Raw genomic sequence first — 55,876 nt, 5'->3', positions numbered from 1 at the left:
AGGATCAGGTCCTTACGGATCATTGCAATAATTGCTGTCATCGGAATTCCTCAGTCGCGCAAGGTGCGGCCAGTCAGGGAAAGGAAGATATCTTCCAGCTTGGTGCGGGCGGTGGCGAAATGGGCCAGCGTGTGGCCTTGTTCGTCCAGCCAGCGCAGCACAGGTGCGGCATGGGCCGCGCCGTGCAGGCTGATGTCCAGCGCAACGCCATCGCGGCGCACAGCGGCCACACCCGGCAGGCCGGCCAGCGCGGCAACCAGCAATTCAGCAGGCAGGATATCGGGATTTGCCAGTTCAACCTGCAGCGCAGCTTGCGTCGGCAGGCGGCGATACAGCTCCGCCGGCGGCGCATCGGCCAGTACCTTGCCGTGGTCGATGATCACAATATGATCCGCCAGCCGTTCCACTTCTTCCATGTAATGGCTGGTGTAGATCAGGGAGCGGCCCTGCGCTTTCAGCGCTTCCAGCGTGTCGAAGATGGCATTGCGGCTTTGCGGATCGACGCCCACGGTTGGCTCGTCGAGGATCAGCAGTTGCGGATCGTGCAGCAGCGCCGCAGCGATGTTCAGGCGGCGCTTCATGCCGCCCGAGAAGGTGGATGGCTTGTCTTTCGCGCGATCCGACAAACCCACCAGCGCCAACACTTCCTCCGCGCGCCTGGCCAGCGCAGCACCTTTCAAGCCGTACAGCGCGCCGAACAGCTTGAGGTTCTCGATTGCAGGCAGCTCTTCGTACAAGGCCAGGTCCTGCGGCACCAGGCCCAATTTCTGTTTGGCCGCGCTCGCGCCCTGCACTACCGGCTCGCCATCCAGCGTGACGCTGCCAGCATCCGCCCTGATCAGGCCGCAGATCATGCTGACCGTAGTCGACTTGCCCGCGCCGTTAGGCCCCAGCAGGCCCACGGTCTGCCCACGTTGTACCTGGAACGAAACGCCATCGACCGCGCGCCGCTCGCCAAATGACTTGCTCAACCCACTGACACTTAACACTCTTCGTCCTCCAGAAAAAAAACGGCGCCGCTTTCTGCGGCGCCGCTATCGGTGTGTACGCCTCTACAGGGCGTATCGCACCACGTTGTCACTCCATTCGAATGCCGACATCTCCAGCTCCACCAGCTCCTCGGTCGAAATCGCGAGGTCGGCCAGCGCTGGCAGGATGCGGGTGTCCATATCTTCCAGGCGCTCGATGCACTCGGCCAGCTTGAGCAGGTCGCCAAAGAAACCGCCGCGGAACATCAACGCCTCGCCCACCTCATCGCCCATCGGAATCTGCGCCAGGATTTCCTGCATCGGGATGCCGAACAGCGTATCCATCAGCGACATGATGCCAACGGTGAAGGCGATGTCGGCAACATGGCGGTGCGCCGGGCGCAGCTTGGTGGCCAGCAGTTCGAGCAGGCGGCCGCGCGTAGTAGCCAGCATCAGCAAAGGCGTCATCGAATGACCGCGCTTGCCCGGCTCCGCGTACAGCATGATCTGCAGCCAGCGCTGCAACTGGCGCCGGCCCAGGATATGCACTGCCTGGCTCAGGGAATCGATGCGCTGGCGCGCGCCGACGGCCGGCGTGTTCACCAGTCGCAGCAGGTTCAGCGCCAGCGATACATCTTTCTTGATGGCGCGTTCGATCTCGGGATTGTCCGCATCCGAGGTCACGAGGGTCATCAGCTCCATCACCGCCATTTGCGACGGCGACAGCTTCTTGCCGCTCATGATGACCGGCTTGGCGAAGTAATAGCCCTGGAAGTAATCGCAACCCAGGTCCAGGCAGTTCTTGAATTCGTCGCGGTTCTCGACCTTGCAGGCCACCAGCTTCTTGCCATCCTGCTTGAAGCGCGGCGCCAGCTTGACCAGGCCATCCAGCGGCATGTCGCGCATCGACAGCTTGACGTATTCCACCATCGGCATCAGCGCAGGCAGTTGCGGCGAATCGGGATTGATGTCGTCCAGCGAGAAGCGGAAACCGTGGCTCACCAGCTCGGACATGCGCGACAGCACCTCGGGCGCCAGCGGATTGGCAGCGCTAACTTCCAGCACCAGCTTTTCACGCGGCAGGAAGCCGAAGATATCGCTCAGGATCGCGTCGGCATCCACGTTGACGAAGCCGATGGCATCGCCAATCGTGCGCTCCATGCCCAGTTGCGCGGCGTGTGCGACGACCGCAGCGGTTGCGGAAAGGGCTGAAGTATTGATGTTGGCCGGCCCAACCGGAGCGTTGCGAAAAAGCAACTCGTAACCGAACAAGGCCTGGTTCCGGTCCAAGATCGGCTGCCGGCCCAGATAAAATTCCCGAACTTTCAGGCTCTGGGAGGCCGCATCGTTGCTGGAAAGGTCGATCATAGGGAAATTCCTGACGTGTCCTGCCATTTTGGCATCAAATCCTGCCGGTGTCTGTTAAATTTTCTCGAAGTCCCGTTTCTGCGGCAGGCCATCCACAAAGCATTTCATCTCACCTGGAGCGAAGGCAGTCCATTGCTCATTGGTAGTTAATGGCTGGGTGACGATCACTGCCACGCGGTCATTGGGCGTGGTGACCTGGGAAAAATCCACGCTCACATCTTCGTCCGACAGCTTGGCCGTGTCGAAGGGATACTGGCGCACGATGTAATGCAAGTGGGTTGAGCAATGCGCGAACAGCGCGCGGCCGTCGGATAACATCATGTTGAAAGTGCCGTGGCCGGCGATGCTGCGCACGGTCTTCTCGATCTGCGCGCGCAGCATGGGCAGCGGCGGGCAGGTATCGCCGAAACGCTCGCTCAACTCCTGCAGGATCAGGCAGAAGGCTTGCTCGCTATCGGTGGTACCGACCGGGCGGAAGGGCCCGTGCAGCACCGGCGCAAACTCTTTCAGGTCGCCATTGTGGGCGAACACCCAGTAGCGGCCCCACAGCTCACGCACGAAAGGATGGCAGTTCTCCAGCATGACCTCGCCCTGCGTAGCCTTGCGGATATGCGCGATCACGTTCTTCGACTTGATCGGATAGTTCTTGATCAGCTCTGCGATCGGCGAGTGGATGGCGGCCTGGTGGTCGACAAAATGGCGCACGCCGGCGCCTTCGAAAAAGGCGATGCCCCAGCCGTCATGGTGGGTGTCGGTCTGCCCGCCGCGCAGGGCGAAGCCGGTAAAACTGAACACAATGTCAGTCGGGACATTGCAGTTCATTGCTAATAATTGGCACATCCCTCAACTTTAACAGGTTGCTGGCGCTTCGCAATGCCAAGGCCCAGCATCCACCAGCGAGACAGTGAGTTCAGCTCGCGCCATTGACGAGAAGCCATCCAATAAAGAACAGTGCAGCGGCAAATGCTGACAGCGACGCTTTCCACTTGTCAAACGGCGCAATGCGCCGCGCGAAGGCCGCCGCAGCAATAAAGCCGCCGAAGATGACGCAATCGAAAATAACCACGAGGACCGCGAGCCAAAGGCCACCCTGCTCCAAGGTGAGCAAAGCATGCAGAAGCGCCAATGCCGACAACCCAAGAGTAAAGGAGATAATTGAGCTCGCTAACTGCGAGAGGCGCTCTTCGAGATGTGCAACCGAAGCTTCAAGGCGGGGCAACGGAAGGCCCAATTCACGTAACAACGTCGCCGCCGTGGAAATCACGATCAGTCCAATAAAAACCAGCGTGAATGCATTGAAGGAGACGAAATCGGAGAACAGCTCGATTGGCCACGCTTTTCCGCTTGCGAGCCCGAGAACGCTAAGCTTGAACTGCCAAAGCATCAGCAATCCAACCAGTGCGCCGCAAGACCCGAAGAACGAGATGTCCTTCCTGATTTCAACTAGCAACCGTTTCACGATCACTTCGAGTTCTTTAATCATGGTGGCGGAAGGAGCGGAAGCGTCCGTCATGTTAATCGTTCCGGCCCAATAGCTCACAGGCCTGGGCTATCATTTTGCTGACAATTTCCGCGGCTGGCGGCGCGTCCTGGATGATGCCCGAGATCTCGCCCATCAGCACACCGGCATTGCAGGCATCACCTGCCTTGAAGGCATCCAGGAAACGTTCGAACTCGACATCGAGCGACTTTTCCAGTTCGCGCTCGCGTCCATGCCATGCTGCGACAAAATTGTTCTTCAAGACGCGAACGACGAATTCCGAATTAGGCCAGTAGCGCTTGCGCACCACGTCGACCGAGTTGGACTTCATCGTGGAGTCGCCATCTGCGTCGATGATCGCTTGGCGGAAGCCTTGCGGCGCTTCCGATTCGACGGCGGCGATGAAGCGGGTGCCGACCAGCACGCCGTCGGCGCCGAGCATCAGCGCCGCAGCCAGCCCGCGGCCGTCGCCGACGCCGCCGGCCGCCACCAGCACGGTATCCGGTGAATGTTTGGCCAGGTAATCGGCTGCTTCCGGCACCAGCGTGAACAAGCCGCGGTGACCACTGTGGCCTCCCGCCTCGCAGCCTTGCGCAACGATGATGTCTGCGCCCGCATCGACAGCTTCGCGCAAATACTTCATACCCTGCACCTGGCAGATCAAGGGCACGCCATGCGCCTTGATGGCCGAAGCATGCGGTTCCAGCGCGCCGAATGACAGCATCAGCGCTGCCGGCCGCTTCGCCAGCACCTGCCCAAGCAGTCCCGGATCGCGCGCCATCGACCAGGTGATGAAGCCGCAGCCAACACGCGTGCCATCTGCAGCCGCGAACTGTTTTTCGATCCATTCCGCGTCGCCGTAACCGGCACCGATGATGCCCAGCCCACCAGCCTTCGTCACGGCAGCAGCCAGCCGGCCGCCGGCCATGACTCCCATCGGTGCCAGCAGGATCGGATGCTCGATCCCGAGCTTCTCCGTCAACCTGGTTTTCAGTCCCATGCGCTCACCATCACGTAATAGCCATCCGGATCGCGAAGTGCGAATTCCCGCGTGCCGGTACTGGGATTAACGCTCGGCTCTTCTTCAAGGCTTGACACGAGCCCGCGCGCCCTGACCAGTGCCGCGTCGAAATCGTCCACGCGGAAGAACAGCAACAATCCATTGCCGGGCTGCGAATCGCCGGGGCTCGCCAGCGAGGGATGATCGTGCGATCCCCATTGGTGAAGACAGAGAAGGACCGTCCCGTCTCCATCCAGGACCTGCCCGAAGAACTCATGGGCCGGCGCGGACTTGGGCTGGCCAAACAAGGCCTGATACCAGTTAAAGCTGTGTGCGACGTCGGCGACGCCGATGATTGTCCAGGTACGCTTCAAAGCTCCTCCTTAACCGGACGGGAACCTCCGCTCCCAAAGGCTTTTCAGACGGGGATCTTCGTCAACGCGAATGATCGCCGGCATCATGTTCGGGGCCTCCTGGCAGAACCGCTCACGCCAAGGACCGAAACGGGAGATGACCGCCACGTAAAGGTCGAGTACGCTCAGCGCATCGCCCAACAAGTACTTTGACGGTTTAAGCTGCGCATCCATGGTGCGCCAGCAGAACGCGATGCGCGCATGGACTGCGTCTACTACATTATTCCGTGAACCTTCTGGCGCCCCAATCCGGCTCACGTCCGGCTTGATCCAGTGTAGCGAATAAATTGCTGAAGAGACGAAAAACATCCAGCGCAGGAACTGAGCCCGTGCTGGATCGCCGATTGCCGGCGCCAACTGTGCAGCAGGATGCAAGTCGGCCAGCCAGATCAGGATGGCTGCGCTCTCAGTGATGGTTTCGCCATTCGGCATCACCAACGTAGGTACCTGCCGCATCGGGTTCTGGCCGCCGACGCGCTCACGCGCCGCTTTCGACGACCATGTTTCACCCTCAATCAACTGGAATGGAATGCCCAGCAGCGTGAGAGCCGCTTCGACGGCGACTGAGCCGGAAGCCGCAGCCCCATACAAAACGAATTCCTGTTTGCGGGCCATCTCGTCGTGAGAGTCAGTCGCAGTCCAGCCCGAACTGCTCCCTGAACTTCCGGGCCTCTTGAGGAGGCTCCCTGGTCAGCAGCGCACATGCAGTGAAGTTGCCAAACGTCTTCCGCTTCGACGCATCAATATATGTCCAGTCAACGATCAGATTCCGCGAGAAGTCAAACCGCTGGCCGTTCTTGAATTTTTTCACCATCCGCGGTTCATTAGCCAGCGTGCCTGCGAATTTTTCGCCCTTCCGCTCAAAGTCGCGAACCCAGAAGTACTCGGTATTTTTCCCATCGGTCACTGCGACTTTCACGGAATAATCCGAAGTGCCTGGAGCCGGAGAAGAAGCCATGCGAAGAAAATTGTCCAGGGTCGAACGAGCCTTGCCAAACGCCCTTTCCATCGCAGGATCTGCAGTGGGGACCATGAAAATATCGTCACGTTCCGCTTTCTTGATCGGCGTTTCGGCGCCTGCAGTCGGGGCCGAGAGCGCGGCAAACAGCAGCGCGAATACGGTGAATCGTGTCGTCATTGTTAGTTTAGATTTCCTGATTTTCGAAATTGAGTTCAATGCCGTTGCCTGCCGGATCGGCAAGGAAAATTTGAAGCTGCTGCGTTGCCGGCACAAGGGCCACGCGATACTTGATGCCGCGCGCAGATAGCTTGCGCTCATAGGCATCACGATCGGTGCAGCGAAAGGCCGCATGGTCAAACGTCCCTGCAGGCTTTGCCGGCCGATTTTCATCGGGTCCTGCCTCGGACAAGTGCAGTACAGCGTGTTCGCCGGCATAGAGCCAATAGCCAAAGCTTCGGAATGGCGGCCGATGGCCAACGGTCAGCCCGACCACATCGCAATAAAAATCGCGCAGTTCGTCGAGCAGCGCTCGCGGCGCGCGCAAGTTGTAATGACTGAATCCAATGGCGGGCATGGTTATCGGTTGTACTGTTTGTAAATTTGGCGTTCCTGGTCTTTGGGCAGCTTGTTGAGGAATGCATCCGAAGGAACGAGAAGCCGCAATGTCCTGGCTTGGATATCGAACTCTCCAACAAACTGGCGCATGCCTATGAACAGTTTCTGGCCATCGCTGGAAAGCACCGAAGAATTCGGATAAAGGCCGCCCCATGGCACCTCATCCAGCAGGCTCACCACATCGCCATTCGTATCAACGGAAACAAGTGCATCGGAAAGCGTAACCAGCATTGAATTATCGCTGCGCACTGCAACGGCATAAGGCGCAAAGGGAAGTTTGGTGACTGGATTTGCCGTCCATTGAAGGTGCCACGGCTCCCGCGCAATTCGAATGACAGAACCGCCGCTCATGCCCAAATGCGCCAAGCCTTCGATGGCATACACGCCACCCGGCAGCGTAATGAAGTCGACCACCTGATGTTCGGAGATCTTGTAATTGCGATTGCCATCGGCACTGAACCAGTAAAGCGAGGCACCGAATTCGCCGCGATTGAAACCAACGAGCCAGCCGTCGTCCACGCGCTTGAACGCATCCCCTCGGCCGAATTGGAAGCCCTTGGGAGTAAATGGAGGACGGTCCCCTTTCTCCTGCCGCACCGGGGAAACCAGCCTGGCGCTAACCTTTCCGTCTTCGACATAGACACGCCACTCATGCGTCGAGTAGTTGGCTGCATAGTCCCAAATCGCCCTGGCAGCTTGGTCAGCGTTTGGCGGGATGCCGATTTCCTTCCACTGCATAAGGTCGCGCGGATAGCTCGACTCAACGGCATCTGCCGCCAATGCCAGCGTCAAAAGACTGACGAACAAGAATAAACGGCGCAATAGTACTTGAGGCATATCTCGGCCTAGCTATGCTTCGGGGTCTTTGCGTTCTCTTCGAGTTCGGCAAGACGTGCTTCGAAGGTATCGTTCATATGCGAATGCGCCACCTGGTTAGCATTTTTTATAAAGCGCAACTATGCCAGCTAAACAAGCTTAGAACAACTTCAGCGCCGGAGCGGCCAGGAAAACGGGCAGCGCCGACATGGCTGCCCACGGTGGAGCAAGAGAGCGCTCCACGGAAGGATGCAAAAGAACTTAGTGCAGCAGCACTGGTTGACTCATCAGTGCTTCGTAGTTGCCCAGGAAATCATCGATCTCCTCGATGGTGGGCTCACTGGCGATCAATTCGTTAACGTCGCGGCGGAAGTTCTGCGCCATGACCCCGGCAATGAAGATTTCGCGCTTGCCGCCTTTGTCGACAATCTCATAGCCGCCGAAGCGCAAAGCTTCCAGGCTGCGATCTGCGCCAAATTCGACAACACTGTATTGCTCGCTGTTGTAAATGAGGTTCATATGGCTTCCTTCACGTTTCGTTTCCAAACCGAGATGGGGCTGTCCTGGCCATTTTCAAGCGTTCAGTACCGGCTCCAGGCGCAGCAGGGCGTCGTAAGGGGCCGTGGCAAGCATGGCGCGCAGGCTATCCACGTGAGTGGCATTCGCCAGGCTGATAAAGAGCTGCGCCGGGGGACGGCGCAAGAGACGATTCAATGTAACACGTAAGACAAGATTACCGGCGCAGCATAGGCAACCGGGGGCAATGCGGTGAACCTGCGGCTGCCATACCGTCGGGTCACTTTCATCATACACCAAAGGAGAATTACCGTCGGCCAAACCTTCCAGGATGATGGCCGTGGATACGCCAGGCGACAAAACGGCCGCAATCGCGTTCTCACGCGCTGCGGCCGTTGGGCCTGTGACCAGGATGGTAGGAATCAAGCCTGGTTCTTTTTGGACAGCTTGCCGGGCTCTACGCCCAGTTGCTTCAGCTTGCGGTACAGGTGGGTGCGTTCCAGTCCGGTCTTCTCGGCCACGCGGGTCATGCTGCCGCCTTCTCGGCCCAGGTGGTGTTCGAAGTACATGCGCTCGAACGCGTCGCGTGCTTCGCGCAGCGGCAAGTCGAACGACAGGTTGAAGATCGGGTTGTCGCCGTTGACGGCGCGCGCCATGCCCAGGTTGTGGGCCACTGGCTGCTGCGTCACCTGCGCCTGGCCAAAGCTGGTTTCCTCGACCGGCGCCGGCATGACCGGGCGGCTCGCCAGCACCGGCGCTCGCACCGCTTCCTGCGCTCGGCTCAGGCCAGCCTGCACCGCTTTCAGCAGCTTTTGCATCGCAATCGGCTTTTCCAGGAAATTCATGGCGCCGATGCGGGTTGCCTCCACCGCGGTATCAATGGTCGCGTGACCGGACATCATGATGACCGGCATGGTCAGCAAGCCATCGCGCTGCCATTCCTTGAGCAGCGTCACGCCGTCCGTGTCCGGCATCCAGATGTCGAGCAGGACCAGGTCGGGTGCCCCGGCAGCGCGGGCCTGCCGCGCCTGTTGGGCGTTCTCCGCCAGCGTCACCGCATGACCTTCGTCGCCCAGGATTTCCGAGAGCAGCTCCCGGATCCCCATTTCATCATCAACTACGAGAATGTTTGCCATGTATCCCTTGCCCCTTCCCTCATTTTTATCGCTCTCTACGCAGGCATTCTATACCTGTCGGCGCGACAATGATTTTATTAGTCCAACAATATTATGCCAACTACACCGACGCCAACTTTAACAGCAAAATCAGCACCGACGCTCCACTACTATCGTCACGGTTCTGGATATCGATCCGGCCCCCGTGTTCCTCGATAATCTTTTTCACCATCGCCAGGCCCAGGCCCGTGCCCTTCGCCTTCGACGTCACATACGGTTCGAACGCATTGGCCAGGATTTTCGGTGCAAATCCGGGGCCATTGTCCGAGATTGAGAGCCGCACCGCAATACGTGTGCCGCCGTCCGCACTCTGGTAGATGATGCCTTCCGTGACCACGTCGATGCGAGGCTCGGCGCCGGCAGGGGGATGCTCCTGCAGCGCGTCCTGCGCATTTTGCAGCAGGTTGTGGATCACCTGGCGCAATTGTGTGTCGTCGCCCAGGACCATGGGCAGGGCCGGCGCCAGGTTGGCGTGGATGATGTCGTTGCCCTCCCCGCTCACGTACAGGTGCAGGATGTCCTCGACCAGGGCATTCAAGTCGAGCGGCTGCAGCACGGCAGGCGGGGTGCGGGCGTAATCGCGGAAGTCGTCGACCATGCGTTTCATGGCGGCGACCTGATTGACGATGGTGGTGGAGGCTTTGTTGAGCAGTTCCACATCGGGGCCCGCCAGCTTGGATTCAAGCTTCATTTGCAGGCGTTCCGCTGAGAGCTGGATAGGCGTCAGCGGGTTTTTGATTTCATGGGCCAGGCGGCGCGCTACCTCACCCCAGGCGATCGAGCGCTGGGCCGAGATCACGTCGGTGATATCGTCGAACACGACGATGTATCCGCTGCCGGTTTCCAGCGGCAGGCGCGAGCCGCGCGTCAGCAGGATCAGTTCATTTTCTTCTGCGCTGCCGGGCGGGCGTGGGATCTCGATCTGGCGCTGCCAGTGCAAGCGCTGCAGGTTGCGGCCGGCCGCGGTCTGCGCCGACTGCGCCGAGAAGGCGTTGATAATGGCGCCGGCAAATTCATGCATGCCTTCCACTTCGGCCAGCGGCTGGCCGATCAGGGTCACGCCGGCATGCTGCAGGATGCGCTCGACCGAATCGTTACAGGTAACCAGGCGGAAATCCGAATCCAGCACCATCACCCCCGCCGACATATTGGCCAGCACCGACTCCAGGTGGGCCTTGGCGTTCTGCAGCGCGATGCGGTTGCGTTCGACGGCGCTGCGCGCTTCGGACAACTGGCGTGTCATGGTATTGAAGGATTGGGTCAGCGTGCCCAGTTCGTCCGAGCTGGCGACGATCGGGCGCGGCGACAGGTCGCCTTCGGCCACGGCGCGGGTGCCTTCGGCCAGCAGCAGCAGCGGCTGCGCCAGGTCGTTTGCGATCAGGAAGGCAGCTGCGATGGCACCGAACACCGCCAGCAGCAGCGTCAAGGTCAGCGTTTCGATATACATCTTGCGCAAGCCGACGCGGGCCACGAAGCGCTCTTTGTATTCCGAGAAGGCGGTACGCAGCATTTCGCCATTGCTGGCCAGTTTCTGCGGCACCGCCTGGATGATCTGCAGGTAGCGCGGCGCCAGGTGGGCGCCGGACGGCTGCACCGGGTCGGGAATTGCCATCAGCACGCGCAGGCGCAGCACGCTGTTGGCATCGAACGGCGCCGGTTGCGCGGCGCCGGCGCGGTCCTCGCGCAGTTCACCGCCGCCTTCGTAGGCGGAATAGGAAGGATCGTCCTTGGCCTTGTTCAGCATGGCCGCCGAGGGCAGGTCGGCCGACAGGTTGATGCGGCGCTCGCCCATGGCGGACACAATCAGGCCGCCGTCGGCATCGACAATGATGGCGCTCTGGGTGCCGGGGTGGCGCCGCACAAAGCGCGCCAGCGTGGCCGGCGCGGAATAGAACGGGTCTTCGGCCAGTTGGCGCACGGTGCCGCGCGCCTGTGCTTCCAGTTCGGCCAGCGATTCGTCGAGCGCCGAGCGGCCCAGGTCCAGGCCTGCATCCAGCGCTTCTTCCACCCGCACATTGAACCAGGAATCGATGGAGTGCGACACGAACTGCACCGACACCAGGAAGATCACCAGGCCGGGCAACACGCCGATGGCGGCAAACAGCACCACCAGCCGGGTCATCAGGCGCGAACCGAACTTGCCGCTCTTGTAGCGGGAGTAGAGCCGGAACAGCGAAACGCCGACCAGCAGCACCAGCGCCAGCGCGACAGAGGCGTTCAGGCCAAGCAGCCAGCCGTAATAGCGGTCGAAGAAGCCGGAATTGTCCGAGGCCGAGGCGAGCAGGAACAGCAATATGCTGCAGATCGCGCCAGCGACGACAAACAAATACCTGAGGGCAGACGTCACTTACTCAGCCCTGTACTGGAAGGTTTTTTTGCTGGACGAGAGTCGCCACTCGCTGTTGTTGAAGGCGTTGACCTGGATCGGTTTTGGCAGGAAATCCTTGTCCATGCCCATGCGCAGTGTCACGTTATACGTTTCGCCCACCTTCAGGGCGCCGCGCGGCGCGACTACCCAGCGGGTAGGCCGGCGGATGAAAAACAGGGCTTCGTCCAGCGTCTGGAAAGGCTGGGCAACGGAACCGACGATCTTGACGTAGTACTGGCGTATCAGCACGTCGTACCACAGCTTGTGGGTGCGCTTGGCGGTGACGGCTTTTTCATCGAACCAGTACCAGCGCGGGCGGGTAAAGCTGATTTCCGTGGTGAAGTGCAGCGGGACGCCCGATTGCACCGTTTCTTCCATGCCGTGGCTTAGCTCGAACGAGTACGCAGAGGACAGGCGGTATCCCTCTTCCGCCGCCTCGATATAGGCGCGCGTGATCTCCACCGTCTCGTCGGAGGCGTGGGCGGCGTGCGGTAACGCACACGCAAGCGTCAACAGCAACTGCCAGCAAAGGAGTCGAAGAAATCTTTGGATCACTTGCCTGGTGCTCGTCAAAGGGTTACGCATCTTTCTGGAACAATGCGTAGAACAAACCATCGTGATCCTGCTCGGCGCCGCCCAGGGGCAGCAATTGGCCCGGCGCATCGAGGCGGGTGGCGCGGTTGCGCACCGCGAAAGCGGCCGCCTGCGCCTCGGACTCCTGCGGCCACAACGAACATGTCACGAACAGCAATTTACCATTGGGGGCGAGCATTTTCCAAAGGTTGTCGAGAATTTGCGACGAAAGTGTTGCAAGTTGGCGGGTGTCGCTCTTGCGGCGCAACCAGCGGATATCCGGGTGGCGGCGCACGATGCCGGAGGCGGTGCAAGGCACGTCGGCCAGGATGCGGTCGAACTGCTGGCCGTCCCACCAGGCGTCGGCTTGGGCCTCTGCCGGCTGCAAAGTTGCGTGCAATTGCAGACGGTCGAGGTTTTCCTGCACGCGTTGCAGGCGCTTCGGATCGGCATCCAATGCTGTTAAATTGACATCGGCGAGTTCGAGGATGTGGCAAGTCTTGCCGCCGGGGGCAGCGCAGGCGTCCAGCACGCGCATGCCGGCTTGTACGTCCAGCAACGGCGCCGCCAGTTGGGCACCGGCATCCTGCACCGAGACATCGCCTTCGTCGAAACCGGGAATCTGGTGCACCGGCACCGGCTTGGCCAGGCGGACGGCAAAGTCGCCAACCTGGGTGGCTTCGATGCCTTCTTGCGCCAGGCGCGCCAGGTAGTCGGCCAGCGAGGTGTGGCGGGTGTTGACGCGCAGCGTCAGCGGCGGGGCCTTGTTACCGGCGGCCAGCACCTGTTCCCAGTCTTTCGGGTAGGCGGTGATGACGGAGTCGATCCACCACTGCGGGTAGTTATATTTAGCTTCCGGTTGTTGCAAGGCTTCGTCCAGCAACTCTTCTTTCTCCCGCAGGAAGCGGCGCAGCAGGGCGTTGACCATGTTTTTTGCGCGCGCCGTGTCCGGGTGGGAGCAGGCCGCGGTGACGGCCTGGTCGACTACCGTGAAGGCTTCGTATGGGGCCGGGCTGCCATCGGCCGGGTGCATCAGCGGCAAGGCGACGGCGAGCAGCGACCGGACCAGCGGGTCCGGGGCTTTCGGCGCCATCAGGCCGATCAGGATTTCACTCAAGGCCAGTTGGCGCATCGCGCGGTAGGCGATGTCCTGGATTGCACCGCGGGCTTGCGGGGTGGCGTTATTGTTTGCGAACACTGCGGCCAGTGCCTGCGGCAAAGCGGTGCCTTGCAGGACTTCGGCTGAGGCAGTTGCGGCGCCCAGGATTGCGAACGCCAGCGAATCTTGTTTCAGCTCGGACTGGAATTCGGTCTGCAGGCGCGGTTTCAGGTCGCGGTGGTGGCTTTCGCGGATGGCTGGCTTGCCTGGGGCACGCGGTGCTGGCGGCGTGTGCGCACCACGAGGGGCCGGCTTGCGGGCACCCCAGGGCGAGCCGGAACCATTGTCCTCCCCACCCGCTGCACGGCCGAAACCACGCTGGTTGCCCTCTGCGCGCGAGTCGTTGCGAAACTCGGCGCCTTCGCGTCGGCCGAAGCCGCGCTGTTCGCGCTCGCCGCGCCCTTCGCCACGGTTTTCGCCGCCGGCGCGCGGGCCCAAGCTGCGTTGGCCACGGTCGTCGTGGCCTTCCCCGCGATTTTCGCGGTCCGAACGCGGAGTGGCGCCGCGCTGTTCGCGCTCGCCGCGCCCCTCGCTGCGCCCCTCGCCACGGTTTTCGCGGTCCGGACGTGGTCCGAAGCCGCGTTGGGCGCCTTCGCCGCTCGGGCGCGGCCCGTTGCCGCGTGGGGCAGATTCACTGCGGGATTGCCCGGCCGGGCGCGGGCCAGCGGCGCGCGGGCGGTCAGAACCAGCCGAACGCTGTCCGCCATCCCCCTGCGCACGAGGCGCCTTGGCCGCCGGCGCAGCCGGTTTAGCCTTTGGTTTGAGGGATAAGGTTGGGCGCTCTTTCTTAGTCATTGCAATCCTGTCATCGCGCCCGCCGGCCGGCGGCACGGCCGGGAGGCCGTATTCATCGCGGTAAATCTGTGAAAACCAAGATTGTACCCCGGGATAAGCCTCCTAACCCCTTGTTTTCCCTGATTTACCCGTTCTTGCAAACAAGTATAATGTCCCTCTTTCAGACGTTCCCGGCTATTCACATGCTCGCCCAACAAAAGCAAGAGATCATTTCCCTGTTCCAGGCCGCCCTCGCGCCGATCCTGGAAGGTTCCGACGTTAAAGCCAACGTGGTGCTCGAGCGCCCACGCGACGCCTCGCACGGCGACGTGGCCTGCAATATCGCCATGCAGTTGGCCAAGCAGCTCAAGATGAATCCGCGCGAACTGGCGCAGAAGATCGTCGCTGCCCTGCTGGAAAACCCTGCAGGCAAGCAGCTGGTCGCCGCCGCCGATATCGCCGGCCCAGGCTTCATCAACCTGCGCGTGAGCGATGCCGCCAAGCAGTCCGTGGTCAAGTCCGTGCTGCAGCAGGGCGCCGCCTTCGGCCAGAGCGAGTCCCTGGCAGGCAAGAACGTCATCATCGAATTCGTCTCCGCCAACCCGACCGGCCCTCTGCACGTTGGCCACGGCCGCCAGGCTGCCCTGGGCGACGCCCTGTCCTCGCTGTTCGAAGCGCAAGGCGCCAAGGTCACCCGCGAGTTCTATTACAACGACGCCGGCGTGCAGATCCAGACCCTGGCCAATTCGGTCCAGTGCCGCGCCAAGGGCTTCAAGCCGGGTGACGCGGAATGGCCTGAATCGGCCTACAACGGCGACTATATTGCCGACATCGCCGCCGATTTCCTGGCCAAGAAGACTGTTTCCGCCTCCGACGGCCAGCCGGTGACCGGCTCCGGCAACGTCGAAGACATCGAAAACATCCGCGCCTTCGCGGTCACCTACCTGCGCAACGAGCAGGACATCGACCTGCAAGCCTTCGGCGTGAAGTTCGACAACTACTACCTGGAATCCTCGCTGTACTCCGACGGCAAAGTGGAAAAGGCTGTCGAAGCGCTGGTTGCCAACGGCCACACCTACGAAGACGGCGGCGCGCTGTGGCTGCGCACCACCGACTACGGCGACGACAAGGACCGCGTGATGCGCAAGACCGACGGCGGCTACACCTACTTCGTGCCGGACGTCGCCTACCACATCGTCAAGTTCCAGCGCGGCTTCACCCAGGCCATTAACATCCAGGGTTCCGACCATCACGGCACCATCGCCCGAGTGCGCGCCGGCCTGCAAGCAGTCGGCCTGGGCATCCCGCAGGGTTTCCCGGACTACGTGCTGCACAAGATGGTCACCGTGATGAAGGACGGCGCCGAGGTGAAGATTTCCAAGCGTGCCGGCTCCTACGTCACCGTGCGCGACCTGATCGAATGGTCCGGCGGCGGCGACATCACCAAGGGCCGCGACGCCGTGCGCTTCTTCCTGATCTCGCGTAAAGCCGACACCGAATTCGTGTTCGACGTCGACGTCGCGCTGAAAACCTCCGACGAAAATCCGGTCTACTACGTGCAATACGCCCACGCGCGTATCTGCCGCATGCTGGCAAACTGGGGCGGCGACGAAGCCTCCGTGGCCAACGTCGACCTGTCGCCGCTGATCGCGCCGACCGAAGCAACCCTGCTGGCCGCCCTGGCCCAGTACCCGGAAGTGCTGGCCCGTGCCCAGGCCGAACTGGGTCCACACCAGGTAGCCTTCTACCTGCGCGACCTGGCTGCCGCCCTGCACTCATTCTATTTCGCCGAAAAAGTGCTGGTGGAAGACGAAGCCACCAAGCTGGCCCGCGTGGCCCTGATGGTTGCTACCCGCCAGGTGCTGCGCAATGGCCTGGCACTGATCGGTGTTTCCGCTCCTAACCAAATGTAAGGTCCACATGGCTTTTCGTTCCCTTCGCTTTTCTTCGCGTCAGCAACAAGGCAACACCTTAGTTGGCTTCATCATCGGCCTGGTCATCGGCCTGGTCATCGCCGTCGTCGTGGCCCTGAGTATCACCAAGGGCCAGACGCCGTTCACCGACAAGGCGCCTAAGAACGGTAAGGCGACCGATGAAGCATCCGGCCAGATCGCCGATCCGAACAAGCCGATGTACGGCAATAAGGAAGCGGTAAAGAAGGCGAACAGCGAATTCGAACGCGAAGCTGCGAAACAGGCGCCAGCCGACCAACTGCAAAAGGTAGTGGACAGCATCCAGGCGCAGGGCCAGGCTCCGGCCAAGACGCCTGCGGCTCCAGCCCCTGCTCCCGCCCCTGCCGCCACCTCGCCTGCCGCGCCGCCGCCGGTCAACAGCGCGGCGCCGCCGGCGCAGGCAGCCGCCCCGGCGCCTGCACTGCCAGGCGAAGACAAGTTCGTGTACTACCTGCAGGCCGGCGCCTTCCGCGAAGTGGGCGACGCCGAGAACACCCGCGCCAAACTGGCCCTGCTGGGCTTCGAGGCCACGGTTTCCGACCGCGCCACCGATGCCGGCGTGCTGCACCGCGTGCGCATGGGTCCTTTCACCCAGGTCGAAGCCATGAACAAGGTACGCGCCAAGCTGTCTGAAAACGGCATCGATGTTGCCGTCGTCCGTAATCAAAAATAAGGGAAGTCCAAGCGATGAAACTGTTTAAGCAGATCCTGGCCGCAGTCCTGTGCAGCGTTGCCTTTGGCGCCGTCGCTTCCACCGCAGCTCCTGTTGCCGGCACGGATTACGTGGTGCTGCCGGAACCGCAGGCGGTCGATACCGGCAAGAAAGTCGAAGTCATCGAGTTCTTCGCCTACTACTGCCCTCACTGCTATGCGCTGGAACCGGCCATGGCTGCCTGGGTCAAGAAACAGGGCGACAACGTGGTCTTCAAGCGTGTTCACGTGAGCCGCGGCCCGTCCGTGCTGCCGCAGCAGAAGCTGTATTTGGCCCTGGAAGCCCTGGGCCTGGTTGAACAGAATCACGCGAAAGTATTCGCCGCCATGCACGAACAGGGTAATCCCCTGCGCAACGATACGGCGGTGATCGATTGGGCCGCCAGCAACGGCATCGACAAGGCCAAGTTCACTGAAGCCTATAACAGCTTCGGCGTGGCCGCCAAACTGCGCCGCATCGAGCGCATGATGGGCGATTATCGCGTCGACTACTGGCCAATGCTGGTGGTCGATGGCAAGTACATGACCTCCCCCGCCGAGGCAAACAAGAACGTCAAGCCAGTGCCTAACGAGGCGCAGCAGCACGCCAATGCGCTGACCGTGCTGGATTTCCTCGTTGCCAAGGCACAGGCGGAGAAGAAGTAAGGCCTTGAAGCGCGTTTTCATCACCGGCGCCTCCAGCGGCATCGGGGCAGCACTGGCGGCGCATTACGCCGCACAAGGCTGCACCCTCGGCCTGCTGGGCCGCCGCGCGGATGCGCTACAGGCGCTTGCCGCCACCCTGCCCAATCCGGAGCGCCACCGCTGCTATGCGGCCGACGTAACCGACCACGCGGCGCTGCGCAGCGCCGCAGAAGCCTTCCTGGCCCATGCCGGCGGCTGCGATATCGTCATCGCCAGCGCGGGCATCTCGCACGGCACCATCACCGAACTGCCGGAAGACCTGCCGGTTTTCGAATCCATTATCGCCACCAACGTCACGTCCACGGTGGCGACGTTTTCACCTTTCATCACCGCGATGCGCGCGCAGGGCACCCCGGCGCGCCTGGTCGGCATCGGCAGCGTTGCCGGTGTGCGCGGGCTGCCGGGCGGCGGCGCGTACAGCGCTTCCAAGGCGGCAGTGCGAGTGTATTGCGAGGCGCTGCGAGTCGAATTGCGCGGCAGCGGGATCAAGGTGGTCACCATTGCGCCGGGCTATATCGACACGCCGATGACGCAACAGAACAAATACCCGATGCCGTTCCTGATGCAGCCCGCGGATTTCGCTGCGGCCGCCGCGCGCAGCATCGAACGGGGCGACAGCTACCGCGTGATTCCCTTCGGGGCCGGGATGATTGCCCGCTTGCTGCGCGTGCTGCCGAACTGGCTGTTTGACCGGGCTTTCGCCAAGGCGCCGCACAAGGCGCGCAAGGGCACCACATGAATGCAACACCGCTCGCCGCTGCGGCGATCCGCGCGCTGGTTGCCGACAGCGCTTCCCACGTCGCCATTGAGGTGGTGGACGAAACCGGCTCCACCAATGCCGACCTGCTGGCGCGCGTGCCTTCCGCGGCACAGTCGACCAGCACGGCACTGCGCGGACCGCTGCTGCGCGTGGCCGAGCGCCAGACCGCAGGCCGTGGGCGCGCTGGCCGCAGCTGGCTTTCCGCGCCCGGTGCATCGCTGACTTTCTCCGTCGCCTGGCCATTTCGCGCGCCGCTGCATCGCATGGTGGGCTTGCCGCTTGCGGTCGGCGTGGCACTGGCCGAAACCGTGAATGGCCTGGGTGTCCCGGTCCAGCTCAAGTGGCCGAACGATATGCTGAAGGATGGCGCCAAGCTGGCCGGCATCCTGGTTGAAACGCAAGCTGCGCCGGACGGCACCATCTGGGCCGTCATCGGATGCGGCATGAACCTGTTGATGCCGGACGAGATGGAAGCGGCCATTGGCCGCGAGGTATCTTCCGCCCCATGGCTGGCGCAAATGGACCGCAATGCCTTGCTGGCGCAATTGCTTAGCCGCCTGTGCGCGGTGCTGGCAGAATTCGACGATACCGGCTTTGCCGCCTTCACGGAACGCTGGAACGCGCTGCAGGCCTGGCGCGGACAGCCGGTGCGACTGCTCGATCAGGGCACAGTCCAGCAGGAAGGCCTGGCGGCAGGCGTGGACGACCAGGGCCGCTTGCTGCTCGATACGCCTTCCGGCCGCGTTGCCGTGCTGTCGGGCGACGTTTCGCTGAGGCTCGCGCAATGACTTACGACCTGCTGATCGACGCCGGCAATACCCGCATCAAGTGGGCGCTCGCAGCGCCTGGCGCCGCCCTCGGCAACTGGGTAGCGCAAGGCGCGCACATGCACGCTGACGCCGCCGAGTTCCCGACAGCCCTCATCGCTGCCCTCGGCGCCGTGCCGGCCGTTGGCCGCGTGCTGATCGCCAACGTCGCCGGCCAGCCCGCGCGCGACATGCTGGCAAGCTGGCTGGCAGCGCCGCAGCTACCGGTCCAGCAGCAAGCCATCGAGTGGTTCGCCTCTGTCCCCCAGCGCGCCGGCGTCCGCAATGCCTACCGCAATCCAGCGCAACTCGGCTGCGACCGTTTTGCCGCCGCCATCGGCGCGCATGCCCTGTGCCCGGGCAAGGCTATCGTGATCGCCAACTGCGGTACCGCGACAACCATCGACGCGATCACTGCCGACGGCACTTTCCTGGGCGGCATGATCCTGCCGGGCCTGGGCCTGATGGCCACTTCGCTGGCCAGGAACACCGCCCAGCTGCCCCAGGTCAAACCCGGCAAGCTGCCGGAAGGCTTCGCCGACAACACCGACGACGCCATCCTGTCCGGCTGCCTGGCCGCCCAGTCCGGTGCGATTGAACGCGCATTTGAGCTGCACCAGGCCGTAGAATGTATTATTTCCGGCGGCGCCGCGCCGTATATCGCGCCAGCGGTCCCCGTGCCGTACCGCCATGTCGAAAACATCGTGATGATAGGACTGCACGCTGCCCTGCGCAGCGCCTGACCGTATGGAGTGCCCGTGCTGAAACTGATATTCGCCCTGCTGCTGGTCGCCAATGCCGCGCTGTTTGCGTATGGTGAGGGCTACCTCGGCCAATTCAGCGGCAACGAACACGAACCGGCGCGCCTGCAGAAGCAGCAAAACGCCGACAAGCTCCAGTTGATCAGCGCCAGCAAGGCCGAAAGCGCCGTGGCGGCCGCCGCCCCGCCGCCACCGGTGCCGCGCGACGAACCAGCCGCCGTGGCCTGCCTGGAAGCCGGCAACTTCGGTCTGGACGAGGCCCACAAGTTTGAAAACCGCCTGGCGCCGCTGGAACTGGGCGACCGCCAGCAGCGCCGCAACGTGGCCGAGCAGGAGATCTCAAGCTACATCGTGCACATTCCGCCACAAGCCAGCCGCGCCGCGGCCGAAAAGAAGGCCGACGAACTGCGCGCGCTTGGGGTCACCAACTTCTTCATCCTGAATGACAGTTCGCCGCTGAAATGGGGCATTTCGCTGGGCGTGTTCCGTAGCGAAGCGGCGGCCCAGGCACAGCTGGCCGCGCTGAACAAGCAGGGCGTGCAGACTGCCCGAGTGGCTCCGCGTTACACCGGCAGCAAGCAAGTGTATTTCCAGTTCCGCGACATCAGCGACGACGCCAAGGCACGCATCGCCAAGATCGTCGCCAAGTTCCCGGAACAGGAAACCCGCAGCTGCTCTAGCGCTCGATAACGATAGGCCTGAGCTTCAGGCTTGATGGCAGCGCCTTGCCGGCTGCCTGTGCATCCTCTCGGCTCGCATAAGGGCCGGCAAACAGGCGATAAAATTTGCCTGCCTGTTCCACATCCAGTTTCAGGCCGGCGTCGCTGGCCTCCAGGCGCTTGCGCAAGCCATCCGCGCCATCTTCGCGCGAGTAGGAACCCAGTTGCAGGAAGAAGCCCTGCTCGCCCGCCCCGCCAAGCAAAACAGGCTTGGCTTCGTCGCCGTTCGACGATGCCAGCATCGGCGCGGCCTTCGGCATGCTTTGCGGCGCCTGGGCCGACGGCACGGAAGCCGTTGCCGGCGCATTGCCGCCTTCTTTCCGCGCTGCGATCATGCGCTCGATTTCGGCCGGCGGCAGGTGGACCACTTCGAGCTGGCTGCTGCCGTTGACCAGCAGGCCGAGTTTCAGCGCCGCCGTGTAGGAAACGTCGATGATGCGGGTGGAATGGAATGGCCCGCGGTCGTTGATGCGCACGATCACCGAATTGCCGTTCGAGACATTGGTCACGCGTGCATACGATGGAATCGGCAGCGTCGGGTGCGCCGCCGTCATCTTGTACATATCGTAAATCTCGCCGGACGAAGTGCGCTGGCCATGGAATTTCTTGCCATACCAGGTACCTGGCCCGCGCTGCTTGAAGTCCGAGCCAAGCGCGATCGGCTTGTAATTCTTGCCGAAGACCACATACGGACGGTTGGAGTATGGCGACAACGGATCGTTGCGCACCTCCGCGTCAGGGGTTTCCATCAAGCCCACCGGCGGATTGTCGCCCGGGCCGTCATCCTGGTAGTAGGCGCCGCGCCCGGAGCCCGCGGCCGGCAACACCGGAATGCCCGGCTGCGGCTTGGCCGTCACGGGGGACGGCGGCTTGCGCGAAGTGGAGTCGGTCTGCGTGGTACCGCAAGCGGCCAGCAGGGCGGCTGCCGCAAGCGGCAGGAGTCGGATTGCGTGCTTCTTCAAGTTTGCACCAGCTTTCTATGTCGCTGGATCGACATCAGGATGCCCGATGCCAATCCGAGTGTCAGCAGCGCAGTGCCGCCGTAGCTTATGAACGGCAGTGGCACGCCCACTACCGGAAGGATGCCGCTCACCATGCCCATGTTGACGAAGGCATAGGTGAAGAAAATCATCGTGATCGCGCCTGCCAGCAGGCGCGTGAACAGGTTCGGAGCGCCGGAGGCGATCATCAGCCCGCGGCCGATCAGCAGCAGGTACAGGAACATCAGGATCAGGTTTCCGACCAGGCCAAACTCCTCCGAAAATACGGCGAAGATAAAGTCGGTGGTGCGCTCGGGGATGAATTCCAGGTGGGCCTGCGTGCCCTGCGTCCAGCCCTTGCCTGTCACGCCGCCGGAGCCGATCGCAATGGTCGACTGCAGGATGTGGAAGCCTTTGCCCAGCGGATCGGAAGTCGGGTCGATCAGGGTCATGATCCGTTCGCGCTGGTAGTCGTGCATCATCGACCAGGCGACCGGCAGGCAGGCCGCGCCCATCACCACCAGCGCAAGAATGGCTTTCCATGCCAGGCCTGCCAGGAAGATCACGCAGGCGCCAGCCGCCACCACCAGCAGCGCCGTGCCCAGGTCGGGCTGGCGCGCGATCAGGAATACCGGCACCAGCAGCAGGACCGCGCCCAGCGCATAGGCATGCCAGCGCATATGCCCGTGGCGCTGCTGGAAGTACCAGGCCAGCATCAGCGGAACAGCGATCTTGGCGAACTCGGAAGGCTGGATCTGTGCGAAGCCGAGATTAAGCCAGCGCCGCGCACCCAGCTTGATAGTGCCGAACAACGCTACTGCCACCAGCAGCGACACCGTTATCACATAGGCCGGCAGCGCAATGCGCATCATGTTCTGCGGCGAGATGTTGGCCACGAACCACATCACGATGAAAGACATGGCGATATTGCGCAACTGGTCTTCGATCTTGCCCGGAATCCCTATGCTGGCCGAATACAGGGCGACCAGGCTGGTCGCCAGCAACAACACGATGACCAGCATCAGCGGGCCATCGAATACCGTCACATATGGGCGCATGCGCCGCCACAGTGAACGTCTTTCATTGATAGGCATGCTGCCTCCTTATTCTCTCTTGCGCGGCGGGCCGGCCTGCGGCTTCTGGTCCGCCGGCGCAGGCACCTGCGGTGTCGGCGCTGTTGCCGGCTGCGCAGGCGCTGCCACCTGGCCTTGTTGCTGGGCGCGCCGCTCGGCGGCCGCGTCGACGTCTTCTTCTGGCAAGTCTTCAACCGGAACGGTGACCGCATCCTCCTTCGGCACCGGCGTCGTTTCCTTTTCGGTCGGGCGTTTGCCCAGCAGCCAGTAGTCCAGCACTTTACGCGCAATCGGTGCAGCCACCGCGCCACCGAAGCCGGCGTTCTCCACGATCAGCGCCAGCACGATCTTCGGTTTGTCGGCCGGTGCGAAGGCGGTGAACCAGGCGTTGTCGCGCAGGCGTTCGTCCAGGCGGGCCGCGTTGTACTTCTCGTTGGCCTTGATCGCCACCACCTGCGCGGTACCGGTCTTGCCGCCCACGGTGTAGCCCGCATTCAGGAACGCGCGGTAGCCGGTCGCCCCCGGCTCGGTGGTCACGCCCACCATCGCATCCTTGATGAAGTCGATGTTGGCCTGCTTGAGCGGGATGCGATAGCTTTCCTTCGGCACGGTCAGGGTGCGCTTGCGGGTGCCGCCGTCTTCCACGATCTTGACCAGGTGCGGCTTCATCACGACGCCGTTGTTGGCCAGGTTGGCCACGGCGTGCGCCACTTGCAGCGGCGTGTAGTTATTGAAGCCGGAGCCGTTGGACACCGAAATCGTATCGCCGCCCACCCACTTGCCTGCCGCCGGATTTTTCTTGAAACGCTGGCGCTTCCATTCCTGCGACGGCAGCACGCCCTTCTTCTCGTTTTCCAGGTCGATGCCGGTCAGTTGGCCAAAGCCGAACGGCGCCATGAAGTCATGGATCAGATCGATACCCATGTCGCGGCCCAGCATGTAGTAGTAGGTATTGCACGAGACAACGATGGATTTGCGCATGTCGACCATGCCGTGACCGCCCACCACGTCATCGCGGAACTTGTGGGTACCGAGGTAGAAGAAGCCCGGATCGGCAATCGCCTGGCTGGTGGTGCGCTTGCCTGTCTCCAGCGCCGCCAATGCCATGAAAGGCTTGAAGGTGGAGCCGGGCGCATAAGTACCGGACAGCGGACGGTTCATCAGCGGCTTGTCGAGCGAAGTATTCAACTCGGCCCAGCTTTGCGCATCGATGCCGTCCACAAACAGGTTGGGGTCGTAGCCCGGGCGTGACACGTAGGCCAGCACGTCGCCGGTACTGGGCTCGATGGCCACCAGCGCGCCACGGTATTCGCCGAACGCTTCTTCCGCAATCTTCTGCAGCTCGATGTCGATCGACAGGATCAGGTTGGAGCCAGGCGTGGCCGGAGTGCGCGACAGCGTGCGGATGGCGCGGCCGCCGGCCGTGCGCTCCACTTCCTCGTAGCCCGTCACGCCGTGCAGTTGGCGTTCGTAGCTCTTTTCCAGGCCTTCCTTGCCGATATGTTCGGTGCCGTTGTAATTGGCTTCGTATTCGGTCCCTTCCAGCGCCTTGGATTCGGCCTGGTTGATGCGGCCGATATAGCCCACCACGTGCGAAGCCACTTCGCCCAGCGGGTACTGGCGGAACAGGCGGGCCTGGATGTCAACGCCAGGAAAGCGGAAACGGTTGGCAGCGAATCGCGCCACCTCCTCATCGGTCAGGCGGCTGCGCAGCGGGATGCTGGTGAAGCTCTTGGACTCTTCCATCAGCTTCTTGAAACGGCGGCGGTCCTTGGTGGTGATGTCCACCAGCTTGGCCAGTTCGTCGATCACGTCTTCCATTGGCGCGGCCAGCTTGGACGGCGTGATCTCCAGCGTGATCGCCGAGTAGTTCCGCGCCAGCACCACGCCGTTGCGGTCGAGGATCAGGCCGCGGCTTGGCACGATCGGCACCACCGCGATGCGGTTGTCCTCGGCCTTGGCAATGTAGTCGTTATGCTTGACGACCTGCAGCCAGATGAAGCGCGCCAGCAGCAGCGAAAAGCAAAAGAACACCAGTCCGCCCAGTGCGGACAGTCGCACCCGGAAGCGGTGCAGGTCTTGCTCTGTATTCTTGAACTCGGTCATGCTCAGATCGGGCGGGTGTGGTCTTTATCCACGGCGCGGCGCTGCGGCGCCAACAACAGCATGCTGGCCAGTGGCCACAACAGCGCTGCCACCACGCTTTCGATGAAGAAGAACCAGCCGGGGAACTTGCCGGCCACGATGAAGCGCACCACCATCTGCACGGTTTGCGCCAGCAACAGCAGGGGCAGCACATGCAGGATTTGCGTCGTCACGCGGAACCACAGGATCCGGCGGTGCAGCATGATGGCGAAATACGACAGCAGCGTGTAGGCCAGCGCATTCTCGCCCAGCAGCGAAGCGTCATGCACGTCCATCAGCAGGCCGAGGAAGAAGGCGGTGCCGATGCCGACCTTGCGCGGCTGGTGCACGCCCCAGAAGACCAGCGTCAGCGCCACGAAGTCCGGCGCCGCGAAGAAGCGGCCCCACGGCAGCATATTCAGCAGCACCGCGCAGAACAGGCTGAAGAAAATGAACAGCGGGCTGACCGGCAGCAGGATGTATTGTGGACGGTTCATCGGGTCGCCTCTTTCGGTGCTTGCGCGGCGGCTGGAGCCGGCGCTTCGGCGGCTTCCGCCTTGGCCTTTTCCTTATCCTTCTTTTTAGACGGCTTGGTCACCGGCTCCTCTTCCGGCGGGCGCGGCGGCATTTCCGGCAGCGACATCAGGATCAGCAGCGCGGTATTGCGCTCGGTACCTGCCAGCGGCGCGCACACCACACGGCCAAAGGCGCCGCTGGCATTGCTCTCCACCTGTACCACGCGCGCCACCGCCAGGCCGGCCGGATACACGCCGTCGATGCCGGAGGTGATCAGGATATCGCCGACCACTACGTCGGCCGTCGGCGCCATGAAGCGCAAGTCCAGGTTGCCCGACTGGCCGCGGCCGACGGCCACGGAGCGCAAGCCATTGCGCAGGATCTGCACCGGAATCGCCTGTTCCTTGTCGGTCAGCAGGGTCACTTCGGAGGTGAACGGGAACACGCGCGTCACCTGCCCCACCACGCCCTGGTTGTCGATCACCGGCAAGCCGGCCGACACGCCATGCTGGGTACCGCGATTCAGGATCACCTTGCGCGTGAACACATCGCGCGCTTCGTAAAGGATTTCAGCCAGTTGCGATTTGCCCGGCACGCGCTGCTGCGCGTCCAGCAGCTTGCGCAGCTGGTTGTTCTCAGCCTGGTAGAGCTGGGCCTGCTGCAAAGCCTGCGAAGCGGCGATCTGTTGCTGCTGCAGCACGCTGACCTGCTTCTCCAGCTTCGACAGCGTGGAGAAGTAATCGCCCATGCCGACCATGGCATCGCGCGGCAGCAGTGCGATCTTCTGCAGGGGATAGAGGACAAAGCCGACGCCCTGCCGGACTGCCGTCAGCGCATTCACGCGTGAATCGGCCAGCAGCAGCGCAATCGAAATGCACGCGAACACCATCATCTTGAAACGGGCGGACGCGCCTTGCTTGAACAGTGGCGGTGGACTGTATTCCATGTCTTCCAATTAAGAAGGGCAGCTTGCGCTGCCCTTTTTACTCACTCTTACTCGTAGGAGAAGATGGACCCCAGCTGGTCCATGCGCTCCAGCGCCAGGCCGGAGCCGCGCACCACGCAGGTCAGCGGATCTTCTGCCACCAGCACCGGCAGGCCGGTTTCTTCCATCAGCAAGCGGTCCAGGTCGCGCAGCAGCGCGCCGCCGCCGGTCAGCATCATGCCTTTTTCGGCGATGTCCGCGCCCAGTTCCGGCGGGGTCTGTTCCAGCGCATTCTTGACGGCGGAGACGATGTTGTTCAGCGGGTCGGTCAGCGCTTCCAGGATCTCGTTCGAAGAAATGGTGAACGAGCGCGGGATGCCTTCCGACAGGTTGCGGCCCTTGACTTCCATTTCCTTGACTTCGGAACCAGGGAAGGCGGAACCGATGGCTTTCTTGATCGCTTCAGCGGTCTGTTCGCCGATCAGCATGCCGTAGTTGCGGCGGATGTAGTTGACGATCGCTTCGTCGAACTTGTCGCCGCCCACGCGCACGGAGCCTTTGTAGACCATACCGCCCAGCGAGATGATGCCCACCTCGGTGGTGCCGCCGCCGATGTCGACCACCATGGAGCCGGTCGCGTCGGACACTGGCAGGCCGGCGCCGATTGCCGCTGCCATTGGTTCTTCAATCAGGTACACCTGGGATGCACCGGCGCCGAGGGCCGATTCACGGATCGCACGGCGTTCCACCTGGGTCGAGCCGCAAGGCACGCAAATGATGATGCGCGGCGACGGGCGGAAGAATTTGGAGTCGTGCACCATGCGGATGAACTGCTTGAGCATCTGCTCGGTGACGGTGAAGTCGGCGATCACGCCGTCTTTCATCGGGCGGATCGCCTCGATGTTGCCAGGCACTTTACCCAGCATCTGCTTTGCTTCCTTACCAACGGCCTGGATCGTTTTCTTGCCGTTTGGGCCACCTTCCTGGCGGATCGCCACGACGGAAGGCTCGTCCAGCACGATGCCGGATCCGCGTACATAGATCAGGGTGTTCGCCGTACCCAGGTCGATGGCCAGGTCAGACGAGATATAGCGACGTAAAAAACCAAACATGAGTGTCCTGTAGGGCGCAATGCGCAAAATTCGTTATATGAGGTATCCGGTCAAATGCGGCCAGGCGGGTCTTCAGCACCAGCAGCGCATTAACCCGCGATTGTACCTTATAATCTACAGGTTATTTGCCCTAAATCCACTCTATTGTGCGTGCACGCAACCGTTGATTTATGCGGCGTTCGCCGCGATTTAACTGGTGATAGGCAATCAATCCAATAAATTACATTCTGACAATTTCCATGTCCCTGACACTGAACGACGTTGAACGCATCGCCAAACTGGCCCAGTTGGAGATGGACGCCGGCCATTCCGCCGATATGCTGGACAAACTGAATGGCATTTTCGCGCTGGCCGAACAGATGAAGGCCGTGGACACCGAGGGCGTCGCCCCGCTGTCCCACCCGCTGGCCAATGCCATGCAGGTCGCCCTGCGCCTGCGCGAAGACGTGGCAACCGAGCCGAATCGCCGCGAGGAATACCAGCAAGTGGCGCCCAAGACCGAAGATGGCCTGTACCTGGTACCGAAGGTGATCGAATAAAAAACCGGTGAGGCGGTGTTACGCGGCTGCCGCGTGCCATGGTGTCCGACCCTGCGGGTCAGACACCGGTTTACCGGTTTAAAAAGGAAAAACGAATGCACACCAAAACAATCAAAGAGCTGTCCGAGCTCCTGCAAAAAAAGGAAGTCAGCGCCGTCCAGCTGGCGAACCACTTCCTGGACCGAATTGAGAAGAGCGACCTGAATGCCTTCCTGCACGTGGACCGCGCGCTGACGCTGGCCCAGGCCGAAGAAGCCGACAAGCGCATCGCCAACGGCACCGCCACGCCCCTGACCGGCGTGCCGATCGCGCACAAGGACATTTTCGTCACCAAAGGCTGGCGCTCGACCGCCGGCTCGAAGATGCTGGCCAACTACGTCAGCCCGTTCGACGCCACCGTGGTGCAGAAATTCCTGGACGCCGGCATGGTCACCCTCGGCAAGCTGAATTGCGACGAATTCGCCATGGGGTCCTCGAATGAGAACTCGGCCTTCGGCGCAGTGAAAAACCCATGGGACAAGTCTGCCGTTCCAGGCGGCTCCTCCGGCGGCTCCGCTGCGGCTGTGGCAGCCCGCCTGGCGCCTGGCGTCACCGGCACCGACACCGGCGGCTCGATCCGCCAGCCGGCAGCTTTCTGCGGCATCACCGGCATCAAGCCAACCTACGGCCGCGCCTCGCGCTTCGGCATGATCGCCTTCGCCTCCTCGCTGGACCAGGCAGGCCCGATGGCGCAAACCGCGGAAGACTGCGCGCTGCTGCTGTCCGCCATGACCGGCTTCGACGAACGCGATTCGACCAGCCTGTCCGCTGAACAAGGCAACGCTGCCGAAGACTTCACCCGCGACCTGGCCAAGCCGCTGGCCGGCCTGCGCATCGGCGTGCCAAAGGAATACTTCGGCGAAGGCCTGGCGGCCGACGTCGAAAAGGCCGTGCGCGCAGCGCTGGCCAAATTCGTGGAACTTGGCGCCACCCTGGTCGATATCTCGCTGCCGAACACCGCGCTGTCGATCCCGGCCTACTACATGATCGCCCCTGCCGAAGCCTCGTCCAACCTGTCGCGCTTTGACGGCGTGCGCTACGGCCACCGCGCCGAAGGCTACAAGGACCTGCAGGACATGTACAAGAAGAGCCGCGCCGAAGGCTTCGGTCCGGAAGTTCAGCGCCGCATCATGGTCGGCACCTACATCCTGTGCCACGGCTACTACGACGCCTACTACCTGAAAGCGCAGAAGATCCGCCGCAAGATCACGCAGGACTTCGCCAATGTGCTGGGCAGCCAGTGCGACGTGATCATGGGCCCTGTGGCCCCGACCGTGGCCTGGGACCTGGGCTCGAAGGCGGACGATCCGGTAGCGAACTACCTGGCCGACATCTTCACCCTGTCCACCAGCCTGGCGGGCTTGCCTGGCATGTCCATCCCTTGCGGTTTCGGCGAAGGCGAGAAAAACGCCAACCGCCCGGTCGGCCTGCAAATCATCGGCAACTACTTCGCCGAAGCGAAGCTGCTGAATGTGGCCCACCAGTTCCAGCAAGCGACCGACTGGCACAAGCGCGCACCAAGCGGCATCTGATAAATTCGGTGCCAGGTCTGTCATTCGGACACCGACGCAGGTTCTTTGACAAATCTCAATACGCGAAACCAGACAAAATCGCGTGTTGAGATAAATCAAACAAACTGCTCGCATGTCCGAATGTCAGACCTGGCACCGACCTTGAAAGAGAGAAGAATATGGAATGGGAAGTCGTCATTGGTATTGAGAACCACGTGCAGCTCACTACCGACTCCAAAATTTTCAGCGGCTCGCCGACCCAGTTCGGCGCCGAACCAAACACCCAGGCCAGCCCGGTTGACCTGGCGCTGCCGGGCGTGCTGCCGGTGATGAACAAGGCTGCCGTCGAGCGCGCGATCCGCTTCGGCCTGGCCGTTGGCGCGAAAGTCGCTCCACAGTCGATCTTCGCCCGTAAGAACTACTTCTACCCTGACCTGCCGAAGGGTTACCAGATCTCGCAGTTCGAAGACCCGGTGGTGCAAGGCGGCCAGCTGACCTTTGGCTACGAAAAAGACGGCAAGTTCGTCACCAAGACCGTGAACCTGACCCGCGCCCACCTTGAAGAAGACGCGGGCAAGTCGCTGCACGAGGACTACCACGGCATGTCGGGCATCGACCTGAATCGCGCCGGCACGCCGCTGCTGGAAATCGTGTCCGAGCCTGAAATGCGCAGCGCCTCCGAAGCGGTGGCCTACTGCAAGGCCCTGCACGGCCTGGTGATGTGGCTGGGCATCTGCGACGGCAATATGCAGGAAGGCTCCTTCCGCTGCGACATCAACGTGTCCGTGCGTCCGAAGGGCCAGAAGGAATTCGGCACCCGTTGCGAACTGAAGAACCTGAACTCCTTCCGCTTCATCGAGGAAGCCGTGCACGTTGAAGTGGCGCGCCAGATCGAGCTGCTCGAAGACGGTGGCAAGGTGGTGCAGGCGACCCGCCTGTACGATCCGGACAAGAAGGAAACCCGCCTGATGCGCGAGAAGGAAGACGCGCAGGATTACCGCTACTTCCCTGACCCGGACCTGCCGCCGCTGACCATCGGCGCCGACTGGATCGAGCGTGTGAAAGCGTCCATGCCTGAACTGCCGGCTGTGATGCGCGAACGCTTTGTCACCGAGTACAAGCTGCCCGAGTACGATTCGCTGATCCTGACCGCGTCCAAAGGCATGGCGCTCTATTTCGAAGCGGTGGTTGCCGCTGCGGGCACGGAGAACGCCAAGGCTGCCGCCAACTGGCTGATGGGCGAGGTGTCGTCGACCCTGAACCGCGAAGGTGTTGAAATCACGGAGGCGCCAGTGCTGCCAGCGCAACTGGCCGGCATGCTGAAGCGCATCGCCGACGGCACCATCTCCAACAAGATCGCCAAGGAAGTATTCGGCGCAATGTGGGAAGCCAAGTCGGAAGACCCGAACCTGGTCGATGTAATCATCGAACAGAAAGGCCTGAAGCAGATTTCCGACACCGGCGCGCTGGAAGCCATCGTCAACGAAGTGATCGCCAACAATGAGAAGTCCGTTGAGCAGTACCGCGCCGGCAAGGAAGCGGCCATCAACGCGCTGATCGGCCAGGCGATGAAGGCCTCGAAAGGTAAGGCCAATCCGGCCCAACTGACCGAGCTGCTAAAGCAGAAGCTGGCTTCCTAAAACCGGTAAACCGGTGTCTGACCCGCAGGGTCAGACACCGTCTGCAGCACGGCCTGGGGTCAGGGTTGTGCGTTGTTGATCAACCAACCCCAGACCGCGAGATCATACAGGGTCAGGCACTTGTGCCTGACCCTGGTTTACCGGTTTCAAAAGGTGTGCGCACATCCACCGCAGGATGTCCGCAAAAATCTCCTCCCGATTCACCTCATTGAAATTCTCGTGATAATTCTCATGCTGCACATGGCATTCCAGCAGCTTGGGATCAATCATCGCCAGCAAATCCAGCGTCGCCTTAGGGTCGGCCAGCTTGTCATTCCCCGCCACTACCGCGTATAACGGCCAGCGCCAGGTCGGCATCTTCTCCGCCAGGCCTTTCTGCGCCCCCTGCAAAGCCACCCCAAACCGCACCGTGCACTCGCGCGCCCGCACGTCATCGGCCTCATCGCGATGATGGCGCGCCGTAATCGCAGCATCGCGCGTCAGCACATCGGTCAAAGACGCCATCGGCACCTTCATGGTCGGTACCAGCGTCGCCAGCAAGCCGGACATCTTCTCCAACACCGCCGGCACCTTAACCGCATTCACGTAATACGGCGAAGACAGCACAAAGCCCTTCACCATCGAATCGCGCTCGAGCCGCTCCAAGCCGAAACGCGTAGCAATCAGCGCCCCCATCGAATGCCCCATGATAAACACCGGCACGTCCGGGAAGTGCTGCTTGACCCAATGCAGGAACAGCTCCACTTCCTCGACAAAGATGCCGAAATCCGGAATGTCCACGCGACGCGCATTCTCATGTCCGCACAAATCAAAGGCCACGGTGGCGAACCGATGCTGCCTGAAATACAGCGCAGGCGTCACATAGTCGCCCGCATGCGCCATCCCGCCATGGATGGCCAGCAGCACGCCAGCCGCCGGCTTTTCGGGCTCCCAGATGTGGATCTTGCGTTCAGCGCCGTTGCGCCCCTTGAATGTGGCGAAGCGGTCTTCGGAGAATCGGTTCATGCGGTCACGAGGAAATGCTCAGCGCAATGCCCATCTCCAGCAACAGTGAGAGGTCGGCCAGCGTGAAATCGAGGGTGGATGCGCCCTGGTTGGGCGCGGCGGGAGAAAAGGCAACGCGCAATTCGGCCTGGATCGGTGCCACATCGAAGCTGATGCCGCGCGCCTGGCATTCGTGCAGGTAGGCGCGTACCTTGCGCATCAGGGCGTCCGGATCCGGGTCGGTGCCCAGCGTGGCGTAGAAGCCGTGGTCAAGGCGGGTGCGGCCGGTCGGGCTGGTATCGCCCTTCTTCCAGTCGCTTTCGGGCTCGCTGGGGAGCCCATCCCGCACATCCGCGACCGCGGCTTCGTCGCCGTACACCTTGAGCGTTGCGATGTTCATTACTTTCCTCGATCTAATGTTGTAAGGAAGCAATCACAGTCTAGCACAACGCCCGGCCAGCGCCAGCGCGGCTTATTCCACGCCGTACTTGCTGCGGTAAGCGGCTACCGCGTCCTTGTACTGTGCAAGCGACGGGTCGGCTGACAGGTAGGTAAACAGGTCCGACAGGCTGCCGATCGAGATCACCGGAATGCCGTAGTTCTTGCTGACTTCCTGCACTGCGGACAGCTCGGACATCTGGCCATCCTTGCCGCCGCGCTCCATGCGGTCCAGCGCGATCAGCACGGCGCACGGCTCGGCGCCGGCATTGCGGATCATTTCCACGGATTCGCGTACCGAGGTGCCGGCCGAGATCACATCGTCAATAATGACAACTTTGCCAGTCAGCTTGGCGCCCACCAGTGTGCCGCCTTCGCCATGGTCCTTGGCTTCCTTGCGGTTGTAGGCGAAGGAAGTGTTGCGGCCTTTGCCGGCCAGCGCCATCGAGGTCGCCGATGCCAGGGTGATGCCCTTGTAGGCCGGGCCAAACAGCATGTCGAATTGAACGCCGGAGTCCAGCAGGGTCTGGGCGTAGAAGTCGGCCAGCTTGGCCAAAGTCGCACCGTCATGGAACAGGCCAGCGTTGAAGAAATAGGGCGATTGCCGCCCTGCTTTGGTCGTAAACTCGCCGAATTTCAGCACTCCCGCCTGTACGGAAAACGCGATAAACTCTTGCCTCAAATTGCTCATAGTGCACCCATCTCTGTTCAAAGTGCCGATATTTTAACCGGAACACCTATGCCAAAAATCATTTCCGCAAACCTGAACGGTATCCGCTCCGCCGCCAAGAAGGGCTTTTTCAACTGGATGGGCACGATCGACGCCGACATCATCTGCGTGCAGGAACTGAAGGCGCAGGCGCCGGACATGACCGGGGAATTCCTGAACCCGCACGGCTACCACGGCCACTTCCACTACGCGGAAAAGAAAGGCTATTCCGGCACCGGCATCTACAGCAAGGTGGCGCCTGACTGTGTGATGATCGGATTCGGCAGCCCCGAGTTCGACGCCGAAGGCCGCTACGTGCGCGCCGATTTTGGCAACCTGACCGTGATTTCGGTGTACTGCCCTTCCGGCTCCTCGTCCGAAGAGCGCCAGCTCGCCAAGTTCCGCTTCATGGAGCTGTTCCTGCCGCACTTGCAGCAACTGCGCGCCGAAGGCCGCGAGTTCGTCATCTGTGGCGACTGGAACATTGCCCACAAAGAGATCGATCTGAAAAACTGGAAGGGCAACCTGAAGAACTCCGGCTTCCTGCCCGAAGAGCGTGCCTGGATGACCAGGCTATTCGACGAAGTCGGCTACGTCGACGTGCACCGCGGCCTCGACCAGCGCCCGGAGCAATACACCTGGTGGTCCAACCGCGGCCAGGCCTACGCGAAGAACGTGGGCTGGCGTATCGACTACCACGTCGCCACCCCAGGCATCGCAGCCAAGGCGCACACGGTGTCGGTCTACAAGGACGAAAAATTCTCCGACCACGCCCCGCTGATCATCGAGTACCACGCCTAAGCTGATGCAAGATTTCGCGGCCTGGCACAAGGGAATTCATTGGCCGGAACGATGCGCGGTCTGCGATGGCAAGGCAGACCGCTTGCTCGCCGTTCAAATGTCGGCAGTGAGCGGCGTTGCGATTGGTATCCCCCACGCGAAAATTCAAAGCAAGGTCACACAAGTCCGGCATCCCGTCTGTGACCGCCACTACTGGCGCACGTGGATCGCCAGCGGCCTTTCGCAACGTAGCCTGGTGACCCTTGGACTTGGCGTCATCGCAGTTTGCCTGTTGCTGCAGGCTACGTTGCAAATAGCATCGCTCGGCAGCGCCGACGGCCACGCTGCATTCGAGGGCCTGGGATGGAGCTCGGTCCTCGGCCTGGCTTATGGCTTACTGTTCTGGTTCCTCTACTTCTGGGCCAAACGTAACACCCCTGTCAAAATTGCTGGTGCCAGCCGGGAGGGCCTGCTCATCCGCATCACCAATGACGGGTATGCGCAAAGGTTCTCGGAACTCAACCGGCACAATATTGGATCCAGCCTGGCGTGGTTAAAAACCGAAAAGAACCGGGTCGCCGAACAGGGTGACCTGGCCCGCCAGGCGGGCATGCAGCGATCGGCAAACCCCTACCGGGCACCGAATACGGCCCACGCCCACGAGGTACTTGCAGGCTATTGGGATCGCGGCTTCGACGTGGCAGAAAAACGAGGAAGGACTCCAGTAAAGGTTTGACTGCAGCTTCTTGTTCGCTATCGCGCAACATCGCTGCGCCCATGTATTGCCCATCGCGGCAGCTTATGCCATCCTGCATATTCTTTTCAAAAAAACAAGGAAAAGACTATGCAACAGAGTACGCCCACCAAGCGTCTCGCGCGCACTGCCGGCCTGCTGTACCTGGTTGTAGTGGTGGCCGGCATCTTCGCCTTGATGTACGTGCCTTCCCAACTCAAGATCGGCAATGATCCTGCCGCAGCCCTCGCCAGCATCGACGCTCATGAGGGCTTATTCCGCGCCGGGATCGCAGCGAGCCTGGTGTGTTATCTCGCCTTCCTTCTGCTGCCGCTGGCGCTTTACAAACTCCTCAGCCCTTACGGCCGCAGCCCCGCCGCGGTGATGGTGGCATTGGCCGTGGCCAGCGTGCCGCTGTCATTCGCCAACGTCGGCCACCGGCTGGAGGTACTGAACCTGATCAGCGGTGCCGACTACCTGCGCGGCATTGCGCCGGACGTGCTGGCGCAGCAAGTCATGTTGTCGCTGAAGGCATACAGCAAGGGCATGGTCCTGAACCAGGTGTTCTGGAGCTTGTGGCTGGCGCCCTTCGGCTACCTGGTCTACAAGTCGGGCATCCTGCCCAAGTTGCTCGGCATCCTGCTGATGGTCGGCAGCGCTGGCTATGCGGCCGAAGCCTTCGGCTACATCCTGTTGGCCGATTTCGCCGCGCTGCCGGGTGCCGGCCTGCTGTCGATCCCGGCCTCGCTCGGCGAAATCGGCACCTGCCTGTGGCTTTGCGTCATGGGCGCACGCGAGCCGGTGCACAGCGTGGACGCCTATAATACGGGGATAAAAATCGCCCGGAACTGAAAATGAAATCTGTATTAGTGCTATTCCTGCTGACCATCAAGAGCAGCTTTATCAACGACGAAGAGTCCGAAGCCACCGACGAACAATTCGATACGATCCAGTTTGTGCAGACCGAGAAAGGCACCTGGCGCTTCAAGACCTTCGCAGAAGATGAGGACGTGCACCTGTGGAGCATTGAAGCCGACGGCGACCTGGTCGAGCTGGCAATCGAGACCACCAACCGCCACTACGGCGATGTAATCGACGAAGCCTTCATCATCGAGAGCGATGACGGCGTGGAAGGCCTGCGCCGCGAACTGAAAAAGCAGGGCTTGAGCGACAACCTGCAAATCTCCCCGAAAGGCCCGCTGTTCTGGGCTCCGCCGGGTTCCAGCTACAGTCCTAAATCCGCACCAGCGCACTGAAACCATTTAGTGCACCGATTCGCGCCTTAGTTGTTTAAAATGCCAAACCTTAAACTACTATTGCGCTGGCCATGAACCAAGTCCTGACACCGTCAACCGAAGAAAACAGCGGCATCGACAAGATCGCCCTCGCCAAGCAACTGGCGGGCGATATCACCCGGGGTGCCGGTGCCGGCATCCTGCGCACCGCACTGGCGGTGCTTGCGGCGGTGATCGTCAATGCCTTGGGCGTCACGTTATTGTTCCGCAGCGAACTCGGTGGCGGCCATGGCTCGGCCATGATTTACGCAGCTTTTGTCGCGGCCCCCTTCATGATCGCCGTCGGCCTGACCGGCATGATGGCATATAAGCTTGGCTTGCAGGGCATCCTGGCGCGCGTGGTGGAAAGCCAGTCGGGCCTGATCGCCAAGCTGGGTGCGGGCATCCTCGAATCCTTCCTGCGCAGCGTCAATTACGAACCGGGCCGCCCACTGTCGGAGAAGTTTCTCGGCGGCTGGCGCAGCTTCCTGAACCTGCAATCGGGCCTGCCAAAACCGCTGCCATGGCTGCTCGCCAGCCTCACCGCGCGCATCCCGCTGGCCGACACCATTACCGAAGTCGCGACCACCGGCATGACGCTGCGCGAAGTGGCGCATGCAGCAATGACCCGCACGATTTCGGACGGTGCCGCAGGCAGCCTGCGCCCATCGAACCAGGCCTTGTTCATCGCACTCGCAATCCAGTTCGGCATGTGGTTCCCGATCGGCCTGCTGGTTCGCTACATGTTCGGCTAAGGGCAGCTTGAAAAGACTTGATCCCTGGGAAGCGGGGTTTAGGAAGAAAAGGAATGGCTCAAAGAGTGCGTTTGCTCTCGAAATAGCGCCACTCGCCCGTTAGCGGGTCGGGGAAGCCGATGGCCTTGGCCAGCAGCTTGAGCGGCGACGAAACGTCGTCCTGCTTGCACGGCAGTGCGACCGGGTAGAAGACATCATTCACGATCGGAATGCCGAGCGACGACAGGTGCACGCGCAACTGGTGCTGGCGGCCGGTGTGCGGCCACAGCCGGTACAGCACGTGTTCGCCGCGCTGTTCGATCACGTCGATCATGGTTTCCGAATTCGGCTCTCCCGGCTCTTCCTTCATGGTGAAGAACTTGTCGCCCTCCACCATGCGGCTACGGTAGACGAAGGGGAATTCGCGGCCCGGCAACGGGCCGGCCAGCGCTTCATATTCCTTCTGCACCAGGCGTTTCTGGAACAGCGACTGGTAGTCGCCGCGGCTGCGGGCATTACAGGAGAAAATCACCAGCCCCGCCGTTTCGCGGTCGAGGCGATGGATCGGCACCAGGTCCTCAATGCCCAACTTGCGGCGCACCCGCACCAGCAGGGTCTCCTTGACGAAGCGGCCGGACGGAATCGTCGGCAGGAAGTGCGGCTTGTCGACCACCACGATGTGCTCATCCTGGTGCAGCACTACTTCTTCAAATGGAATCGGGAATTCGTGATCCAGCTCGCGGTAGTACCAGATGCGGGCGCCGCGCACATAGCGCGAGCCTGGCTGCACCGGCACGCCCTTGCCATCCACCACATCGCCGCGCGCCATGCGCTCACGCCATTGGATTTCCGTGACGGCGGGATAGTGGGCGGACATGAAGGTGATCATATCCGGCCAGTCGCCCTCAGGCAGCCACAGGTAGCTGGGCGTAACGCCGTCGCGCATCGGCAACGGCGGCGCGCCCGAGGCTTGCTTCGGGCGGGACATTTCAGGACTTCGGCAGCGGGGAGGTCTGGTAAGGCGGCAGCTTGTTCACGTCCAGGCCGCGCTGGCGGGCGTAGACCGGCAGCACCAGCGGCATCTGCTTCTGCATGTCCTGGATGCGCGAATTGCCGCTTGGGTGGGTCGACAGGAATTCCATCGGCTGCTGCGCATTGACGGCGCTCATCTTCTGCCACAGGGCGATCCCGGCACGCGGATCGAAGCCGGCGCGGGCGGCCAGGTCGATGCCGACCAGGTCCGATTCCGTCTCGTCGCCGCGCGAGAACTTCATCACGGTCAGTTGGCCGGCAACGTTGGCGCCGGCATCGGTGATGCGCGGGTCAATGCCGAGGTAGGACGACAGCACTGCCCCACCCAGCTTGCTGGCCAGCGACACGGCAGTCGATTGCACGGCGCGCTTGCGGGCATGCTCGCGCAGCGCGTGGGCGATTTCGTGGCCCATCACCATCGCCACTTCGTCGTCGGTCAGGTTCAGCTTGGTCAGGATGCCGGTAAAGAAAGCGATGCGGCCGCCCGGCATGCAGAAGGCATTGACCTGATCGGAATTGAGCAGGTTGACTTCCCATTGCCAGTTGGCGGCCGACGGGTTCCAGCGCTGGGCATTGGGTACGATGCGGGCCGCAATGGCGCGCAGGCGCTTGACCTGCGGATCGGATTCCGGCACCAGCGCTTCCTTCTGCTTGGCTTCGTTCAGCAGCTGGGAGTATTGCAGCTTGGACTGCTGGTCCATGTCTTGCTCATCGGCAAAGACGCGCAGGCGGGAAAGCTTGGTGACGGGAATGCCGTCAGCTTTTGGGTTCATCGGCGCCGGAGGCTGGGCCGACACAGTGCCGGCGGCCAGCGCCAGCGCAATAAGAGTGAGCTTGAACTTCTTCATGGCTTTAAGATAACACAGCTTGGCTGGATTGCTTTTTCCGCAAACGGAACACGGCCAAATCGCCGCGCAAGTTAGGCAGTACCGAGACCGTCTTGCCCTCGGCCAGCGCCACGCATTCGATCACTTCCAGGCCCACCTCTTCCGCCAGTTCCTGGAAATCGTAGATGGTGGCGCAGCGCACGTTCGGCGTGTCGTGCCATTGATAAGGCAGCGACTTGGAAACCGGCATGCGCCCTTTCATCAGCGCCACGCGGTGCGGCCAGTAAGCGAAATTAGGGAAGGACACGATGGCTTCGCGGCCCACGCGCACGATGTCGCGCAGCAGGTCTTCCACGTGCTTCATCATCTGCAGCGAGGACAGGCACAACACCGTATCGAAGGAGTTGTCGCCGAAGATGCCCAGGCCGTTCTCGAAGTCCTGCTGGATCACGCGCACGCCGCGCTGGGTCGATGCCAGCACCTGCTCGTCCGCCAATTCCAGGCCGTAGCCGGTGCAACGCTTGCCGGTCTGCAGGTAATCCATCATCACGCCATCGCCGCAACCCACGTCGAGCACGTGGGCGCCTTCGCGCACCCAGTGCGCAATGAAAGCCAGGTCGGGACGGGCGCTGCTCAGGTCATCGAAAGTCATGCTGCTTGTTCCTTGTTCGTTTCTTTCCACACTTGCTCGTAGTAGGCGCGTACCATGTTCATGTAGCGCGCATCTTCGAGCAGGAAGGCATCGTGGCCGTGCGGTGCATCGATCTCGGCGTAAGTCACCTCGCGGCGGTTGGCCAGCAAGGCCTGCACGATCTCGCGGCTGCGCTCCGGCGAGAAGCGCCAGTCGGTGGTGAAGGAAGCGAGAAAGAACTTGGCGCGGGTAGAGGCCAGGGTCCTGGTCAGGTCGCCGTCGAACTTGCGCGCCGGGTCGAAATAGTCGAGCGCCTTGGTGATCAGCAGGTAGGTATTGGCGTCAAAGTACTCGGCGAACTTGTCGCCCTGGTAGCGCAGGTAGGACTCGATCTCGAAGTCGATGCCGAAGCCGAACTTGTAGTCGCCGCCGCTGGCTGCAATATCGCGCAGCTTGCGGCCGAACTTCTCGGCCATGTCGTCGTCCGACAGGTAAGTGATGTGGCCGATCATGCGCGCCACTTTCAGCCCGTTCTTCGGCACGACGCCGTGCTCGTAGAAATCGCCGCCATGGTAATCCGGGTCGGACAGGATGGCCTGGCGCGCCACGTCGTTGAAGGCAATGTTCTGTGCCGACAGCTTCGGCGTGGAAGCGATCACCAGGCAGTGGCGCAGGCGCTCGGGATACATGATGGACCAGGCCAGGGCTTGCATGCCGCCCAGCGAGCCGCCCATCACGGCGGCAAACTGCCGGATGCCCAGTTGGTCGGCCAGGCGCGCCTGCGCGGCCACCCAATCCTCCACCGTCACCACCGGGAAAGCGGCGCCGTATTGCTTGCCCGTTTCCGGATTGATGTGCATCGGGCCGGTCGAACCAAAGCAGGACCCGAGATTGTTGATGCCGATGACGAAGAACTTGTCGGTATCGAGCGCCTTGCCCGGGCCGACCATATTGTCCCACCATCCCACGTTCTTAGGGTTGTCGGCGTAGTAGCCGGCCACGTGGTGCGACGCGTTCAGCGCGTGGCACACCAGTACCGCATTGGACTTGTCCGCATTCAGCGTGCCATAGGTCTCGTACATCAGCATATAGTCGCGCAGGGACGCTCCGCTCTGTAGCTGAAGGGGTTCCGCAAAGTGCATTGTCTGCGGCGAGACGATTCCAATCGAAGGCATGTGAATCCGGTGATAAATGAGGTTGTCTTACAGGGCTTGCAGGGCGTTGACTGCGTCGGCAATCGTTTCAGGATCCATGCCGCGCATGATCTTGCGCATCTGCGGCGCAATCTGTTCCAGGTCGCTGTTCAGGATTTCCTGCTTGACCGCCAGCAGCTGCGACGGGTGCATCGAGAATTCGCGCAAACCCATGCCCAGCAGCAGGCGGGTCATCTTGGCGTCGCCCGCCATTTCGCCGCACACGGCCACTTCGATGCCGGCTTTGTGGCCGGCGGCGATGGTCATCGCAATCAGCTGCAGGATCGCAGGATGCAGCGGGTCGTACAGGTGCGCCACTTCGTAATCCACGCGGTCGATCGCCAGCGTGTACTGGATCAGGTCATTGGTGCCGATGGACAGGAAGTCCATCTTCTTGACGAACATCGGCAGCGCCAGCGCGGCCGCAGGAATTTCGATCATGGCGCCGACCGGCACCTCGGGGTCGTACTTCTCCCCTCTTTCGTCAAGCTGCGTCTTGGCGCGCTTGATCATCGCCAGCGACTGGTCGATCTCGAAGGCGTGCGCCATCATCGGGATCAGGATGCGCACCTTGCCGTGCACCGAGGCGCGCAGGATGGCGCGCAACTGGGTCAGGAAGATCTGCGGCTCCGCCAGGCAGTAGCGGATGGCGCGCAAGCCCAGGGCCGGATTGAGCGCGGTGTGCTCCATCTGGTCCAGCGGCTTGTCGGCGCCGATATCGAGCGTGCGGATGGTGACCGGGCGGCCCTTCATGGCCAGCACGGCCTTGGCGTACTGCTCGTATTGTTCATCCTCCGACGGCATGTCGCCGTCGCGCCCCATGAACAGGAATTCGGAGCGGAACAGGCCGACGCCGTTTGCGCCCGACTCCATCGCGTGCTCGCAGTCCTCCGGCAATTCGATGTTCGCCATCAGTGCGATCTGCGTGCCGTCCCTGGTCACGGCCGGGGTCTTTTTCAGCTTGCCCAGCTTCTTGCGGGCGCGCATCGCTGCCAGCTGGCGCTCGCGGTACTGCTCCAGCACTTGCGCGCTTGGGGTGACGATCACTACGCCGGCGTCGCCGTCGATGATCACCCAGTCATCCTGCTGGATCAGGGTGGACGCCTGCGACATGCCGACAGCGGCCGGAATGTCGAGCGAACGCGCCACGATGGCGGTATGCGAGTTCTGGCCGCCCACATCGGTCACGAAGCCGATAAAGGAGCGGTCGCGGAATTTCAGCATGTCGGCCGGCGAGATATCGTGGGCCACCACGATCATCTGGGCCAGGAATTCATCGCCTTCGAGCTCCGCCTGTTTCGGCAGCAGCGGTTCGCTGCCCATCAGGACTTTCAGTACCCGCTCGGCGACCTGCTGGATGTCGGCCTTGCGCTCGCGCAGGTAGGGGTCTTCGATTTCGTCGAATTGCGCCGACAGTTCGTCGATCTGGGTCAACAGCGCCCATTCGGCGTTGTAATGGCGGCTGCGGATGATGTCCAGCGGCGCTTCGGAAATCATCGGGTCCGACAGGATCAGCGCATGCACGTCGATGAACGCACCCAGCTCGGTCGGGGCATCCTTCGGCAACTCATTCCACAGCGTTTGCAGCTCGCGGTGCACGGCAGCCAGCGCCTGCTGCAGGCGCTTCACTTCCGCTTCCACGTGCTCCTCGGAGATCAGGTAGTGCTTTACATCGAGCGCCGCCGGCGCAAGGATATGCGCGCGGCCGATCGCGATGCCTCGCGAAACCGGAATTCCGTGGAGGGAGAACGATGCCATCGGGCTGCCGTCCCGCATTTACTCGCCTTCGCCGAACTTGTCGTTGACCAGTGCGGCCAGGGCGTTGATGCAATCCTGTTCATCGGCGCCGTCCGCTTCCAGCAGGACTTTGGCGCCCTTGCCAGCAGCCAGCATCATCACGCCCATGATGGACTTGGCGTTGATGCGGCGGCCGTTACGCGACAGCCAGACATCGCTTTGGAACTTGGCTGCCAGTTGGGTGAATTTTGCAGAAGCACGTGCATGCAATCCGAGCTTGTTGATAATTTCAAGTTCTTGCTGAATCATGTTTTAGTTTTGTTTAGTTGACTCGGATACGATTATCGACCTTGACCGCGCCATTCTGCGCGCCAGCCAGGGCCATTTCCACTACTACGTCCAGCGTATCGGTACGGTAGGTGATGGCGCGCAGCAGCATGGGAAGGCTGATGCCCGCGACCACCTCGACCTGGCCGGCATCGGCCAGCTTGTTACAGCAATTGGCGGGCGTGCCGCCTTTGATATCGGTCATGACCAGCACGCCGGCACCGGTATCGAGGCGCTTGATGGCTTCACGCGCCAACTGCTGCACTTCGTTCAGGTCCTGGTCTGCCAGCACGTCGATTGCCTCCAGTTTTTCAACCGGGGCCCGGAACACATGCGCTGCGGCGGCCAGGAAAGCCTGGCCCAGCGGCGCGTGTGTCATCAATAAAATCCCTACCATGTTTATCCTTGCTGGCCTGCCCGGGCTTCCACCGCGTCGATGAACATGGACGCGACCTGGAAGCCAGTCTGCTGGGTGATCTCCTGGAAACAGGTCGGGCTGGTGACGTTTACCTCGGTGAGGTAATCGCCGATCACGTCTAATCCTACCAGCAACAGGCCACGGGCAGCCAATTCCGGCCCCAGCGCCTCGGCGATTTCGCGGTCGCGCTGCGACAGCGGCTGCGCCACGCCGGTGCCGCCAGCGGCCAGGTTGCCGCGCACTTCGCCCGCTTGCGGGATGCGCGCCAGGCAGTAAGGCACCGGCTTGCCGTCGATCAGCAGGATGCGCTTGTCACCCTTCACGATGTCGGGAATGTAGCGCTGCGCCATGATGGTACGGCTGCCGAGCTGGGTCAGGGTCTCGATGATGGAGCCCAGGTTCAGGCCATCGGCCTTCACACGGAAGATGCCGGCGCCGCCCATGCCGTCCAGCGGCTTCAGGATCACGTCGCCGTGTTCGGCCTGGAAATCGCGCAGGCGGGTTTCGTCGCTGGTGACCAGGGTCGGCGCGGTGAATTGCGAAAACTGGGCGATGGACAGCTTTTCATTGTGGTCGCGGATGGCGGAAGGCTTGTTGAACACTTTCGCGCCTTGTTTTTCCGCCAGTTGCAGCAAATAGGTGCCGTAGACGTATTCCATGTCGAACGGCGGGTCCTTGCGCTGGATCACCGCGTCGAAAGCGGCCAGGCTGGTGTCTTCCGATGGCGCGGCCCGGTACCAGTCTTTGGCGTCGCCGGTCATCTCGATGCGCGAGACGTGGGCCGTGACCTTGCCTTCCTTGAGCGCCATGTGGCGCTGCTGGAAGGCATACACCTCATGCCCGCGGCGCGCCGCCTCGGCCATCATGGCGAAGGTGGAGTCCTTGTAGATCTTGAAGCTGGACAGCGGGTCGGCGAGGAAGGCGATTTTCATGGATTAGTCCAAAAATGTAACAACTGATTCTAGCCGAAAACCGGCAAATCCGTGTCTGGCCGCAGCCGCCGCGTTATAGGGTGTCAGACTCCGCGGGTCTGACACCGGCTTACCGGTTCTAGTAGACCTCCGGATCCGGGTCAGTACGCTCCATCTCGAGCGACGCCGCCAGCAACGCCAGCCTCGCCACCACGCCATACACATAGAACCGATTCGGCACCGCAGTCCCCGGCTTGGCTTTCACATCCGGCACCGCATGTTGCTGCGCGAAAGCCAGCGGCACGAATTGCGAGCCCGGCGCGTTCAAATTCTGGTCCGCTCCCTTCTCGCCATGCACGCGGTAGAAGCCGCCCACTACATAGCGGTCGATCATATAGACCACCGGCTCCGCAAACGCCTCCTTGATGCTTTCGAAGGTCGGCACGCCCTCCTGGATATTCAGGTCGGTCACCGCCTTGCCATCCTTGATCACGGTCATGCGCTTGCGCTGCTCTTCCGACAACGCTTTCAGCTCAGCCGCATCGCGAACCGTGATGATGCCCTTGCCATAAGTGCCGGCATCCGGCTTGATGATGACGAAAGGCTTCTCCTTGATGCCGTATTCCTTGTACTTCTTGCGAATCTTGGCCAGAACCGCATCGACCGACGACGCCAGGCACTCCTGCCCTTCACCGGTTGCCAGGTCCACCGCGCCGCACTTGGCGTGGAACGGGTTGACCATCCACGGATCGACGCCGATCAATTTGCCGAACTTCTTCGCCACCTCGTCATAGGCATTGAAGTGGTTGGACTTGCGGCGAATTGCCCATCCGGCATGCAAAGGCGGCAACAGGCTTTGCTCATGCAGGTTGGTCAGGATGTCCGGGATGCCGGCCGACAGGTCGTTATTCAGCAGGATGGTGCAAGGGTCGAAATCCTTCAGCCCAAGGCGGCGGCCGTTAGGCGAGCGCACCAGCGGCTCCACCACCAGCATGTTGCCGTCAGGCAGCGCCAGCGGCGTCGGCTGGGTGATGGACGGGTCCAGCGTGCCAAAACGCACGCTGAGGCCAGTCTGACGGAAGATCTGCATCAGGCGCGCCACGCCCTGGAAATAGGTCGGGTGGCGCGGTTTGATTTCCGGGATCAGCAGCAGGTTGCGGGCATCCGGACAATATTTGTCGATCGCCGCCATGGCCGCCTGCACCGAAAGAGGGAGCATTTCATTGGCCAGGAAATGGAAGCCGCCCGGGAACAGGTTGGTATCCACCGGGGCCAGCTTGTAGCCGGCATTGCGCAGGTCTACCGACGCATAGAACGGCGGCGTATGCTCCTGCCACTCGAGGCGGAACCACCGTTCAATAGCAGGGGTAGCGGCAATGATCTTTTCTTCAAGATCCAGTAACGGCCCGGTCAGGGCCGTGACGAGATGGGGAACCATGTGACTTCCTTGCGGGTTGGTATTTGCAGACTCTCCATTTTGGGGCAAAACCGCCAATTAAAAGATACTTTTGGAACAAAAAAAGCCCCCGAACGGGGGCGTCAGGGGTCTGGCACCCTGACAAGACATGGCGCAGCCATGTCTTGTTGGGGTGCCTGACCCGGACTTTAAGCGTGGTAAGCCGATTCGCCGTGGCTGGTGATGTCCAGGCCCTCGCGCTCTTCTTCTTCCGGCACACGCAGGCCGATCACGATATCGACCAGTTTGTATGCCACGAAGGCAACCACTGCCGACCACACGATGGTGACACCAACGGCAGTTGCCTGGGTGATCACCTGGCCGCTGATCGAGTAATCAGCACTTGCCTTGTTGGCAACGTAGTCAAATACGCCCTGGCCGCCCAAAGATGGTGCAGCGAACACACCCGTCAGGATCGCACCCAGGATACCGCCCACGCCGTGCACGCCGAACACGTCCAGCGAGTCATCGGCACCGATCAGGCGCTTCAGGCCATTCACGCCCCACAGGCAGATGATGCCGGCCAACAGGCCGATTGCCAGTGCGCCCATCGGACCGACGAAGCCGCAAGCCGGGGTGATCGCCACCAGGCCGGCCACCGCGCCGGACGCGCCGCCCAGCATGGAAGGCTTGCCCTTGAAGAGCCACTCACCGAACACCCACGATACGGTTGCGCAGGCAGTTGCCAGCAGGGTGTTGACGAAAGCCAGTGCAGCGATGTCGCCAGCTTCCAGCGCCGAGCCGGCGTTGAAGCCGAACCAGCCCACCCACAGCAGCGAAGCGCCGATCATGGTCATGGTCAGCGAGTGCGGAGCCATGGAGTCGCGGCCGTAGCCAACGCGCTTGCCGATCATGATCGCGCCCACCAGGCCGGCGATAGCGGCATTGATGTGCACCACGGTGCCGCCGGCGAAGTCCAGCGCGCCCTTCTGGAAGATCCAGCCGGCCTTGGCGGTTTCGCTGGCCAGGGTGTCGGCATTGGTGATCGCATCAGGGCCGGTCCAGAACCAGACCATGTGGGCGATCGGCAGGTAGCTGAAGGTGAACCACAGCACCATGAAGGCCAGCACAGCGGAGAAGCGCACGCGCTCTGCAAACGCGCCGACGATCAGGCCGCAGGTAATGGCCGCGAAGGTGCCCTGGAAGGCAACATAGATGAATTCAGGGATCACCACGCCTTTGCTGAAGGTCGCAGCCACCGAGAAGGCGCCTTTGGCAGGATCATAGATACCGGCCAGCAGCGAGCGGCTGAAGCCACCGAAGAAGGCATTACCTTCGGTGAAGGCCAGCGAATAGCCATACAGGCACCACAGCACGATGATCAGCGCGAACACGAAGAACACCTGCAGCAGCACGGACAGCATGTTCTTCGAGCGCACCAGGCCGCCGTAGAACAGGGCCAGGCCCGGGATAGTCATCATGATCACCAGCAGGGTCGCCACGAACATCCAGGCGGTATCGCCCTTTTGTGCAACCGGGGCGGCCGGTGCAGCAGCCGGGGCGGCTGGAGCCGCAGCAGCGGCAGCGGGCGCGGCGGCATCAGCTGGAGCTGCGGCCGGAGCGGCCGGGGCAGCCGCAGAAGCGGCAGCGGTTGCAGCGGCAGCCGGCGCTTCTGCCGGCTTCGCATCTTGCGCCAGCACAGGCAGTGCTGCGCTGAAGGCCAACAGGACAGTCACCCCCGCCAGCCATTTCTTAATGGTCTTGTGCATCACGGTTCCCCTTACAGTGCTTCGTTGCCGGTTTCGCCGGTACGGATACGGATTACTTGCTCCAGCGACGAGACGAAAATCTTGCCGTCGCCAATCTTGCCGGTACGCGCGGCATTCTCGATCGCCTCGATAGCCTGGTCAACGATGGCATCGTCAACTGCCGCCTCGATCTTGGTCTTTGGCAGGAAATCGACCACATATTCCGCGCCGCGATACAGCTCGGTATGGCCTTTCTGGCGGCCGAAGCCTTTGACTTCGGTCACCGTGATACCTTGCACGTTGATCGCCGACAGGGCTTCACGCACCTCGTCGAGCTTGAACGGCTTGATAATGGCGGTAATCATTTTCATACGAATGCCTCTTCAGAAGGTTTTGGACACGGTCAGCACGAGGCCGCCCTTGCCCAGGTTTTTGCCATTGGTCGGCGCGATATACGCGTCGCTGGTGGTCTTGATATAGGCCAGCGCAACGGAAGCCACGCCGAAGTCCTTGGTTGCGCCGACTTTCCAGTCGGTATAGCTGAAGGCGCTATTGTTCTTCACCTTCTGGCGGCCAACGTGCAGGTTCAGGACGATGCCTTCGTACACTTCCTGGTTGACGGAAGCGTCGATGTAGGTACTGTGCTTGCTGTCTGCGAAGCCGAACAGATTGCTCAGCGAATGCGAGTACTTGAGGGTTGCCGGGCCATAGCCTACCTGGCCGTACAGTTCGCGGGTATTGGCGCTTGGATGCAGGTCGTTGGATGGATAGACATAAGCCAGGAAGCCGACGTCATAGCTGACGCCAGGCGCGATCTCACCGCGCTTGCCGCCGTACAGGTCCAGTTCAACGGAAGCATCACCGCCGCCATCCTTGATCCACTTGATGGTGGAGCCCCAGGCACCTGCATAGAAACCGGTCGGATTGTTGACCCAGTCGGCGCCGCCTTGCAGCGCCGGTTTCAGGCGGGTTTGCGAGATACCACGGTAGCGGTAGTCGCTGGTCAGGGCCGCGTTATAGCTGAACTCATTATCAGGCTTCGCCTCCGGTGCGGCATCGGCCGCTTGGGCCAGGCCGGTTCCCATCGTTGCCATTGCCAAGGCGATTGCAGCGGTGAGACCCAGCTTCTTGCTCTTTTGAATCATGGCGATTTTCCTTTTGAGTGAACTTTTATTGCGGTTTAAAATTCAATCTGAAACAACAGCTTTCTTGCTTATTAGCAGATTGCGTGCCAGCCAAAATTCGTGCGCGAATTGATATAAGAACAGCTTTCCGCACCATTTAAAGCCAAAGCCGCACCTTTGTGGTGCACAAACTCACACATCAGGAATGAAAAACATGGACATGAACGCCTTCTTCAACGACTTGCAACAGAAGGTCAACCAGGTCATCGAAAACTCGCCGGCCAAGGATATTGAGAAAAACGTCAAGGCAATGATGACCCAGGGCTTTGCCAAGCTGGACCTGGTGACCCGCGAGGAATTCGACATCCAGGCCCAGATGCTGGCCAAGGCCCGCGCCAAGCTGGACCTGATGGAATCGCGCCTGGCCGAGCTGGAAGCCAAGCTGGCCGACAAGTAATCCGCTTGCGCTAGCTCAAACAGGCGGTGGCGCCCGAGGCCTACGATGTTCAGTTGTAGACCGGGAGGCCACCATGAGCATCGCAGTCATCAAAAGCCGCGCCCTGGCCGGCATGCAGGCGCCGGAAGTCAGTGTTGAAGTCCACCTCGCCAATGGCTTGCCGGCCTTCGCCATCGTCGGCCTGGCCGACACCGAAGTCAAAGAATCGCGCGACCGGGTACGCGCCGCTATCACCAACGCAGGTTTCGAACTCCCGCATCACCGCATAACCGTCAACCTCGCCCCGGCCGACCTGCCCAAGGAATCCGGCCGCTTCGATCTGCCGATTGCGATCGGCATTCTGGCGGCTTCCGGCCAGATCCCCTCATCTTCCCTGGAACAATTCGAGTTTGCCGGCGAATTGTCGCTGACCGGCGACCTGCGGCCTATCCGCGGCGCCCTGGCAATGACTTACGCCATGCAGCGCGCCGCCGGCGGCGCTGGTCGCGGCTTCATCCTGCCGATGGCGAATGCCGACGAAGCAGCGCTGGTCGCCGGCGCCCGCATCTACCCCGCTGCCACGCTGCTGCAGGTATGCGCCCATTTCGGCCTGGATCCCGATGGCAGCTTCGCCTTGCCGCGCCACGTGGCCCAACCCTTGCCCCTACCGCCATCGATTCCGGATTTCGCCGACGTCAAAGGCCAGATCTTCGCCAAGCGCGCGATGGAAGTCGCTGCCGCAGGGCGCCACTCGGTATTGCTGGTCGGCCCGCCCGGCGCCGGCAAGACCATGCTGGCAACCCGCTTCGCTGGCTTGCTGCCCCTGATGACGGACGACGAAGCGCTGGAAGCCGCCGCCGTGCAGTCCCTGATCAGCGGCTTCACCGTCGAAGGCTGGAAGGTGCGCCCCTTCCGCGCACCGCACCACACTTCATCCGGCGCAGCACTGGTCGGCGGCGGCAGCGTTCCACGGCCCGGCGAAATCTCGCTCGCCCACTGCGGCGTTCTCTTCCTCGACGAACTCCCTGAATTCGACCGACGCGTGCTGGAGGTATTGCGCGAGCCACTCGAATCCGGCCGCGTCACCATCGCCCGCGCCACGCGGCACGCCGACTTCCCTGCCCGTTTCCAGCTAATCGCCGCCATGAACCCCTGTCCGTGCGGGTATCTGGGCCACCCGTCCGGCAGCTGCCGCTGTACCCCCGATCAGGTCCTGCGCTACCAGAATCGCATTTCGGGACCACTCCTGGACCGCATCGACATGCACATTGATGTCGGCCCCGTGCCGCCGGAGGTACTGCAGGCCGACGCCAATGGCGAGGCATCGGATGCGATTGCCGCCCGGGTGCACAGCGCCTTCGAGCGCCAGCTCAAACGCCAGGGCAAGTCCAACCAGCAGCTCACGCCCCGCGAAATCGACCGCTTCTGCAAGCCCGATGCCAGCGGCCAGGTCGCGCTGCGCGACGCGATGTTCAAGTTGCAGTGGTCGGCGCGCGCTTATCACCGTGTGCTGCGGGTAGCCCGGACCATTGCCGACCTTGCCAACGAAAAGCAGGTCGGCGCCAAGCATATCCTGGAAGCCATCCAACTGCGCCGCGCCTTGCGCGAGCTCTGATCCATTTACGATCGATCCTGATGAAGCAGAAAAAACGTCCAGCAGCCCTTTGCGAACTTCACCAACGCTAAGTTTCAAATGTAATTCCGCGTAAATCCCTGGTTTTGGCGGCGGTTTCTTCGCTAGAATTGCCGCCACCATGACTACCCAAAACCGTTACTCGCGCTACTGCGCCGGCCCTCTCCTGATCTTTTTGTGCTGCAGCAGCGCGGCGGCGCAAACCCAGACCTCCCAGCCAGCCAAGGCCAACGCCGCGCCAGCAACAGTAAAGAAGGAAGTCCCGCCTGAAACCGGCAATATCGCCAGCGTGACCGTAGCCGCCGAGCGCCCTACCAACCGCATCGACCGTCAGGTCTACGATGTGAAATCCGACGCGTCGACCAGCAACGGCTCCGCCGCTGACGCGCTGAACAACGTCCCTTCCGTGAACGTCGATCCGGATGGCTCGCTGACCCTGCGCGGCAGCAGCAATGTGCAGGTCTACGTCGACGGCAAGCCATCCGCCATGCTGCAAGGCGATAACCGCGGCCCGGCGCTGCAATCGATCCCCGCCGAAGACCTGGAGTCGGTGGAAGTGATTAACAACCCCGGCGCACAATTCGGCAACGAAGGCGGCGGCGGTCCGATCATCAACCTGGTGATGAAGCGCTCGCGCCGTCCCGGCGGCTTTGGCGTGGCCAATGCCAACTACGGCACGGCAGGCCGCTACAACAGCGCGCTGTCCGGCACCTACAACGAGGGCCTGTGGGGCTTCCAGGGCGGCATCAACCTGCGCCATGACGGGCGCAACTCTGTCGGCGAAACGGTGCGCGACCGCATCGATCCGCGCAGCGGCGCCCTGTCGCACAGCGACCAGCAATCGCGATCGAACGGCTTGAACGACAACGCCGGCCTGAACGGCGGCGTCACCTACAACCTGGGCGCCAACGATACGCTGGGCGCGCAAGTGGCCTACTCGCACCGCACCAACGATGCACGCGCAACCGACAACTACCTGTCGACCGATCCTGACGGCGTTGTCACCGACAACTACCTGCGCAGCACCGTGCGCGAAGGCGAGAGCAAGAACTACTCGTGGAACGCGCGCTGGGACCACAAGGGCGACGTGCCAGGTGAAACCTTCAAGATGGACTTGCGCGTTTCGACCGCCACCAACGATTCCGACAACACCTACCGCAATAGCTATGTGGTACGTCCGCCAATCGGCAGCCAGGCCGACAGTGCTCAGAAGAACCGCAACAAGAATGAGATCATCGACTTCACCGGCGATTACGAAGCAAACCTGTTCGGCGGCGTGACCAAGCTTGGCTACAAGATCGTCCAGAACCGCAACGATTCGAGCATCGATTACACCAACATCGACCCGGTCACGCAGGAAGGCTCACCCAACGCCTTGCGCAGCAACGCCTTCGACATGAAGGAAACCATCTACGCTGCCTACGGTTCCTACCAGATGCGCATCAACGAACAGTGGGGCCTGATGGCCGGCCTGCGTGCCGAACACACCGAGATGGAAATCGACCAGCTCACCAGCCAGGTCGCGGCCGGCAACAGCTACACCAACCTGATTCCGAGCTTCTTCGCCACTTACAAAGTGAGCGAGAACTCGCAACTGCGCTTCGCCTACGCACATCGCCTGCGCCGCCCAAATGCCCAGGACCTGAATCCGTTCGTGGTCTATCGCGATGAGCTGAACGTCTCCTCGGGCAATCCGAAACTGAAGCCGGCGCAGACCGACTCTTTCGAACTCGGTTACGAGACCCGCCTGTTCGGCCTCGAAACAAACTTGCGCGGCTACTACCGCGACGAGTCCGACTCCATCCTGGACCGCAAATACTTCATCAGCGACACCGTGCTGTTGACGACCCGCGAAAACGCCGGCAGCACGCGCTCGGGCGGCGTGGAATTCACGCTGACCGGCAAGCTGCTGCCAACGCTGACGCTGAACCTGAGCGGCAACGTAGCGCGCTTCGAGCAGAGCGTGATCGAAACCAATGGCGACCAGACCCAGCGCACCGCGTCCTCGCTGAGCGGCCGCCTGCGCCTGAACTGGCAGGCGACCAGCACCGACATGCTGCAGGCCGCAGTGCAAGCACAAGGCAAGATGCTGACCGGCCAGGGCTACCGCGAACCGAACACCACGCTGAACCTGACGTGGCGCCACGCCATCACCCAGCAACTGGCCCTGATGGTCAATGCCACCGACGTCTTCAACAGCAACAAGATGTCAACCATCACCGATACCTACGCCGTGCGCGAGCGCTCGGTGCGCGAGTTTGATGGCCGCATTATCTATGTCGGCCTGTCCTACCGCTTCGGCGGCTCGCCTGGCATACGGCGTGAAGGCGGCCCTGGACGCGAGCCAGGCGGCATGCGCGGGCCTGGCGGCCCTGGCATGGGCCCGCCACCTGGCGGCGGCATGGGTCCAGGCCCCGGCGGAGAATGATCCTTTCGCGAGGTGCTAACATTCGGGTATGAAGAAACTCACCCTGAACCAAGCCCTCGCGGCCCTGCTCGCCGCCGCTGCACTCGCAGCCTGCAGCCCAAAATTCGACTGGCGCGACTTCCGCAGCACCGATGCCCCGTACACCATCATGTTGCCGGGTAAAGCCGCCACCTACACCCGCGCCGTCAACCTCGATGGCCAGGAAGTGAAGATGACCATGTCCGCAGCGGAAGTCGACGGCACCATGTTCGCCGTCGGCACTGCTGAACTTCCGGACGCCACCAAGGCCGCCCAGGCCGTGCAAGCGATGAAGCTTGCCATGGTGCGCAATATCGGCGGTACTATTACCAAAGAAAGCACCAAGGACGGTGCGTTTGAGGTGGAAGCACGCGGCGCCGCGCCCAATGGCGCCCCGCTGGCCATGCATGGCCGTTTCCTGGCGAAGGACAAACGCGTATATCAGGTCGTCATTCTGGGGAACCAGAAACATTTTGATGCGGATACGGTTGATACATTCTTGAGTTCGTTTAAATTGTATTAAGTAGCACGACGCGCGCGACTGCACTCGTGCTATCGTATTAGCACATCAACAAACTAAGGGAAGCGCGCCATGTTGATCAAATTTAAATCCATTTCGTCGCCGGAAGTCATGATGGCTCACGAGCACGTCGAACGCATCATGGACCTGCTGAAGAAGAGCCCCACCAGGGGTGTCATCACGGCAGCGGAAGCTTCCCAGGCGCTGCAACTGCTCGAGAAGGAAGTTGCACTGAGCAAACTGCATCCGGAAGTCGATTCAGAGCATGCCGCCCATATGCCCAGCCATGGGTTGCCGGACGATGACAGCGACGCCGATTTCGGGGAAACCCAGAAGGTAGGCTTTGCGCAGCGCGCCTTCCCCCTCTTGGAAATGCTGCGTGCCGCCCAGACGGGCGGGCACGATATCGTGTGGGGCGTCTAGCCCCACCCCTGGCTTATTTCTGAGCCGGCACGAAGTCTTCCATGACCGCCTTGCGCAGCAGCGCGGGCGGCAACATCCCCTGGGACAGCACGAAGTCGTTAAAGGCCTTGCGGTTGAACTTCTGGCGCAAGGCCACTTCGGCTGCCTGGCGGGTTTCCATCAGGCGCTGGTAGCCGTAGAAATATGAAGTCGCCTGGCCCGGAGCGCGGAAAGTGTAGCGCTGCATTTCCTGCGTTGCCATGCCTTCCGACAGGCCAACCTCGTCCATCAGGAACGATTTCACGCCTTCGGGGCTGATTTCACCCAGGTTCACCATGGGATCGAGGAAGGCACGCGCCGCACGCTGCATGCGTGCCTGCAGTGCGAACAACTGGCCATCGAGCGGCTCAAACGGTTGCATTTCCGCTTCCGCATACAGGGCCCAGCCTTCCACGTTCACGCTGTTAAAGGCGAACACGCCGCGCGCGGTCGAGACACCCATCTCGATCATCTTCGCGAACTGCAGCTCGTGGCCTGGACGCGCTTCGTGTGCGGTCAGGGTCCAGCTACCGGCCTGGTGGGTGAAGTCGTCGAACACCAGCTTCTTGCCGCTGGCATCAGGCGGCATGCCGGTGGTCAGCACGAATTCACCATACTCGCCGGTATTGCCGATCAGGCGTGGTGGGCTCATGTGCGGTGCAGGCTGCTGCGCATTCTCGGCTTCGCTCGCCAGGCGGATCACGGCTTTGCGGTCCGGCAGCGTAACAATGCCTTTCTCACGCACGGCGGATTCGATCTGCGACAAGCGTTCGCCATACAGCGGCATCACTTGTTCGGCCGGAATCTGCTGCTTCTTCAGCTCGCGCATCACGGCGCGGTAGTCTGCGTTCGGCAGCTTGCGCTCTTGGGCAATCAGGCCGGCAGTAATGGCCATCTGGTTGCGAATTTCGGCAAACGACGTCAATGCCTTCGCAATCAATTCTTTTGGAGCGATATCTACACCGAACTGGCGCAGGTTGTCCGAGTAGACTTCAGCCGGCAGGCGATGGTCGGCGCGCGCCTTCGGCAGGATCTGGTCCTTGATCTTGGCGTTATATGCGGTCAGTTGGGTTTCGATCGCCGCGAAAGCCGGCTCCCAGCCTTTCAGTTCGCTCTTGCTGAGCAAGTCCTTCATGCCTTTGATCAGGGACGGCGCTGCGCTCAGCGACTGCTCCACTTCGCCCTTGTACGGCCCGAGCAGGTTCTTGTCGGCCTTCTGTCGTTCCAGATAGCGCTCGTAGGCCAATTCAGTGATCGGGCGGTAGCCCTTGGTAATGCCCGCGTATTTCTCCATGCGCACCAGCAGGGTTTTCTGGCGCTCTTTCGGGATACGTGGATCGAGCGTCTGGCGCATCACACCAAACATCAGTTGAGTCAGATCGAGGTAAGGCAGCAAGTGCTTGCGGTTGACCGCAGCCGAACGCAGCTGGTCCTCTGCCGCACCGATCAGGATTTCCAGGTCTTGCTTGACCTTAGGGTCCTTCTCCGCTTTCAATCGTTTTTGCAGTTCGGCGATGACGGCACGCGTGTCTTTCGCAGTGACCTCAAACAGGTCGCGCGACATGTCGGTGATTTGCTCATCGTAACCGTCCACGCCCAGGCTACTCGCGCTTTCAGGCGAGTACCTGGCTTGCAGGTTCAGCAAAAGCTTGGCGTTCTCGTTGCTCTTCGTGACCCAAGCCGGCTCGGTAGCCGCAGAGACATGAAGGGACAGCAGGGCCAGGGTAAGGCCACTGAGGAGTTTCGTGATCGGCATCGTTATTCCTTTATAAAGAAATGCGTGCCGTAGTGTAAAGCAAAAAGCCCGCTGGCATATGCCTAGCGGGCTTTTCTAATAAGAGCCTGACGATAACCTACTTTCACACTGGTTGCAGCACTATCATCGGCGCAAAGTCGTTTCACGGTCCTGTTCGGGATGGGAAGGGGTGGGACGGTCCCACCCCTNACGCGCAAAAGCAAAAAGCCCGCTGGCATATGCCTAGCGGGCTTTTCTAATAAGAGCCTGACGATAACCTACTTTCACACTGGTTGCAGCACTATCATCGGCGCAAAGTCGTTTCACGGTCCTGTTCGGGATGGGAAGGGGTGGGACCGACTTGCTATGGTCATCAGGCATGACTTGTCAACAATCCGGGAAGAAGTAAAAGTGGGGGGTGTATTCTCAAACACAGGYAAGTGCTRMATAACCGTCAAGGTTATAGGGACAAGCCTTACGGGCAATTAGTATCAGTTAGCTTAATGCATTACTGCACTTCCACACCTGACCTATCAACGTCCTGGTCTCGAACGACCCTTCAAGGAGCTCAAGGCTCCGGGAAATCTCATCTTAAGGCAAGTTTCCCGCTTAGATGCTTTCAGCGGTTATC

At 61.7% G+C, this 55,876-nt stretch carries 59 protein-coding genes and 2 rRNA genes (1 of these 61 cut by a window edge); 20 read left to right on the top strand and 41 right to left on the bottom strand.

Going from position 1 to position 55,876, the window contains the following annotated elements; genetic code table 11:
• The 17 genes from ASD58_RS10690 to rsmB form a co-directional block, all read right to left on the bottom strand.
• On the bottom strand, positions 1-41 hold the start of the coding sequence (locus ASD58_RS10690) for an ABC transporter permease (RefSeq protein WP_057261107.1). The gene continues 1,243 nt to the left of window position 1, outside the view; 41 of the gene's 1,284 nt are visible here — the first part of the coding sequence; the start codon lies at positions 39-41; its stop codon lies off the left edge, out of view.
• A 9-nt stretch (positions 42-50) separates the two neighbouring features.
• Positions 51-971, bottom strand: coding sequence for an ABC transporter ATP-binding protein (locus tag ASD58_RS10685; RefSeq protein ID WP_229209953.1), 921 nt, complete (start codon positions 969-971; stop codon positions 51-53).
• 81 nt (positions 972-1,052) lie between these two features.
• A complete protein-coding gene (locus tag ASD58_RS10680) occupies positions 1,053-2,336 on the bottom strand; it encodes an EAL and HDOD domain-containing protein (protein WP_057261105.1) in 1,284 nt (427 codons plus the stop codon).
• Between the two features lie 54 nt (positions 2,337-2,390).
• Positions 2,391-3,176, bottom strand: coding sequence for a class II glutamine amidotransferase (locus ASD58_RS10675; protein WP_057261104.1), 786 nt, complete (start codon positions 3,174-3,176; stop codon positions 2,391-2,393).
• Positions 3,177-3,246: 70 nt separating this feature from the next.
• Complete coding sequence (locus ASD58_RS10670) at positions 3,247-3,849, bottom strand: hypothetical protein (RefSeq protein WP_057261103.1); 603 nt, start codon at positions 3,847-3,849, stop codon at positions 3,247-3,249.
• Position 3,850: 1 nt separating this feature from the next.
• The gene (locus ASD58_RS10665) at positions 3,851-4,816 is read right to left on the bottom strand and encodes a nitronate monooxygenase family protein (protein ID WP_057261102.1); all 966 of its coding nucleotides are present in this window, start codon (positions 4,814-4,816) and stop codon (positions 3,851-3,853) included.
• Positions 4,807-5,190, bottom strand: a complete 384-nt coding sequence (locus ASD58_RS10660) for a VOC family protein (RefSeq protein WP_057261101.1) — start codon at positions 5,188-5,190, stop codon at positions 4,807-4,809. Before ASD58_RS10660 ends, ASD58_RS10665 begins: the two co-directional genes overlap by 10 nt.
• Before the next feature lie 9 nt (positions 5,191-5,199).
• Complete coding sequence (locus ASD58_RS10655) at positions 5,200-5,844, bottom strand: glutathione S-transferase family protein (RefSeq protein WP_057261100.1); 645 nt, start codon at positions 5,842-5,844, stop codon at positions 5,200-5,202.
• Positions 5,845-5,857: 13 nt separating this feature from the next.
• Positions 5,858-6,367, bottom strand: coding sequence for a YegJ family protein (locus ASD58_RS10650; protein WP_057261099.1), 510 nt, complete (start codon positions 6,365-6,367; stop codon positions 5,858-5,860).
• A 7-nt stretch (positions 6,368-6,374) separates the two neighbouring features.
• Entirely contained in the window at positions 6,375-6,764 is a 390-nt protein-coding gene (locus ASD58_RS10645; protein ID WP_057261098.1) for a VOC family protein, read from the bottom strand.
• Between the two features lie 2 nt (positions 6,765-6,766).
• Entirely contained in the window at positions 6,767-7,642 is an 876-nt protein-coding gene (locus tag ASD58_RS10640) for a hypothetical protein (RefSeq protein ID WP_156401231.1), read from the bottom strand.
• Positions 7,643-7,882: 240 nt separating this feature from the next.
• Positions 7,883-8,140: a DUF3567 domain-containing protein gene (locus ASD58_RS10635; protein ID WP_055928525.1), complete on the bottom strand. Its 258-nt coding sequence runs from the start codon at positions 8,138-8,140 to the stop codon at positions 7,883-7,885.
• A 54-nt stretch (positions 8,141-8,194) separates the two neighbouring features.
• Positions 8,195-8,323 (bottom strand): hypothetical protein, encoded by a 129-nt coding sequence (locus tag ASD58_RS32705; protein WP_307177321.1) that lies wholly within the window; start codon positions 8,321-8,323, stop codon positions 8,195-8,197.
• A 236-nt stretch (positions 8,324-8,559) separates the two neighbouring features.
• On the bottom strand, positions 8,560-9,273 hold the full coding sequence (locus tag ASD58_RS10625) for a response regulator (protein WP_057261095.1): 714 nt from the start codon (positions 9,271-9,273) through the stop codon (positions 8,560-8,562).
• Between the two features lie 100 nt (positions 9,274-9,373).
• Entirely contained in the window at positions 9,374-11,659 is a 2,286-nt protein-coding gene (locus tag ASD58_RS10620) for an ATP-binding protein (protein WP_057261094.1), read from the bottom strand.
• Complete coding sequence (locus ASD58_RS10615; RefSeq protein WP_229209952.1) at positions 11,660-12,193, bottom strand: DUF4390 domain-containing protein; 534 nt, start codon at positions 12,191-12,193, stop codon at positions 11,660-11,662.
• Positions 12,194-12,257: 64 nt separating this feature from the next.
• Positions 12,258-13,607: a 16S rRNA (cytosine(967)-C(5))-methyltransferase RsmB gene (gene rsmB / locus ASD58_RS10610; RefSeq protein WP_057261164.1), complete on the bottom strand. Its 1,350-nt coding sequence runs from the start codon at positions 13,605-13,607 to the stop codon at positions 12,258-12,260.
• Between the two features lie 782 nt (positions 13,608-14,389).
• Between rsmB and argS the strand changes: the two genes are divergently transcribed.
• Genes argS through ASD58_RS10575 form a run of 7 tightly spaced genes read left to right on the top strand, consistent with a single transcriptional unit; the run spans position 14,390 to position 20,550 of the window.
• Complete coding sequence (argS, locus tag ASD58_RS10605; protein ID WP_057261092.1) at positions 14,390-16,099, top strand: arginine--tRNA ligase; 1,710 nt, start codon at positions 14,390-14,392, stop codon at positions 16,097-16,099.
• Positions 16,100-16,106: 7 nt separating this feature from the next.
• A complete protein-coding gene (locus ASD58_RS10600) occupies positions 16,107-16,811 on the top strand; it encodes an SPOR domain-containing protein (protein WP_057261091.1) in 705 nt (234 codons plus the stop codon).
• A 14-nt stretch (positions 16,812-16,825) separates the two neighbouring features.
• Positions 16,826-17,494 (top strand): thiol:disulfide interchange protein DsbA/DsbL, encoded by a 669-nt coding sequence (locus ASD58_RS10595; protein ID WP_057261090.1) that lies wholly within the window; start codon positions 16,826-16,828, stop codon positions 17,492-17,494.
• 4 nt (positions 17,495-17,498) lie between these two features.
• Complete coding sequence (locus ASD58_RS10590; protein WP_057261089.1) at positions 17,499-18,272, top strand: SDR family oxidoreductase; 774 nt, start codon at positions 17,499-17,501, stop codon at positions 18,270-18,272.
• Positions 18,269-19,081 (top strand): biotin--[acetyl-CoA-carboxylase] ligase, encoded by an 813-nt coding sequence (locus ASD58_RS10585; protein WP_057261088.1) that lies wholly within the window; start codon positions 18,269-18,271, stop codon positions 19,079-19,081. Before ASD58_RS10590 ends, ASD58_RS10585 begins: the two co-directional genes overlap by 4 nt.
• Entirely contained in the window at positions 19,078-19,842 is a 765-nt protein-coding gene (locus tag ASD58_RS10580; protein WP_057261087.1) for a type III pantothenate kinase, read from the top strand. Before ASD58_RS10585 ends, ASD58_RS10580 begins: the two co-directional genes overlap by 4 nt.
• A 15-nt stretch (positions 19,843-19,857) precedes the next feature.
• The gene (locus tag ASD58_RS10575; protein WP_057261086.1) at positions 19,858-20,550 is read left to right on the top strand and encodes an SPOR domain-containing protein; all 693 of its coding nucleotides are present in this window, start codon (positions 19,858-19,860) and stop codon (positions 20,548-20,550) included.
• On the opposite strand, the gene ASD58_RS10570 is transcribed toward ASD58_RS10575, so the two are convergent.
• The 6 genes from ASD58_RS10570 to ASD58_RS10545 are packed head-to-tail and all read right to left on the bottom strand — an operon-like array spanning position 20,537 to position 27,309.
• Positions 20,537-21,541, bottom strand: coding sequence for a septal ring lytic transglycosylase RlpA family protein (locus tag ASD58_RS10570; RefSeq protein WP_057261085.1), 1,005 nt, complete (start codon positions 21,539-21,541; stop codon positions 20,537-20,539). The genes ASD58_RS10575 and ASD58_RS10570 overlap by 14 nt on opposite strands.
• Positions 21,538-22,653: a rod shape-determining protein RodA gene (gene rodA / locus ASD58_RS10565; RefSeq protein WP_057261084.1), complete on the bottom strand. Its 1,116-nt coding sequence runs from the start codon at positions 22,651-22,653 to the stop codon at positions 21,538-21,540. The genes ASD58_RS10570 and rodA overlap by 4 nt, the downstream gene beginning before the upstream one ends.
• Before the next feature lie 9 nt (positions 22,654-22,662).
• Positions 22,663-24,738: a penicillin-binding protein 2 gene (gene mrdA / locus ASD58_RS10560; RefSeq protein ID WP_057261083.1), complete on the bottom strand. Its 2,076-nt coding sequence runs from the start codon at positions 24,736-24,738 to the stop codon at positions 22,663-22,665.
• A gap of 2 nt (positions 24,739-24,740) precedes the next feature.
• Positions 24,741-25,253, bottom strand: coding sequence for a rod shape-determining protein MreD (gene mreD / locus ASD58_RS10555; protein ID WP_057261082.1), 513 nt, complete (start codon positions 25,251-25,253; stop codon positions 24,741-24,743).
• Positions 25,250-26,218 (bottom strand): rod shape-determining protein MreC, encoded by a 969-nt coding sequence (mreC, locus tag ASD58_RS10550; protein WP_057261081.1) that lies wholly within the window; start codon positions 26,216-26,218, stop codon positions 25,250-25,252. The genes mreD and mreC overlap by 4 nt, the downstream gene beginning before the upstream one ends.
• A gap of 47 nt (positions 26,219-26,265) precedes the next feature.
• Positions 26,266-27,309: a rod shape-determining protein gene (locus ASD58_RS10545; RefSeq protein WP_028102363.1), complete on the bottom strand. Its 1,044-nt coding sequence runs from the start codon at positions 27,307-27,309 to the stop codon at positions 26,266-26,268.
• 239 nt (positions 27,310-27,548) lie between these two features.
• Between ASD58_RS10545 and gatC the strand changes: the two genes are divergently transcribed.
• The 3 genes from gatC to gatB all read left to right on the top strand — a co-directional run bounded on the left by gatC (position 27,549) and on the right by gatB (position 31,038).
• The gene (gatC, locus tag ASD58_RS10540; protein ID WP_057261080.1) at positions 27,549-27,848 is read left to right on the top strand and encodes an Asp-tRNA(Asn)/Glu-tRNA(Gln) amidotransferase subunit GatC; all 300 of its coding nucleotides are present in this window, start codon (positions 27,549-27,551) and stop codon (positions 27,846-27,848) included.
• Positions 27,849-27,943: 95 nt separating this feature from the next.
• Complete coding sequence (gatA, locus tag ASD58_RS10535; protein WP_057261079.1) at positions 27,944-29,419, top strand: Asp-tRNA(Asn)/Glu-tRNA(Gln) amidotransferase subunit GatA; 1,476 nt, start codon at positions 27,944-27,946, stop codon at positions 29,417-29,419.
• Between the two features lie 158 nt (positions 29,420-29,577).
• Positions 29,578-31,038: an Asp-tRNA(Asn)/Glu-tRNA(Gln) amidotransferase subunit GatB gene (gatB, locus tag ASD58_RS10530; RefSeq protein ID WP_057261078.1), complete on the top strand. Its 1,461-nt coding sequence runs from the start codon at positions 29,578-29,580 to the stop codon at positions 31,036-31,038.
• 102 nt (positions 31,039-31,140) lie between these two features.
• Here gatB and ASD58_RS10525 read toward each other — a convergent pair whose 3' ends face one another.
• The 3 genes from ASD58_RS10525 to pyrE all read right to left on the bottom strand — a co-directional run bounded on the left by ASD58_RS10525 (position 31,141) and on the right by pyrE (position 33,151).
• Positions 31,141-32,043: an alpha/beta fold hydrolase gene (locus tag ASD58_RS10525; RefSeq protein ID WP_057261077.1), complete on the bottom strand. Its 903-nt coding sequence runs from the start codon at positions 32,041-32,043 to the stop codon at positions 31,141-31,143.
• Positions 32,044-32,047: 4 nt separating this feature from the next.
• The gene (locus tag ASD58_RS10520) at positions 32,048-32,422 is read right to left on the bottom strand and encodes a hypothetical protein (protein WP_057261076.1); all 375 of its coding nucleotides are present in this window, start codon (positions 32,420-32,422) and stop codon (positions 32,048-32,050) included.
• A gap of 72 nt (positions 32,423-32,494) precedes the next feature.
• Complete coding sequence (gene pyrE / locus ASD58_RS10515; RefSeq protein WP_057261075.1) at positions 32,495-33,151, bottom strand: orotate phosphoribosyltransferase; 657 nt, start codon at positions 33,149-33,151, stop codon at positions 32,495-32,497.
• A gap of 48 nt (positions 33,152-33,199) precedes the next feature.
• Between pyrE and ASD58_RS10510 the strand changes: the two genes are divergently transcribed.
• From ASD58_RS10510 to ASD58_RS10490, 5 genes are all read left to right on the top strand, one after another.
• Positions 33,200-33,970, top strand: coding sequence for an exodeoxyribonuclease III (locus ASD58_RS10510; RefSeq protein ID WP_057261074.1), 771 nt, complete (start codon positions 33,200-33,202; stop codon positions 33,968-33,970).
• 4 nt (positions 33,971-33,974) lie between these two features.
• Complete coding sequence (locus tag ASD58_RS10505) at positions 33,975-34,685, top strand: hypothetical protein (RefSeq protein WP_156401230.1); 711 nt, start codon at positions 33,975-33,977, stop codon at positions 34,683-34,685.
• A 108-nt stretch (positions 34,686-34,793) separates the two neighbouring features.
• Positions 34,794-35,534 (top strand): DUF4386 domain-containing protein, encoded by a 741-nt coding sequence (locus tag ASD58_RS10500; protein ID WP_057261072.1) that lies wholly within the window; start codon positions 34,794-34,796, stop codon positions 35,532-35,534.
• A gap of 2 nt (positions 35,535-35,536) precedes the next feature.
• The gene (locus ASD58_RS10495; RefSeq protein WP_057261071.1) at positions 35,537-35,938 is read left to right on the top strand and encodes a hypothetical protein; all 402 of its coding nucleotides are present in this window, start codon (positions 35,537-35,539) and stop codon (positions 35,936-35,938) included.
• Positions 35,939-36,009: 71 nt separating this feature from the next.
• Entirely contained in the window at positions 36,010-36,711 is a 702-nt protein-coding gene (locus ASD58_RS10490; RefSeq protein ID WP_057261070.1) for a hypothetical protein, read from the top strand.
• Between the two features lie 58 nt (positions 36,712-36,769).
• Here ASD58_RS10490 and ASD58_RS10485 read toward each other — a convergent pair whose 3' ends face one another.
• The 12 genes from ASD58_RS10485 to ASD58_RS10430 form a co-directional block, all read right to left on the bottom strand.
• Positions 36,770-37,678, bottom strand: a complete 909-nt coding sequence (locus ASD58_RS10485; protein WP_057261069.1) for a pseudouridine synthase — start codon at positions 37,676-37,678, stop codon at positions 36,770-36,772.
• A 1-nt stretch (position 37,679) separates the two neighbouring features.
• The gene (locus ASD58_RS10480) at positions 37,680-38,570 is read right to left on the bottom strand and encodes a M48 family metallopeptidase (protein ID WP_057261068.1); all 891 of its coding nucleotides are present in this window, start codon (positions 38,568-38,570) and stop codon (positions 37,680-37,682) included.
• A 4-nt stretch (positions 38,571-38,574) separates the two neighbouring features.
• Positions 38,575-39,201 carry a methionine biosynthesis protein MetW gene (metW, locus tag ASD58_RS10475; RefSeq protein ID WP_057261067.1) on the bottom strand — a complete coding sequence of 209 codons (627 nt, stop codon included), beginning with the start codon at positions 39,199-39,201 and terminating at the stop codon, positions 38,575-38,577.
• A complete protein-coding gene (locus tag ASD58_RS10470; RefSeq protein WP_082565348.1) occupies positions 39,198-40,355 on the bottom strand; it encodes a homoserine O-acetyltransferase in 1,158 nt (385 codons plus the stop codon). Before ASD58_RS10470 ends, metW begins: the two co-directional genes overlap by 4 nt.
• Before the next feature lie 27 nt (positions 40,356-40,382).
• Positions 40,383-42,131, bottom strand: coding sequence for a phosphoenolpyruvate--protein phosphotransferase (gene ptsP, locus ASD58_RS10465; protein WP_057261163.1), 1,749 nt, complete (start codon positions 42,129-42,131; stop codon positions 40,383-40,385).
• A gap of 18 nt (positions 42,132-42,149) precedes the next feature.
• Positions 42,150-42,419 carry an HPr family phosphocarrier protein gene (locus ASD58_RS10460; protein ID WP_055928627.1) on the bottom strand — a complete coding sequence of 90 codons (270 nt, stop codon included), beginning with the start codon at positions 42,417-42,419 and terminating at the stop codon, positions 42,150-42,152.
• A gap of 13 nt (positions 42,420-42,432) precedes the next feature.
• Positions 42,433-42,834, bottom strand: a complete 402-nt coding sequence (locus ASD58_RS10455) for a PTS sugar transporter subunit IIA (protein WP_057261065.1) — start codon at positions 42,832-42,834, stop codon at positions 42,433-42,435.
• 2 nt (positions 42,835-42,836) lie between these two features.
• A complete protein-coding gene (gene gshB / locus ASD58_RS10450; RefSeq protein ID WP_057261064.1) occupies positions 42,837-43,787 on the bottom strand; it encodes a glutathione synthase in 951 nt (316 codons plus the stop codon).
• A gap of 118 nt (positions 43,788-43,905) precedes the next feature.
• Positions 43,906-45,204, bottom strand: coding sequence for a glutamate--cysteine ligase (gshA, locus tag ASD58_RS10445; RefSeq protein ID WP_057261063.1), 1,299 nt, complete (start codon positions 45,202-45,204; stop codon positions 43,906-43,908).
• A gap of 167 nt (positions 45,205-45,371) precedes the next feature.
• Positions 45,372-46,931 carry an ammonium transporter gene (locus ASD58_RS10440; protein WP_057261062.1) on the bottom strand — a complete coding sequence of 520 codons (1,560 nt, stop codon included), beginning with the start codon at positions 46,929-46,931 and terminating at the stop codon, positions 45,372-45,374.
• An 11-nt stretch (positions 46,932-46,942) separates the two neighbouring features.
• Positions 46,943-47,281 (bottom strand): P-II family nitrogen regulator, encoded by a 339-nt coding sequence (locus ASD58_RS10435; protein ID WP_028102386.1) that lies wholly within the window; start codon positions 47,279-47,281, stop codon positions 46,943-46,945.
• A gap of 12 nt (positions 47,282-47,293) precedes the next feature.
• Positions 47,294-48,055 carry a TorF family putative porin gene (locus ASD58_RS10430; RefSeq protein ID WP_057261061.1) on the bottom strand — a complete coding sequence of 254 codons (762 nt, stop codon included), beginning with the start codon at positions 48,053-48,055 and terminating at the stop codon, positions 47,294-47,296.
• Between the two features lie 193 nt (positions 48,056-48,248).
• Between ASD58_RS10430 and ASD58_RS10425 the strand changes: the two genes are divergently transcribed.
• From ASD58_RS10425 to ASD58_RS10405, 5 genes are all read left to right on the top strand, one after another.
• Positions 48,249-48,491, top strand: coding sequence for an accessory factor UbiK family protein (locus ASD58_RS10425; protein ID WP_057261060.1), 243 nt, complete (start codon positions 48,249-48,251; stop codon positions 48,489-48,491).
• A gap of 73 nt (positions 48,492-48,564) precedes the next feature.
• Positions 48,565-50,085, top strand: a complete 1,521-nt coding sequence (locus ASD58_RS10420) for a YifB family Mg chelatase-like AAA ATPase (RefSeq protein WP_057261059.1) — start codon at positions 48,565-48,567, stop codon at positions 50,083-50,085.
• 139 nt (positions 50,086-50,224) lie between these two features.
• The gene (locus ASD58_RS10415) at positions 50,225-52,531 is read left to right on the top strand and encodes a TonB-dependent receptor domain-containing protein (protein ID WP_082565347.1); all 2,307 of its coding nucleotides are present in this window, start codon (positions 50,225-50,227) and stop codon (positions 52,529-52,531) included.
• 28 nt (positions 52,532-52,559) lie between these two features.
• Positions 52,560-53,072, top strand: a complete 513-nt coding sequence (locus ASD58_RS10410) for a hypothetical protein (RefSeq protein WP_057261058.1) — start codon at positions 52,560-52,562, stop codon at positions 53,070-53,072.
• Between the two features lie 69 nt (positions 53,073-53,141).
• Complete coding sequence (locus tag ASD58_RS10405) at positions 53,142-53,492, top strand: DUF1840 domain-containing protein (RefSeq protein WP_057261057.1); 351 nt, start codon at positions 53,142-53,144, stop codon at positions 53,490-53,492.
• A gap of 13 nt (positions 53,493-53,505) precedes the next feature.
• On the opposite strand, the gene ASD58_RS10400 is transcribed toward ASD58_RS10405, so the two are convergent.
• The 3 genes from ASD58_RS10400 to ASD58_RS10390 form a co-directional block, all read right to left on the bottom strand.
• Positions 53,506-55,266: a DUF885 domain-containing protein gene (locus ASD58_RS10400; RefSeq protein WP_057261056.1), complete on the bottom strand. Its 1,761-nt coding sequence runs from the start codon at positions 55,264-55,266 to the stop codon at positions 53,506-53,508.
• A gap of 244 nt (positions 55,267-55,510) precedes the next feature.
• Positions 55,511-55,623, bottom strand: a 5S ribosomal RNA gene (rrf, locus tag ASD58_RS10395).
• A gap of 86 nt (positions 55,624-55,709) precedes the next feature.
• Positions 55,710-55,876, bottom strand: a 23S ribosomal RNA gene (locus tag ASD58_RS10390); the annotation flags it as partial.

The organism is Duganella sp. Root1480D1, from assembly GCF_001427305.1.
GTDB lineage: Bacteria > Pseudomonadota > Gammaproteobacteria > Burkholderiales > Burkholderiaceae_D > Rugamonas.
This window is presented reverse-complemented; position numbering and strand designations above follow the sequence as displayed.

What these genes read in the sequence shown, in the direction of transcription:
- ASD58_RS10680 (WP_057261105.1), bottom strand. Translation starts at nt 2,336, where the DNA reads ATGATCGACCTTTCCAGCAACGATGCGGCCTCCCAGAGCCTGAAAGTT.
- ASD58_RS10675 (WP_057261104.1), bottom strand. Translation starts at nt 3,176, where the DNA reads ATGTGCCAATTATTAGCAATGAACTGCAATGTCCCGACTGACATTGTG.
- ASD58_RS10670 (WP_057261103.1), bottom strand. Translation starts at nt 3,849, where the DNA reads ATGACGGACGCTTCCGCTCCTTCCGCCACCATGATTAAAGAACTCGAA.
- ASD58_RS10665 (WP_057261102.1), bottom strand. Translation starts at nt 4,816, where the DNA reads ATGGGACTGAAAACCAGGTTGACGGAGAAGCTCGGGATCGAGCATCCG.
- ASD58_RS10655 (WP_057261100.1), bottom strand. Translation starts at nt 5,844, where the DNA reads ATGGCCCGCAAACAGGAATTCGTTTTGTATGGGGCTGCGGCTTCCGGC.
- ASD58_RS10650 (WP_057261099.1), bottom strand. Translation starts at nt 6,367, where the DNA reads ATGACGACACGATTCACCGTATTCGCGCTGCTGTTTGCCGCGCTCTCG.
- ASD58_RS10645 (WP_057261098.1), bottom strand. Translation starts at nt 6,764, where the DNA reads ATGCCCGCCATTGGATTCAGTCATTACAACTTGCGCGCGCCGCGAGCG.
- ASD58_RS10640 (WP_156401231.1), bottom strand. Translation starts at nt 7,642, where the DNA reads ATGCCTCAAGTACTATTGCGCCGTTTATTCTTGTTCGTCAGTCTTTTG.
- ASD58_RS10635 (WP_055928525.1), bottom strand. Translation starts at nt 8,140, where the DNA reads ATGAACCTCATTTACAACAGCGAGCAATACAGTGTTGTCGAATTTGGC.
- ASD58_RS10625 (WP_057261095.1), bottom strand. Translation starts at nt 9,273, where the DNA reads ATGGCAAACATTCTCGTAGTTGATGATGAAATGGGGATCCGGGAGCTG.
- argS (WP_057261092.1), top strand. Translation starts at nt 14,390, where the DNA reads ATGCTCGCCCAACAAAAGCAAGAGATCATTTCCCTGTTCCAGGCCGCC.
- ASD58_RS10600 (WP_057261091.1), top strand. Translation starts at nt 16,107, where the DNA reads ATGGCTTTTCGTTCCCTTCGCTTTTCTTCGCGTCAGCAACAAGGCAAC.
- ASD58_RS10595 (WP_057261090.1), top strand. Translation starts at nt 16,826, where the DNA reads ATGAAACTGTTTAAGCAGATCCTGGCCGCAGTCCTGTGCAGCGTTGCC.
- ASD58_RS10585 (WP_057261088.1), top strand. Translation starts at nt 18,269, where the DNA reads ATGAATGCAACACCGCTCGCCGCTGCGGCGATCCGCGCGCTGGTTGCC.
- ASD58_RS10580 (WP_057261087.1), top strand. Translation starts at nt 19,078, where the DNA reads ATGACTTACGACCTGCTGATCGACGCCGGCAATACCCGCATCAAGTGG.
- rodA (WP_057261084.1), bottom strand. Translation starts at nt 22,653, where the DNA reads ATGCCTATCAATGAAAGACGTTCACTGTGGCGGCGCATGCGCCCATAT.
- mrdA (WP_057261083.1), bottom strand. Translation starts at nt 24,738, where the DNA reads ATGACCGAGTTCAAGAATACAGAGCAAGACCTGCACCGCTTCCGGGTG.
- mreD (WP_057261082.1), bottom strand. Translation starts at nt 25,253, where the DNA reads ATGAACCGTCCACAATACATCCTGCTGCCGGTCAGCCCGCTGTTCATT.
- mreC (WP_057261081.1), bottom strand. Translation starts at nt 26,218, where the DNA reads ATGGAATACAGTCCACCGCCACTGTTCAAGCAAGGCGCGTCCGCCCGT.
- ASD58_RS10545 (WP_028102363.1), bottom strand. Translation starts at nt 27,309, where the DNA reads ATGTTTGGTTTTTTACGTCGCTATATCTCGTCTGACCTGGCCATCGAC.
- gatC (WP_057261080.1), top strand. Translation starts at nt 27,549, where the DNA reads ATGTCCCTGACACTGAACGACGTTGAACGCATCGCCAAACTGGCCCAG.
- gatA (WP_057261079.1), top strand. Translation starts at nt 27,944, where the DNA reads ATGCACACCAAAACAATCAAAGAGCTGTCCGAGCTCCTGCAAAAAAAG.
- gatB (WP_057261078.1), top strand. Translation starts at nt 29,578, where the DNA reads ATGGAATGGGAAGTCGTCATTGGTATTGAGAACCACGTGCAGCTCACT.
- ASD58_RS10525 (WP_057261077.1), bottom strand. Translation starts at nt 32,043, where the DNA reads ATGAACCGATTCTCCGAAGACCGCTTCGCCACATTCAAGGGGCGCAAC.
- ASD58_RS10520 (WP_057261076.1), bottom strand. Translation starts at nt 32,422, where the DNA reads ATGAACATCGCAACGCTCAAGGTGTACGGCGACGAAGCCGCGGTCGCG.
- pyrE (WP_057261075.1), bottom strand. Translation starts at nt 33,151, where the DNA reads ATGAGCAATTTGAGGCAAGAGTTTATCGCGTTTTCCGTACAGGCGGGA.
- ASD58_RS10510 (WP_057261074.1), top strand. Translation starts at nt 33,200, where the DNA reads ATGCCAAAAATCATTTCCGCAAACCTGAACGGTATCCGCTCCGCCGCC.
- ASD58_RS10505 (WP_156401230.1), top strand. Translation starts at nt 33,975, where the DNA reads ATGCAAGATTTCGCGGCCTGGCACAAGGGAATTCATTGGCCGGAACGA.
- ASD58_RS10500 (WP_057261072.1), top strand. Translation starts at nt 34,794, where the DNA reads ATGCAACAGAGTACGCCCACCAAGCGTCTCGCGCGCACTGCCGGCCTG.
- ASD58_RS10495 (WP_057261071.1), top strand. Translation starts at nt 35,537, where the DNA reads ATGAAATCTGTATTAGTGCTATTCCTGCTGACCATCAAGAGCAGCTTT.
- ASD58_RS10490 (WP_057261070.1), top strand. Translation starts at nt 36,010, where the DNA reads ATGAACCAAGTCCTGACACCGTCAACCGAAGAAAACAGCGGCATCGAC.
- ASD58_RS10485 (WP_057261069.1), bottom strand. Translation starts at nt 37,678, where the DNA reads ATGTCCCGCCCGAAGCAAGCCTCGGGCGCGCCGCCGTTGCCGATGCGC.
- ASD58_RS10480 (WP_057261068.1), bottom strand. Translation starts at nt 38,570, where the DNA reads ATGAAGAAGTTCAAGCTCACTCTTATTGCGCTGGCGCTGGCCGCCGGC.
- metW (WP_057261067.1), bottom strand. Translation starts at nt 39,201, where the DNA reads ATGACTTTCGATGACCTGAGCAGCGCCCGTCCCGACCTGGCTTTCATT.
- ASD58_RS10470 (WP_082565348.1), bottom strand. Translation starts at nt 40,355, where the DNA reads ATGCCTTCGATTGGAATCGTCTCGCCGCAGACAATGCACTTTGCGGAA.
- ptsP (WP_057261163.1), bottom strand. Translation starts at nt 42,131, where the DNA reads ATGGCATCGTTCTCCCTCCACGGAATTCCGGTTTCGCGAGGCATCGCG.
- ASD58_RS10460 (WP_055928627.1), bottom strand. Translation starts at nt 42,419, where the DNA reads ATGATTCAGCAAGAACTTGAAATTATCAACAAGCTCGGATTGCATGCA.
- ASD58_RS10455 (WP_057261065.1), bottom strand. Translation starts at nt 42,834, where the DNA reads ATGGTAGGGATTTTATTGATGACACACGCGCCGCTGGGCCAGGCTTTC.
- gshB (WP_057261064.1), bottom strand. Translation starts at nt 43,787, where the DNA reads ATGAAAATCGCCTTCCTCGCCGACCCGCTGTCCAGCTTCAAGATCTAC.
- gshA (WP_057261063.1), bottom strand. Translation starts at nt 45,204, where the DNA reads ATGGTTCCCCATCTCGTCACGGCCCTGACCGGGCCGTTACTGGATCTT.
- ASD58_RS10440 (WP_057261062.1), bottom strand. Translation starts at nt 46,931, where the DNA reads ATGCACAAGACCATTAAGAAATGGCTGGCGGGGGTGACTGTCCTGTTG.
- ASD58_RS10435 (WP_028102386.1), bottom strand. Translation starts at nt 47,281, where the DNA reads ATGAAAATGATTACCGCCATTATCAAGCCGTTCAAGCTCGACGAGGTG.
- ASD58_RS10430 (WP_057261061.1), bottom strand. Translation starts at nt 48,055, where the DNA reads ATGATTCAAAAGAGCAAGAAGCTGGGTCTCACCGCTGCAATCGCCTTG.
- ASD58_RS10425 (WP_057261060.1), top strand. Translation starts at nt 48,249, where the DNA reads ATGGACATGAACGCCTTCTTCAACGACTTGCAACAGAAGGTCAACCAG.
- ASD58_RS10420 (WP_057261059.1), top strand. Translation starts at nt 48,565, where the DNA reads ATGAGCATCGCAGTCATCAAAAGCCGCGCCCTGGCCGGCATGCAGGCG.
- ASD58_RS10415 (WP_082565347.1), top strand. Translation starts at nt 50,225, where the DNA reads ATGACTACCCAAAACCGTTACTCGCGCTACTGCGCCGGCCCTCTCCTG.
- ASD58_RS10410 (WP_057261058.1), top strand. Translation starts at nt 52,560, where the DNA reads ATGAAGAAACTCACCCTGAACCAAGCCCTCGCGGCCCTGCTCGCCGCC.
- ASD58_RS10405 (WP_057261057.1), top strand. Translation starts at nt 53,142, where the DNA reads ATGTTGATCAAATTTAAATCCATTTCGTCGCCGGAAGTCATGATGGCT.
- ASD58_RS10400 (WP_057261056.1), bottom strand. Translation starts at nt 55,266, where the DNA reads ATGCCGATCACGAAACTCCTCAGTGGCCTTACCCTGGCCCTGCTGTCC.